Origin of the sequence: Olsenella absiana (assembly GCF_036408855.1) — a bacterium.
Classification (GTDB): Bacteria; Actinomycetota; Coriobacteriia; order Coriobacteriales; family Atopobiaceae; genus Olsenella_K; species Olsenella_K absiana.
The window spans coordinates 115,344-171,463 of the sequence record NZ_JAZGJQ010000001.1 but is presented as its reverse complement, the minus strand read 5'-3'; the positions used below and the strand labels follow the sequence as shown (position 1 = coordinate 171,463).

Here is a 56,120-nt window from a genome sequence, read left to right as displayed (position 1 = left end):
AGCTCGAGCCCGTGTACACCTGGGTGCCGTAGCCGCCCACCGAGCCGACGCCCACGAACCACGCGTCCAGCTCGCGCGCGTCCGCCACGTAGCGCCCCTCGGTGAGGTCGGCGGCGAGCACGGAGGAGGCGTCATCGAGCGCGTAGCCAAAGCCGGCGAAGTAGACGACGGCGTCGACCTCAGGCCGCTCGTCCAGGAGGTCGTCGAGGTCATCGTAGGTGAAGGCCACGGCGAGCTCGACGCCGCCGACCTCGAGGGTGAGGGGGCCGTCGTCGGACTCGTCGTCCTCCCGCGCACCCATCCCGGCGAGGCCTGCGAGGTAGGAGGACATCCTGAGCGGCACGACGTCGCCGTCCCGGAGCAGCATGGCCTCGGGAAGCGGGTCGCCGTCCAGGTCGCACACGATCGGGGCAAGGCAGGGGCAGGCGAGGCGGGCGGAGAGGTCCGAGAGGGCCTCGGAGAGGTCGACGAGGTAGCCCTCCCTGTCGCCGTACTGGACCGGAAGCGGGCCGGTGAGCGCTGCGAGCGGGAGCAGGAGGAGGTCCGCCCCCTGGGCCGCCGCGGCCTCCGAGATGGAGACGACGCGCTCCGCGGTGCGGGCGAAGTCGCCCGCGCGCGTGTCTATCTGTGCGATCGAGAGCTTCATGGAGACCTCCAGACGCCGCTGTCCCGAAAACCCATGGTAGAAAAAGCTGCCAGCCGCGAGGCTCACGGCTGGCAGCTTCTCACGAACTTTTGACCTCGGACCTACAGGTCGGCCTTCCAGAGGCCGTGGAGGTTGCAGTACTCGTAGACCGTGACGTCGTTCGCGCCGTTGATGCAGAACTTCGCCGTGGGCTTGTCACCCGGCTTGAGGTAGCGGATGTAGAGACGGTCGTCCGCCGCGAGGGCGATCCACTGGATGTAGTGCTCCTCGAGCATCGGGTGCTCGACGGAGCCGACCGTGACGGTCAGCTTGTGGCCGTCGGTCTCAAGGACGGGCACGTGCTTCTCAGTGGCGGCGTCGGTGGAGCCGGCCTTGAGCTCCTCCATCGGCTCGCCGCAGCAGGTGGGCGTGCAGCCACCCTTGTTGACGACGGCCACAAGGTTGCCGCACTTGTTGCAACGGTAGAACGTAACCTCAGCCATGCTCTTCCTCTCTCTCCTCGTCGCGCACATGCACGACGTTAGGTATGTTCCCCCCAACGGGACCTAGTATACGCGCGTCGAAGCATCTGTTACCTGTTAGGTAGCGTTTATTCCGCGAAAGGGCGGACGTCGCGCCGCGTGCGGCAGCCGGCGCCTCCCGGGGCGACGCGGCCCGGGAGGCGCCGGGTCGGGGGCGGGCACCGCGCGGGCCGAGGGGCCGAGGCGCGGAGGCCAGCTAGGTGCCAGCCCCTTACGCCAGCACGACGGACCCCTCCTTGCCGAGAAGGTCGCACACCTCCGCGCGCAGGACCATGTTGTGCGCGTCAACGCGCGTGGGCAGGGCCATCCGCAGGGTCTCGCCGGAGGCGCCCTCCACGAGGATCTCGACCCGGTCCAGGCCGACGTAGCGCGAGAAGATGGACCCGAGCTGCTCCATGCGGCCGCGGCTCAGCATCCTGCTCGGCATCATGACCTCGAAGACCTTCGGCCGGTTGGTGCGGTCGTTGAGCTCGAGCGGCTCCACCGTCGAGCAGATAATCTGGTCGCCCCGGTCGCTGCGCTCGAGCTTGCCCGACACCTTCACGAAGACGTCGCCCTGGGTCTCGCCCGTCTCCTCGTCCACCTCGCCTGCGAGCGTGGCGGCGCACTCCTTGTAGAGCTTGGGGAAGACGACCAGGGTGATCTCGCCCTCCATGTCCTCCAGGGTGACGATGGCCATCGAGTCGCCGTTCTTGGTGGTCTTCTTCTGCACGGACGAGACCATGCCCGCGAGGCGGATGCTCTCCCCCTCCGGGACCTTATAGCGCGTCTGCGTGGCGCCCGTCACCGGATTGGTGTACTCCTCCGAGGCGGTGAGCTCGGAGATCTGGTAGTCGCGCGCCTTCGTCAGGGCGTACTCGTAGGGGCGCAGCGGGTGGTCGGAGACGTAGAGGCCAAGGACCTCGTGCTCCTGGGAGAGCTTGACGCTGCGGTCCCACTCGACGCCGTCGGGCTCGGGGGCCTCGTCCTCGAAGCCCGAGCCCTCGACGCCGCCGAACAGGTCGAACAGCGAGCTCTGGCCCGCAGCGCGGTCGCGCTGCCGCTTGGCGGCGGCGTCGATGATGTTGGAAGGGTTGGCCTTGTCGACGAAGTGCATGCACTGACGGCGCGTGTAGCCCGTCGAGTCGAAGGCGCCGCTCTTGATCAGCGCCTCGACCACGCGGCGGTTGGCGTCCTTGGAGTCCATCCGCTCGACGAAGTCGTGGATGTTCTTGAAGGGGCCGCCCTCCTCGCGCTCGGCCATGATCGCCTCGCCGACCGCCTCGCCCACGCCGCGGATGCCGGCGAAGCCGAAGCGGACGCCCTCGGAGGTCGCCGTGAAGTCGCGGCCGGACTCGTTGATGTCGGGCGGGAGGATCTTGATGTCCTCGTGGTGGCAGGCCGTGACGTAGTGGACGATCTTGTCCGTCTTGCCCATGTAGGAGGTCAGGACCGAGGCCATGTACTCCTTGGGGAAGTAGGCCTTGAGCCAGGCGGTCTGCATGACCAGGATGGCGTAGCCCGCGGAGTGGGACTTGTTGAAGGCATAGGAGGCGAACTCCAGGACGTCGTCCCAGATGCGCTGGGCGACCTCGCGCTTGTAGCCGTTGGCGACGGCGCCGTTCATCCAGTGGTCGTAGGTGGTCTCGTCCTTGCCGTCGTCCCAATGGAAGACGGTCGAGGTCAGGAGCTTGATCTTCTTCTTGGCCACGGGCTTCCTGATGCGCGAGTCCGACTCGCCGGCAGAGAAGCCACTCATCTTGACCGAGATCTGCATGACCTGCTCCTGGTACACGATCGTACCGTAGGTCTCGTCCAGGATGTCCGACAGGCGGTCGTCGTAGAAGACGACGGGCTCGCGGCCGTTCATGCGGTTGATGTAGCTCGTCACCATGCCGGCACCGAGGGGGCCCGGGCGGTACAGGGCGATGAGGGCCACGATCTGCTTGTACTCCTTGGGCTGCATCGCCTTGATCGTGGCGGTCATGCCGCCGGACTCCACCTGGAACACGCCCGCGGTCCTGCCGGAGCCCAGAAGCTCGTATATCTTGGGGTCGGAGAAGTCGATCTTGTCGACGTCGATGTCCACGCAGGTGGCGCCAGGCTTGACGCAGGCGCGCACCGCCTCGGGCATACGGTCGACGTCCGTGGCGTCCGGGTAGGAGGCGCGGATGTTGGCGAGCGCCTTGTTGATGACCGTGAGGGTGCGCAGGCCCAGGAAGTCCATCTTGAGCAGGCCCATGTCCGCGACCGAGTGGCCCTCGTACTGCGTGATCGTGACGTTGCCCTTGGTGTCGAGCTTGGTCGGCACGTGGTCCGTGACGGGCGTGGGCGCGATGAGCGTGGCGCAGGCGTGCACGCCCTCGCCGCGGGTCAGCCCCTCGATCGCGAGGGCCGCGTCGATGATGCGGTGGCAGTCCGCGTCCTTCTCGTAGGCCTCCTCGAAGTCCGGGGAGTACTGGTCGGGGTGCTTCTCGCCCTTGTGCAGGGCGCAGGGCAGCGAGAGCTTGGGGTCGTTGGAGAGCATCTTGGAGAGGCGCTGGCCCATGTAGACGGGGAAGCCCAGCACGCGCGCCGCGTCGTTGATGGCCTGCTTGGCCTTGATCGTGGAGTAGGTGATGACCTTGCAGACGTGGTCCTCGCCGTAGACGTCGCGCACGTGCGCGAGGACGTCCTGGAGGTGCTCGTCGTCGAAGTCCATGTCGATATCGGGCATCTCGGAGCGCTGCGGCGAGAGGAACCTCTCGAACATCAGACCGTTCTCGAGCGGGTCGAAGTTGGTGATGTTCATCGCGTAGGCGACGATGGCGCCCGCGGCCGACCCGCGGCCCGGCCCGACGCCGATGCCGTTGTCCTTGGCCCACTGGACGTAGTCCTGGACGATGAGGAAGTAGTTGGCGAAGCCCTTGTCGCAGATGATCTTGTACTCGTACTCGAAGCGGTCCTGGACGTTGATGCCGTTGATGACGACGTTGCGCCAGTCCTCTCCGTAGCGGCGGGCCAGGCCGCGCTCGCACTCGTCGTGGAAGCGCGCCTCCGCCGTCTCCCCCGGCTTGAGCCCCGGGTACTGAGGCAGGTACATGTGCGTCCAGTCGAGCTCGTAGTCGCACTTGGCGGCGACCTCGAGGGTGTTGTCGCACGCCTCCGGGAGCCAGGAGAAGAGCTCGCGCATCTCCTCCTCGCTCTTCATGTAGAACTCGGTGCCCTCCATCCGCATGCGGGTCGTGTCGTCGAGGGTGGTCGCCTTGCCGATGCAGGAGAGGATGTCCTGCGTGGGCGCGTCCTCGCGGGTGAGGTAGTGGAAGTCGTTGGTCGCGACGAGCTTGACGTCCAGCTCGCGCGCGATCTTCACGAGGTACTCGTCGAGCTTGCGGTCGTCCCAGCCGTTGCGGAAGGTCAGGCCATGGTCCTGGACCTCCATGTAGAAGTCGTCCCCGAAGAGGCGCTTGAAGGTGCGCGCCCACGAGCGGGCCTCGTCGAAGTTGCCGTCCAGGACGTTCTGCTGGATGATCCCCTGCACGCAGGCGCTCTGGCAGATGAGCCCCTCGTGGTACTCCTCCAGCATGGCGAGGGTGGTGCGCGGCTTGTAGTACATCATCTCGTGGCCGGCCGCCACCGACATGCACTTGACGAGGTTGTGGTAGCCGACCTCGTTCTTGGCGAGGAGGATCAGGTGGTAGCGGCGCTGCTTGGTGCCGCGCTCGATGCAGTCGTCCGTGATGAAGTAGGCCTCGCACCCGAAGATCGGCTTGATCTTGAGGTGCGGCCGGGAGGCGCGGACCGCCTCGAGGTCGTGGCCCGACCCCTCCCAGGCGCTGACGTCGCGCTCCCACTGGGCGTGCACGCAGTCGAAGTAGTCCGCCCCCTCCGCGTCCGGCTCGGGCTCCTCCAGCTCCCAACCCTTCTGGAAGCACTCTACGTCGTGGCGCCACTGCTTCATGTTGGCGGCGTCGTCGTTGTACTTGCGGCACTCCAGGTCGAGGTTAGGGATGCCGAACATGTACCCGTGGTCCGTCAGGGCGACGGCGGGCATCTTGAGGTCGACCGCGCGCTTCACCATGTCCGGTATGCGCGTGGCGCCATCGAGGATGGAGAAGTCCGAGTGGTTGTGAAGATGAACGAATGCCATGTGGCCTGCCTCCCGGACGCCCCGTCGGGCACCCCTCCCTAGACCGTCGGCCCCTAGGGGCCGGGGTCCCTAGGATAGCCGAGCGGACGCGCCCTTACAAGAACACCTGTACTACATCACGCCCCCTGCACAAGCGGTCGACGCGGCCCCGGACGCCTGGGGGCGTAGCGGCACACGAGCGGCCCGCCGTCCGCGCACTCCCGCTCCACGCACACGAAGGCGCAGGTCACGTCCTCGAAGCCGAGCTCGGCGAGGACGCCTGCGTAGAGGCTCGCCTGCATCTCGTGGCGCTCCCACGCCTCCTGGTCCGTGAGGTCGGCGTCGCCGGTCTTGTAGTCGACGACGAGCGCCCTGCGCCCCGCGCCGTCCGAGCACAGGAGGTCGATGGCCCCCTCGACGAACTCGCCCTGCTCGGCGCCGGGCACCCGCACGAAGAAGGGGACCTCGGCGCGCACGACGTCCCACGAGAGCGCCTCGGCGCGGACGTCGGAGCCCGCCCAGCGCGCGAGCGCCGCCTCGAGCCGAGCACACTGCGCGCGCGTGAGCCCCTGGAGGCGCTCCTGGGCGCGGACGCGCTCTGGGCCGACCTCGCCTGCGCACTCGACCATGGCCTGGGCGAGCGCGTGGAAGGCCGTGCCCAGGCTGGTCGCGCGGTCGGCGTCGAGGGTCTCGGGCCTCCCGGTCGCGTCGTCTGCGCCCTCGGGCGCGAGCCCGTCGCGCACCTGCGCGCGGTCCGCGGCCGGCCGGCGGCACCGCTCGGCGGCGGGCTCCCCCGCGACCGCCTGCGGCCGTGCGCCCGCGCCGGGGTCCACCAGCTCGACCGCAAGCACCGGGGGCACGGGGGCGCCGAGGGCCCTGAGCGACGAGTAGCTGAAGGTGCCCCTGCGCGCGCCGAGGCGCCGCGCCCGCCTGCGCGCGAGGGCGAGGCCGTCTCCGGTCGCCTCGTCGATGAGGTCAAACTCCGCGCCCTTCTCGCCCTCCTCCACGTAGCGGTCGGGGTCCCAGGCGCCCGCGCAGTCGACCTCGAGGCCGCCCGCGCCCTCCGGCGCGCTCAGCGCCACGTGGCGCACGCGCGCCGGCTCGGAGCCACCGTAGTCGCAGCGGCTGAGTCCCGAGGGGGGCAGCGCCCCGTCGAAGAGGGCGTCCACGACGCCGGCCGCGAGCCTGGTCTTGAGCTGGCCCTTCGACCCCACCCTGACCGGCAGGCCCAGGACGCAGGCCTCGCGCGCCCGGGTGATGGCCACGTAGAGGAGGCGGGCGAGCTCGTCCTGGTCGCCCTCGCGCGACTCGAAGCAGATGAGCCTCGCCCAGTCCGAGACGCTGGCGCACTCGGAGGCGTCCGCGGGGACGACGGCGAGATCGGAGGCGGTGACGCCGGGCGGCACCATCGTCGCCAGCACCCGCCCAGCACGGTTCTCGCAGGTGACGCCCGCCACGCCCGACGAGCCCTCCGAGCCCCAGCACTCGGCGACGGCCACGAGGGGGAACTCCAGGCCCTTGGAGGCGTGCACGGTCATGACCCTCACCGCGCCCGCGCCTCCGCCCACCAGCGACGCCGGCCCCACCTTCGCGCTCTCGAGCCACAGGTCGAACTCGCGCGACGCCCTGGCCACGCCGACCCCGCGCGCGGAGGCCAGCTCGTCGGCGTAGCGGATGGCCGCCAGCACGTTCGCCGCCTTGGCGACGCCGTCGGCGCCGGCCGCCTCCAGCCGCGCGATCCAGCCGGACTCGCGCACGCAGGCGAGAAGGACCTCCCCTACACCCCAGCTCCCGAGGCGCGAGACCGCCCGCAGGAGCACCTCGCGCGCCCTCAGGAGCCGCTGGCTCGGGCGGACGCCCGGCAGGAGCTCGAGCGTCGCGAGCCCCTCGTCGAGCGGGCGCTTGTCGAGCCCACCCGCCCCCTCGCGCGAGGTCGTGGTAAGGGCGCACAGGTCGTCTGCGTCGAGGCGGAACATGTCGCCCGTGAGCACCGGGAAGAGCCCCGAGGCCGTGTCGCGCGGGCAGGCGAGCAGGTGGAGCAGGGCGGCGACGCAGGCCACCTCCTCGGTGTCGGAGAAGGTCGAGCCGCCCGTCACGACGCAGTCGAGCCCGCGCTCGCGGAGCGCGTCGAGGTAGAGGCCGACGCGCGCCATGCGGCCGAGCAGGAGCACGCAGTCGTCCGGCGAGACGCCGGCCTCCACGTAGGAGCGGATGCGGTCGGCGACGGCCTTCGCCATGACCGCGGAGCGCGCCTGCGCGTCGACGCCCTTGCCGGAGGCGCTGACCAGCTCCACGTCGATACGCGGCTCGCCCTGGGCCGCGTAGCCGTCCGGGCGCGCTTCGCAGGGCTCGAGGCTCATGAAGCCCGGGATGAGGCCGCCTCCGAGGACGCGGTCCACGAAGGAGAGCACGTCGGCGTGGCTGCGGAAGTTCTTGCTGAGGCGCACGGTCGAGCCCTCCCCGAGCGCGGCGCCCCTCTCGCGGAAGACGCTCACGTCGGCCGCGCGGAAGCGGTAGATGGACTGCTGGGCGTCGCCCACGGTCACGAGGTGGCAGGCGTCGCGGCCGCTCATGAGCTCGATCATGCGCACCTGCTGGGCGTTGGTGTCCTGGAACTCGTCGACCATCACGAGGCGGAAGCGCCTCCCCATCTCGCGCGCGACGTCGGGGTGGTCGTGGAAGGCCCGCAGCGTGAGGGCGAGAAGGTCGTCGTTGTCCAGGCCGCCCACCGCGCGCTTCGCGCGCGCGTAGCGCTCGTCCACGGCGCGGGCGATCTCGACCACGTCGCGGGCGAGGGGACCTGCGGTGGCGAAGGCGCAGGCGAGGCTCGCGTCCTCCCAGGCCGCCCTGAGCTCCGCGCCCACCTCGCGCATGTCCGCCTTGCGGTAGGCGTTGCCGTTGGGCCGGGCGACCCCGGACAGCGTCTCGCGGGCGAGGCGGGCGTCCCGCGCGCCGGGCGGCGCGGCGAGAAAGCCCTCGAGGGCGGCCTCGGAGGCGACCAGGGCGGCCTCCTCCTTGGCGCCCGTCTTGCTGCCGAAGGCCTTGCAGGCCCTGCCCAGCACGAGCGCCCGCCCGACCTGCTCCGAGAGCGCGCGCAGCTCGCCCGTGAGGTCGGGGGCCTCGCCCGGGAACTCGATCGAGTCGAAGCCCTCCAGGGCCGAGGCGGCCGCGTCGCGCAGGCGCGCGACCATTCCGAAGACGGTCGAGGGGCCGTCTTCACCCGCCCTGCCCCTGAGGTCGAACTCCGCCCTCAGCTCGGGGTAGGAGCCCTCCTCGCGGATCTCGGCGAGCACCCCCTCCGTGGCCCCCTCGAGCAGCTCGCCCGCGACCGACTCGTCGAGAACCACGAAGGCGGGGTCGAGCCCCAGCTCGAAGGCGTGGGCGCGCAGGATGCGCGAGCACATCCCGTGGATCGTGCTGATCCAGGCCGAGTCGACGGCGAGCGCCTGCTCCTCGAGCCCGGCCTCGCGCAGGCGCGCGCGGATCTTCTCCTTTATCTCCTCCGCCGCCGCGTGGGTGAAGGTGATGACGAGGACCTCGTCGAGGCCCGACAGGTAGGGCCTGCCCCCCTCGCCGGAGCCGGGCGAGAGCGCGAAGGCCACCCGTTCCGCGAGCGTGGAGGACTTTCCCGAGCCCGCGCCCGCCGCCACGAAGAGCGGCCGGTCGAGGGTGCGGACGATGCGGGCCTGGTCTGGGGTGAGCTTTCTCGGCATCAGCGGATCCTCCTCGGGCAGTCCGTGACGGGGCACCACGAGCACGCCGCCTTGTCGCGCGGCTCGGCCGGGATCTCGCCGGCGAGCATGCGCCCGACCGCGTCGGCGACGCGGTCCTCGCACGCGTCGAGGAGCTCCTCGAAGCCGATGGTGCCGGGGGCGCCGCACACGAGGTGCTGGGCGCGGCGCTCGGAGGGGGCGGCGCCCATGACCTGCTCGACGGCGTTGGCGTCGAGGGCGCCGGCGATCTCGTGGTCGGCCGCCCCCGCCCCGGAGGTCGAGAGGTAGACGGCGCCCACCACCTTGAGCTCCGGCATGAGGCGGCGCACCACCTGCGCGTATATGAGCGACTGCACGCGGCGGGGCAGCGCGAGGGCGGCGGCCTCGGCGGGCGCCCCCTCCGGGAAGGCGTCGTACTCGCGCGAGAAGCCGGGGGCGCGCTTGTGCTTGTAGTCGATGACCACCGCCCGGCCGTGCGCGTCCACGTCCACGCGGTCGACGCTCCCCACGAAGTCGATGCCCGCGTAGGTGACGTGGGCCGACCGCGCGCTCCTGCCTCCGAAGCGCAGCTCGAAGTGGCGGGGCGAGAAGCCCTCGAGCCTCGTGGCCTCGAAGTCCATGACGGACTCGAGCTCGCCGCGGAGCCGGTCGAGCCTCAGGCCCTCGGTGGCGGTGTGCGGCACGAGGGACTGCGAGCGCAGGGTCGTCGCGCGCATGCGCTGGTGGCACAGGTGGCGGTCGAACTCCTCGTCGACCAGACGGTGCGCGAGGTCGAGCCGCTCCGGCGCCACGCGCGCCGAGGCGACGAAGCCCACGTCCGCGAGCGCGCCCTCGAGGCCGTCCTCCTCGATTGCCGCCTCGTCCGCGAGCCCCTCCGCGACTGCGGCGCGCGCGAGCAGCTCGCGGTGGCTCACCTCGAGGACGCGGTGGGCGAAGGTGCCCGCCTGCACGTTGGAGAAGGTCGCGTCGTTGTCGCCCAGCCCGAGCCGGCGCAGGGCGAACCACTTGTACGGGCACTCGAGGTAGGACTCGATCTGCGAGGCGGAGAGCGCCGCGAGGCCGGTCTCCGCGTTCCTGGGCACGAGGATCATGTCGCGCGAGGCCTCCCCGATGGTCCCGGGCTCGCCGGGCAGCTCGCTGCCCTCGACCCCGGGGGCGCGGCCCGAGGCCGCGAGCAGCGCGCCCGGGCGCCCCTCGCCCAGCCTCCGCGCGCGGAGGGGCGAACCCTCCGCCGGCTCGTCCTCGGGGCCGAGCCCGTAGCAGGCAAGGCACTCCGTCAGCACGACCGCCGGGTAGGTGGGGTGCGACGCGGCGTCGTTGGCCGCGCGCTCGAGCACCAGCGCACGCGAGGGCGCGGCGACGAGGGCCGCGAAGTCGCGGCGGGCGACCCTCAGCGGGTCGGTCTCCGCGTCCAGGCCGAGCTTTGAGGCGAGCGCGACGATGGCGTCGTCGGCCGGGGCGAGGGGCCAGGCGGCCGAGGTGAGGCCGGAGACGACGAGGGCGTCCACGGAGCGGGGCGCGAGGGCCGCCGCCTCCCTCACGGAGCAGACCCGCACGCGGGGGAGCCCCGGAGCCGCGGGGCCGGCGGCCCCGCCCCCGAGCTTGAGCCGCGAGGGGGCCGCCTCGTCGGAGAGGAGCTCGCCGACGAGGCCGACCAGGGTCGCGAGGGTCGTGCGGCGGGCGCCGGAGCCCGCCTTGGGCGAGCAGGTGAGGCCGGCCGAGGCGAGCTCGCCGGCCGCCTCGCGCACGCGCGCGAGGCAGTCCGCCGCCGAGAGGAGGCCCTCCTCGCACCCCTCGCCGGCCTCCCGCGAGGGGGCGGCGCCGGCGCGGGCGACCTCGTCGGGGTCGAGCGCGCGCCTGGCCTCGAGCCGCGCGCGGACGCCGCGCTCGAGCTCGAGGGCGGCGGTCGACAGGCGGCCCCTGAGCAGGGCCGCCGTGGCGCGGGCGACCTCGTCGGAGGTGGAGGCGCGCCTCTGGAGCTGGGCGAGGACCTGCGCGGGCGAGAGCATGCGGTTGCCGCGCCACTTCAGGTCGAGCGCGTAGGCGCGCTCCCTGGCGACCCCGGACGCGTCGGAGAGAAGGAAGTCGGTGAGCGCCCGGGGCGGCCACCACGACATGTCGCCGAGGGCGGGCACCGGGCCCTCCTCGCCCTGCTCGTCCTCCGGCCAGGAGCAGGCGAGCTCCTGGAGCTGGGCCACCTGCGCGGCGAAGCCGAGGAAGGCCCTCGTCGCGGGGAGGTCTCCCACCCGCCTTTGGACGGAGCCCTCGGCGAGAAGGCCGCGGGCGGCGAGCTTGGGCGCGAGGGCGTCCCACGTCCTCGCGGGGTCGGGGCAGGCGACGACGACGTCCGCGCAGCCCTCGGCGACGAGCCCCGTGACCTCCTGGCAGACGAGCTCCGCCTCGGCGAGCGGGCCCAGCGCGAGCGCGCACCTCACCTGCCCCTGCGGCTCCACGGGAGCGACGTCGGCGCGGAACAGGGACGCGCGCAGGCGCGAGAGCTCGTCTCCGCTGGCGGGCGCGCCCGTCCCGCCGAGGGGTTCCTCGCACGCCACCTCGACTCCCGCGGCGCCGGCCTCGGAGCGAAGCGTGGCGACGAGGTCGCGCGAGACGTCAGACGCCGGGCCGGCGTCGACCGGCACGACCCAGCACACGGGGGCGGCGGCCGCCAGGCCCACCGCCAGGGCGCGCTCCGCCGCGGAGGCGGGGGCGACCCCGTTGAGGACGACGGGGACGGCCGCGGCGCCGGCCTCCTCGAGCGCCTCCGGGAGGCGCACCATCGCCTCGCTGGCCTCGACGCGGCCGCGCTCGCGCAGGGCGCCGCGGTAGGCGCCGAGCAGCGAGAGCACGGCCCTCTCGCCCCGTCCGAGCCCGGCGGCGCGCGGGTCGGCGTCGTCGACGCGGCCGTCTTTGGCGAGCGGGAGCCACGGCAGCGAGGAGGCGGCGAGGCGCGCGAGCGTCTTGACGAGGCCGGGGGTGGCGGGGAGCCCGGCGAGGTCCCCCTCGGAGGCGTCGGCCACCACGAGGCGCAGAAGGACGTAGCGCTCCTGCGCGGAGACGATCGCGGAGCCGTCGCCCCAGACGCCCCAGCGCTCCTTGGCCCACAGGCCCGGCGTGGTGCACGTGACGCCGAGCGCGAGGCCCTCCTCGTCCGCGAGCGCGCGCTGCATGTCGAGCGCCTGGCCGAGCGAGGGCGCAAGGAGCGCCGCGGCCCCCGTCGAGGCGACGGCCTCCCGGAGGACCCGCGCGCAGGGCGCGGGCACGATGCCGTAGTCGCTGGTCTGGATGATGTGGAGTGTCATGCTTCCCCTCTCCTCGTGGGGGACATGCTACCCCACCGCCGGGACAAGAATGGGCGCAGCCGCGCCCCGCTGGCGACGGTGCCACCCGCGTCACGGCCGACCGCGGCGACCGCCGCCCACCGGACCCGGCCCCCTCACTCGCCCTGCGACGCCGGCGGCGCGGCCTCGCCTGCCGCAGGTCCTTCTCCCCCCGTGGCGCCGTGCTCGCCCGCGAGGCGCGCGAGGACGAGGCGGTAGCCCCCGGCGCCGTTGTTCAGGCACTTGGACACGCGGCTCACCGTGGTCGAGCTCGCGCCGGTGCGCCTCGAGACGCTGAGGTAGGAGGCGCCCTCGCTGAGCAGGCGCGCCATCTCGAGGCGCTGCGCCAGGTCGGCGATCTCGCGCGTGGTGCAGAGGTCCAGCAGGAGCGCGCGGGCCTCGTCCGCAGACTCGAGCAGGCAGAGCGCGTCGAGGAGCCTGCTCACCTCGGCGCCTTGGGGCATGTCATCCTTGGGCATCGCGTGCACCTCCGTTCGGGACCCTGATACTTTAGCGCATTAAAGTGCCGCGTGGCGGAGAAGGACGTCTGGGGGCAGCCCGACGAGTTGCAGTTCTTTTGTGGACGCCGACGGGGCGCCCCTCCGGGGGGTAGGATACGGAACACCTGATCGTCCTTGGATGGGAGGCTCGCATGAGAGCAGTGGGGCTCTGGCTCGCGACGGCCGTCGCGGTCGCCGTCGCCGTGGCCATCGTGCCGGGGGTCGCCGTCGTCGGTGGCTCGGGGGGCCTGCTCGTGCTCGCGGCCGTGCTCGCCTTCGTGAACTCCTTCGTGCGGCCGGTCATGAGGCTCTTCGCCCTGCCTCTGACGGTGCTCACGCTTGGCCTGTTCCACTTCGTGGTCAACGCCCTCGCTCTCGAGCTCGCGAGCTATCTCGCGCTCGGCCTCTTCGGGTCCGGGGTGGTGCTGGCCTCGTTCGGCTCCGCGCTCGTGGCCTCGCTCGTGATCTCGCTCGTATCGTCGGTCTCGGAAGCGGTCCTCGGCCTGAGGTAGGACCCCAGCGTGCTGCGCGCCACCTTCACGATGGCCGCGGCGGCCTGCGTCGCGTTCTCCCTGCGCGCCGCCATGGTGCTGGCGAGCATGCCGTTCACGAGCTCGCGCATGACCTCCTTGGTCTCCTCGTCCATGGAACCCATGGAGACGAGCACCCTCTGGATGCCCTGCGGCGAGGAGGCGATCTCGTCGAGCTCCTGGGCGCCTCCCGCGCCGAGGACGTCGAAGAGCTCCTTGGTCACGCTCCTGCGCGTCGGGAGGTCGCGCGCCTGGATCCAACGGTTCAGCGTCTCGTCGGAGGCCGCCGCCTCTACGTCGAGGCCGTCGGCGCGCACGAAGCCGTCCCCCATCACCTCCCAGGTCGTGGGGTCGTGCTGGAGCACGCCGAAGGCGGTGCTCCTGACGTAGGTGCGCGGCTCCCCCACGCGGTCGAAGATCTGGCCGACCACGCTGTAGGCGGGCTGGATCCTGACGAAGCGCTCGCCGAGGACCTCGCGGGGGCCTGCCGGCACGACCTCGCGGGGCAGGCCCGGCCCGTCGTTGCTGAAGGCGCGCTCAATCCTTCCGAGAAGCCCCACCGGGCAGGCGGCGACGGCATAGGCGGCGAGGTTGCCGCCCTTGGAGTGGCCGCCCACGAAGAGCCGCCGGCCGGCGGCGCCCGGGGCCGCGAGGGCGTCCTCGAGGTAGGAGGCCGCCATCCTCTGCGCCTCCGTCACCTCGTAGGAGATCATGAAGTTCTCGCGCCAGCCGTCGAGCGAGCCGTCGGTGCCGCGGTACGCGACGTAGGTCTCGTCGCGCCCGACGTCCACCTGCAGGGCGGCGAACTGCAGGGAGCTCGCGTCGTCGGAGCGCGCCACGTAGTCGTGGGCGGAGAGGTGCGAAAACCGCCGCGACCTCGCGATCCGCTCGACCGTGGGGGGCTCGATGCGCGCGATCGAGCGCACGTAGGGCGAGAGGTCGCCGCCGGCGCGCCTGAGGAGCTCGCCCAAGGCCGCCCCGAGCGCCACGGAGCCCCCGCCGGGGCCCGGCACGATCCCGCCGAGGTCGAGGTAGGCGATGGTCGAGAGGATGAGGTTGTCGACCTCGTTCAGCGGGCGCTCGTCGAAGGAGAGGTCGCCGCGCCAGTCGAGGTAGTCGTCCATCGTGGGCATCGTGTGCCGCCTTCCGCTGGGGCCGTCTGCTACCAAAAGGCCGCCCCGAGGGGCGGCCTGGGTGTCTCGTGTGGTGTTGCGGGCCGATCGCCCGCACCGACGGGGCCTCGCTAGACCAGGGGGCCGATGCAGGTGTACGGGCTCCACTGCCTGAGGCTGTTGACCGCGACCAGGCGCCCGTTGGCGTGCAGGATCTGGCCATTGCCGATGTAGAGGGCCACGTGGCGCTCGAAGTTGCCGCCGGGGACGTTGCCCCACCAGCAGACGACGTCGCCCGGCTGGGGGTTGGACGTCGCGTTCGCCTTGGCGAGCCCGATCTGGGTCACGCTGTAGTACTGCTCCCAGCCGCCGCCACCGATCGTGATGCCGGCCTGCGCGTAGGCGTAGCCCACGAGGCCGGAGCAGTCCCAGCCCACGCCGGGGGTGTTGCTGTGGCTGTACGGGAGGCCGAGCTGCGAGGAAGCGGCAGCCACGATGGTCGCCCTCTGGGAGGCGGTCAGCCTGCCGGTGGTGGCGCTGCTCGACCCGGAGTTGGAGCCGGAGTTGCTGCCGGAGTTGGAGCTGGAACCGGAGTTGCTGCCGGAGTTCGAGCCCGAGCCGGAGTTCGAGCTGGAGCTGGAGTTAGAACCGGAGTTGGAACCGGAGCCGGAGTTCGTGCCCGAGCCGGAGTTGGAGCTGGAGCTGGAACCGCTACCGGAGCTGGAGTTGCTGCCAGAGCCCGAGTCGTCGCTGGCGCCCGAGTTGTCGCTGGCGCCGGAGCCGTTGTTAGCGCCCGAGGTCCCGGAGTCGGTGGCGGCTCCCTGCTGGCCTGCGGACTCGCCCGACGTGCCGTCCTGGAGGGAGTCCTGCGCCGCCTGGGCGGCGGCCTGGCCCTGGGCCACGGCGGCCTCGTCGGCCGCCTGGATCTGGGCCCTGAGCTCCTCGCTCAGGCCGTTCACGTAGGACTGTTGCTCGGCCTGCCTGGACGCGAGGTCGGCGGCCTCCTGCTCCTGCTGGCTCGCGAGCTGCTCCTGCTCGGCCTTCAGGGTCTCGAGCGCCGCGAGCTCGTCGTCGTACTGGCTCCTCAGGTCCTTCACGGTGTTGATGGCCGCGACGCGCTTGTCGGAGACCTGCTGCGCGTAGACCACGTTGCCGACGAAGCTCTCGAAGTCCGAGGAACCGAGCACGAGCGAGAGGAGCGTGTCGCCGCCGCCGGACTTGTAGGTGGCCGCAACGCTCTTGGCGAGCGCGTCCTGCGCCTGCTCGAGCTGCTGCTTGGTCTGCTCGGACTCCGCCTGCTTGGAGGCGTACTCCTGGTTGGTCTGGTCGAGCTGGTAGTAGGTGTCCTGGAGCTTCTCGTCCACGTCGGCGTACTTCATGGAGAGGAAGTCGAGCTGCTGGCGGGCGGCGTCCACGTCCGCCTGGGAGACTTCCGCGAGCGCGATCACCGGACTGCCCGAAGCGACGAGCGTAGCGGCGATGGCGCAGGCCGCGATTCTGGTACGGAGGGATCTCTTCATACGGTGCTTCTTCCTATGGTCAGGCACTGCCTCATGGGGCACACGCACGGATACAATCTCATAGGCGAGATGGTACCATCGTTTGCCGACAAACGCCGCATCTCCACGTCTCTGAACGGCGCGTCCGCTCGGCGCAGCCCTCGTCGAGGCCACTCGAAGGCCATTCGACACAAGAAGGCGGGGCCACCGCCCCGCAGGCGACGGCCCCGCGCGAAAGGGCCTCCGATGACGAGCGAGGACACCCGCCGGACCTCTCGTGGCGGCCCGACGGGCGCCCGTCCTTCTCCCCTACTCCATGATTTGGCGGAACATGTCCTTGACCTGCTCCGGCGTGGCCTCGCGGGGGTTCCCGGGGTAGCAGGCGTCGGCGAGGGCGTCCGCGGCGAGCTGGTCGAGGTCGGCCTCGACGAGGCCCTTGCACGTCCTGGGGATGCCCACGTCCTCTCCGAGCTTGCGCACGGCTGCGATCGCGGCGTCCGCGGCCTGCTCGTCCGTCATGCCGGAGGTGTCGATGCCCATGGCGCGGGCGATGCCGGCCTGCTTGTGGGCGGCGACGGGCTTGTTGAACTCCATCGAGATCGGCAACAGCATGGCGCAAGCGACGCCGTGGGGCGTGTCGTAGTGCGCGGAGAGCGTGTGCGCCATGGAGTGGTCGATGCCCAGGCCGACGTTGGAGAAGCCCATGCCCGCGACGTACTGCCCGAGCGCCATCTCCTCGCGGCCGTGGCCCGGCTTGCCTTCCTTGGCCTCCTTGACGGCGTCGCGCAGGTTGTGGGAGATGATCTCGATGGCCTTGTAGTGGAACATGTCGGAGAGCTCCCACGCGCCCTTGGTGGTGTAGCCCTCGATGGCGTGGGTGAGAGCGTCCATGCCGGTGGAGGCGGTGAGGCCCGCGGGCATGGAGGCCATCATGTCGGGGTCGACGACGGCGACCTCGGGGATGTCGTTGGTGTCGACGCAGACGAACTTGCGCTCGCGCTCCGGGTCGGTGATCACGTAGTTGATCGTGACCTCGGCCGCGGTGCCCGCCGTCGTCGGGACGGCGATGGTGAAGACGGCGTGCTTCTTCGTGTCCGCGACGCCCTCGAGGCTCTTGACGTCGGCGAACTCGGGGTTGTTGGCGATGGTGCCGATGGCCTTGGCGGTGTCCATGGCCGACCCGCCGCCGATCGCGACGATCGCGGAGGCGCCGGAGCGCTTGAACGCCTCGACGCCGTCCTGCACGTTCTTGATGGTGGGGTTGGGCTTGACCTCGTCGTAGAGGTCCCACTTGACGCCGGCCGCGTCCAGGAGGTCGGTGACCTTCTTGGTCACGCCGAACTTGACGAGGTCGGGGTCCGAGCTGACGAAGACGTGGTCGTAGCCGCGCCGCGAGAGCTCACCCGGGATCTCCTTGATCGCGCCTGAGCCATGATACGAGATGCCGTTGAGAACGAAACGCTGAGCCATGCTGCCTCCAAGGTATGCTTCGCCTACAGTCGAACTTTTATATGTATGCCCAAACCATACGGGCGTTATGCCCGTGAAATCGCCTATCTCAGGCATGAAAAAACGGGCCGTGGAGGCACCGCGACCCGTCACATCCGTCGTTATCGGCATGCCGCCGGAGCCCGCCCGGGACCCCGTGCGGCCGCGCGGCCCTAGCGCCGTGCGCGCACCTGCCTGCCCGCCTCCGCCTCGCGGACCGCCCGCGGCGAGGAGCGGCGCGGACCCTGGCGGCCCTGGGGCTCGTCGCCCTCCCACTCGAGGTCGAAGAAGGTGGCCCAGGGGTCCCCGCGACGCACCTCGACGCCGTAGCGCGCGTCCGAGCGCGCCTGCTCGGCGCGCATGACGTGCATGCCGAGCACGAAAAACAAGCCGGAGAAGAGCGCCGGAGCCAGCCAGAGGAGCAGGTAGAGCACGTCCGCCGCGGACGCGAGGAAGTCGATGACGCCGAGGAGGAAGATCGCGTAGACCACGAGCGTGTGCATGAGCCCGAGCCGCCACGCCGCCCTCGAGACGCTGCGCGTGCGGCGCTGCACGACCTCGCCCATGATGAAGCCGTACGGGGTCGCGCCGATGGCGAAGGGCAGCAGGAAGAGGAAGGCCCAGTGGCCGCGCACGAGCCCGCCGGCCCCCTGGAGGAGCGGCCCGGCCGCCGATAGCGCCGCGAGGACCAGATACGAGACCCACAGCGGCATGAGCTTTCTGAACGTCTTGCCCATCTCCACCTCGCTTTGCACGTGAACACCAAGAGCATATGACAAAAGCCGGAGGCAGCCACCCGACTTTCGTCGTACGCCAAAACTATCCCGCATTTTCCCGCGGACGCACCGGACCCGGTGCGCCGGCCCCAGGCGCGCCCGTGCTGCCCGAAGCCCGGCGCCCCGCCCGGCGACGCGCCCGGCGCGGTATCCTACCCAGCGTCACAGGGGCCGGACGGGCCCGGGGCCGCGGAGACGGCGGCGGACCAGAGCGGGAGGGCGCACATGAAGCGGATTCTCATCGTCGCGACGGGCGGCACCATCGCCTCCACGCAGGACGGCCACGGGCTGGCACCCTCGGTCACGGGTCGCGAGCTGGCCGAGCAGGTGCCCCTGATCGCGGAGCTCTGCGAGCTGGACTTCGTGCAGCCGATGAACATCGACAGCACCAACATGCGCCCCCGGGACTGGCTGCGCCTCGCCGCCCTCGTCGACGAGGCCTGGGACGACTACGACGGCTTCGTCGTCCTCCACGGCACGGACACGATGGCCTACACGGCCGCGGCCCTCTCCTACCTCGTCCAGGGGAGCGAGAAGCCCATCGTGCTGACCGGCTCCCAGCAGCCGATGGCGAGCCCCTTCACGGACGCCAAGCTAAACCTCTACCAGTCGGTCCTCTACGCCTGCGACGACGGGAGCCGCGACGTCTCCGTGGTCTTCGGCGGCAAGGCGATCGCGGGCACCCGCGCCCACAAGCAGCGCACGATGAGCTTCAACGCCTTCACGAGCACCAACTACCCCTCGCTCGCCTACATCAGGAACGACCGCATCGTCCGCGCCGCGGGCCTCGGACGCCTCGCGCCCGAGGCGCCGCGGGAGCGCCCGAAGTTCTTCGGCAGGCTGGACGGCCGGGTCATCGTGCTCAAGCTTACGCCGGGCCTCGCGCCGGGCGTCCTCGAGCTGCTCAAGCGCGACTACGACGCCCTCGTGGTCGAGACCTTCGGCATCGGCGGCATCCCCGCCTACGGCGGGGTCTGGGAGCGGGCCATCTTCGACTGGGTCGGGGGCGGGCGGACGCTCGTCGTCACGACGCAGGTGCCCGAGGAGGGCCTCGACCTCGGCGTCTACGAGGTGGGCCGGCCCTACGCCAACCACCCGGGCATCCTCAGGGGCGGCGACATGACCACCGAGGCCCTCGTCGCCAAGACGATGTGGGTCCTCGGGCAGACGCGCGACCCCGACGAGGTCGCGCGCCTCTTCTACCGGCCCGTCAACTTCGACCGCAGCGAGGGCTAGCGAGCGTCCCTACAGCGTGCGCAGGGCGTCGACGAGCGCGGTCTTGTCCGAGGTCCTCTCGTCCTTCTGCTTGATGACGCGCGCCGGGCAGCCGGCGACGACGGCGTTGGGGGGCACGTCGGAGATCACAACGGCGCCGGCCGCGACCACGGCGCCCGCGCCCACGCGGCAGCCCTCGATCACGACGGCGTTCGCCCCGATGAGCACCCCGTCCTCGATGACGACGGGGGTGGCGCTGGCGGGCTCCACCACGCCCGCGAGCACGGTGCCGGCGCCGATGTGGCACCTCTTGCCCACGATGGCGCGACCGCCCAGGACGGCACCCATGTCGATCATGGTGCCCTCCCCCACGACGGCGCCGACGTTGATCACGGCGCCCATCATGATCACGGCGTTGTCGCCTATCTCGACCCGGTCGCGGATGATGGCGCCCGGCTCGATGCGCGCGTTCACGCCCTTCACGTCGAGCAGCGGCACGCCGGAGTTCCTCCTGTCGGCCTCCACCACGAGGTCCTCGACCTTGTCCGCCGCCTCCTCGAGCACGGGCGCGAGCTCCGTCCAGTCGCAGAAGACGACCTTGCTCGCACCGTCGCCGAAGACGTGGGCCGAGGCGGGGTAGGCGACCGAGCCCGCCTCGCGCTCCCTGACGTAGGCCTTCACGGGCGTCTTCTTGGGCGCCGTGGCGATGTAGTCGATGATTTCCTGTGCGTCCATATGTCTCCCCCAGGTCCTGCTCGTCCGCCTACTCGGCGAACATCAGCTCGTCGAAGGTGTAGAAGCCCGGCTCGCGCGCCACCAGCCGCTTCGCCGCGGCGATGGCGCCGGTGACGAAGATCTGGCGCGAGCTCGCGCGGTGTGTGAGGCAGAGCTCCTCGTCCGTGCCGAAGAGGTGCACCTCGTGGGTCCCGGCAACGGTGCCGCCGCGCAGGCTGTGCATGCCGACCTCGCCCTTCGGACGGGCGCCGACCATGCCCTGCCGCCCGTAGGCGACCGTGCGCTCGCCCGCGGGGTCGACCTCGCGCAGCAGCATCTCCGCCGTGCCGGACGGGGCGTCGGCCTTCTGGGCGTGGTGGGTCTCGACGATCTCCACGTCCCAGCCGGGCAGCGCCTCCGCCGCGAGCCTGGTCGCGTGGCGCAGCACGGCGACGCCGAGGGAGTAGTTGCCGGACCAGATCACCTGGGTGGCCTCTCCCAGGGCGCGCACCTCGGCGAGCTCCCCCTCGGAGAAGCCCGTCGTGCCCAGGAGGAGCGCCGCGCGAGAGCGACGGACGTAGGCCAGGGTATGCGGGAGGGCGTCCCTGTTGGAGAAGTCGATGACGAGGTCGGCCGCAGGGGCCTCGTCGTCGAGCTCGGAGACGTTGGTGACGTCGTAGGTCCCCGCGAGCTCGAGGTCCTTGTCGGCCTCTATCGCCTGGGAGAGCAGCGTGCCCATGCGACCGCTGCCGACGAGGATGACCCTAGTCAACGAGACCAGCCCCCCTCATGGCCGCGACGAGCCGCTCGCGGCCCGCGTCCGAGATGGTGGTGAGCGGCAGGCGGAGCCCGGCGGGGATGAGCCCCATCAGGTTGAGGGCGGCCTTCACCGGGATGGGGTTGACCTCGCAGAAGAGGGCGTGGACGAGGTCGAGGCCGTCGAGCTGGTAGCGCAGGGCGCGCCCGGTGTCGCCCGCGAGGTAGCTCTCCACCATGTCGTGGACGACGGTGGGCTGCACGTTGGCCCACACGGAGATGACGCCCGAGCCGCCGAGCGACATGATCGGGACCACCATGTCATCGTTGCCGCTGAAGAGCCTGAAGGTCGGCGAGACGTACTTGGCGACGCTCGTCGCGTAGGAGATGGAGCCGGAGGCCTCCTTGATGCCCATGGCCCTGGGGTGCTCGCACAGGCGCGCGACGTTGCGCTCGCTGATGGAGCAGCCCGTGCGGCTGGGGACGTTGTAGAGGATGCACGGCACGTCCACCTGGTCGAGGACGGTGGTGAAGTGGCGGTAGATGCCCTCCTCGTTGGACTTGTTGTAGTAGGGCGTGATCAGCAGCAGGCCGTCCACGCCGATCATCTGGAGGCTCCTGGCCTTGTTGAGCGACTCCTTGGTGGAGTTGGAGCCCGCGCCGCCGATGACGGGGACGCGCCCGTTCACGCGGTTGACGACGTGCTGGGCCACGGCGACGTCCTCGGCGTCGGTCATGGTCGCGGACTCCCCCGTCGTGCCCAGCACGAGGATGCCGTCGGTCTTGTTCTCGAGGTGGAAGTCGACCAGGCGGTCGAGCGCGCCGAAGTCGATCTCGCCGTCCTCGGTGAACGGCGTGACCAGGGCCACGATCGAGCCCGTGAGGTCGTTGATGTCTGCCATTGTCTCCCCTTTCCCTGGCGCCACGGCCAGCCGTGGCGCGCTTCCTGCCAGTCGTGCCCGCGCCGTTGGCGCTAGAGGCGCGCCAGGATGGCGCGGCCCTCGGGCGTGACGTCGAGCGTGGCGAAGTAGTCGGCCGGCGTCTCCGCGCGGCGGATGAGGCTCACCGCGCCGTCCTCGCCGAGGAGCAGCTCGGCGGAGCGGAGCCTGCCGTTGTAGTTGAACCCCATGGAGTGGCCGTGGGCCCCCGCGTCGTGGACGAAGAGCAGGTCGCCCACACCGCACTCGGGCAGCGCCCGATCCCAGGCGAACTGGTCGCCGTTCTCGCACAGGCCGCCCGTCACGTTGTAGGTGCGAGCCGCCGGCTCGTCCTCCCTGCCCATCACGGTGACGTGGTGGTAGGCGCCGTACATCATGGGGCGCAGCAGGTTGGCCGCGCACGCGTCCACTCCCAGGTAGTCCTTGTAGGTGCGCTTCTCGTGGATGACGCGCGTCACGAGCGCGCCCGCCGGGGCCAGGAGCCAGCGGCCGAGCTCGCTCATGACCCTGAGGTCGCCCATGCCCGCGGGCACGAGGATGCGCTCGAAGGCCTCGCGCACCCCCTCGCCGATGGCGGAGATGTCGCAGGGCCGCTGGTCGGGCTCGTAGGCGACACCCACGCCGCCCGAGAGGTCGCAGAACGCCACGTGCACGCCGAGCCTCCCCGAGAGCTCGGCCGCGAGCGAGAAGAGCTGCTCGGCCAGGCGCGGGTAGTAGTCGTCGCCGAGGGTGTTGGAGGCGAGGAAGGCGTGGAGCCCGAAGTGCCGCACGCCCTGGGCGGCGAGCTCCTCGAAGGCGCGCTCGACCTGCTCCCTCGTCATCCCGAACTTGGAGTCCTTGGGGCTGCCGATGATGCCGTTGGCGCTCTCGAACTCGCCGCCCGGGTTGAAGCGGCAGCACACGGTCTCGGGGAAGGGGCCGACGTTGTCGCGCCAGAAGGCGAGCATGTCAAAGGAGTCGAAGTTGACGAGGGCGCCCATGTCGCGCGCGAGGCGATAGTCCTCGGCGGGGGTGTCGTTGGAGGAGAGCATGACGTCGTGGCCGGAGACGCCGCAGGCGTCCGCGAGCAGGAGCTCCGTGCCCGTCGCGCAGTCGCAGCCGCAGCCCTCCTCCGCCAGGATGGAGACGATCCTGGGGTTGGGCGTCGCCTTGACGGCGAAGTACTCCTTGAAGCCCTCGTTCCACGAGAAGGCGTCGTAGAGGGCGCGCGCCCTCTCGCGGATGAGCCTCTCGCTGTAGAGGTAGAAGGGGGTGGGGTAGCTCCGGGCGATGTCCTCGAGCTGCTCCTTCGTGACGAACGGGCGCTTTGTCCCCACGCCTCCGGCCGCGGCGGCGCGCTCCGGCGCCCCTGCCTCGCCTCGTGCCATGACGCTCTCCCTCCGATCCGGCAAGCAGGCGGCTGGCTTACCTGCGAGGCTCCGGAGGGGAGTGTGGCTCGCCGTAAGATAGCGCACCTGCAGCATCCTGCAGACAGTCATGGGGGTCTTTCCCACATGCCCACCCGCACGCCGCGCCCGGCGCGCAGATTCGGCGAACCTCGCCTCCCACGGGGTCCCGGCCTGCCGGCTCGCCCGCGCTCTTCGTGCTCGCTCCTCTATCGTGCGCATCACACTACCACGCGCCGGGACAAGGCGCCAGGCGCGCCATCCGTTGGAAACACGGGCGCCACGAAGCCCACACCGGGCGGCGCCTGTCCCGGGGCCGGGCGCCGCCGGCAGGCGCGGGAACGTGACCGCCGCACCGGCCCGCGCCTACGCGATCCGGACGAGCCGCTCGTAGACCTCGAGACCGCGCATGAGGACGGCCTCGTCGAAGTCGAAGGCGTCCGAGTGCAGGGGCGTGCCCGTGCCGGTCCCGAGCAGGAGGAAGACGCCCGGCAGGTAGCGCTGGTACCACGCGAAGTCCTCGGCGATGAGCAGGGGCTCTGCGAGCCCGACGAGGCCGGGCACGGCCGAGGCCACCAGCCCGAAGAGCGCCTCGTCGTTCGTGACCGGCGGGTAGCCCTCCGAGAAGCGGACCTCGGCCGCGCAGCCGAGGCGCGCCGCGGCCGCGGCCGCCACCTCGGGCAGCTCGCGGCGGCAGCGCTCGCCCATCGCCACGGAGAAGGTCCTCAGGCTCCCCTCCAGGCGCGTGAGGTCGCTCACCTGGTTGCGCACAGTCCCGGAGGTGGCGTGCCCGAAGCGCAGCAGGCAGGGCTCCTCCGTCCGTCGCTCGTCCATGTACGCGTAGCAGTCGAGCAGGACGTGCGCGGCCGCCTCGAGTGCGTCCCTGCCCTGCTCGGCCTTCGCGATGTGGCTCGAGACGCCGCGCACGGCGACGTCGACCTCGTTGCTGGCGGCGAGCAGCGCGCCCGGCCTGCTCGCCACCTGTCCGGCAGGGAGGTCGGGCCAGAGGTGGAAGCCGAAGATCCTGTCCACGCCGAGGCGCTCGAAGACGCCGGACTCGCAGACGACCTTGGCGCCGCCCGTGGTCTCCTCGGCCGGCTGGAAGACCACGAGCACGCTCCTGGGCAGCTCGTCCAGGTGGAGCGCCAGGTGGCGGGCCAGCCCGAGCGCCATGGCCATGTGGCCGTCGTGACCGCAGGCGTGCATCCTGCCAGCGTGCTCGCTCTGGAAGGCGACCCCGGTCCTCTCCGTGACGGGCAGGGCGTCCATGTCGGTTCGCACGGCGCAGGCCCGCTCGGTGCCGCGGTCGAAGAGGCAGCACAGGGTGGAGCGGCAGGGCGAGAAGACCCTCACGCGCGGATCGGCCTCGAGCGGCCGGAGCTGATCCAGGACGTAGGCGAGCGTCTCGTCGAGGTCGAAGTCCAGCTCGGGGATGCGGTGCAGGTCGCGGCGGTAGCGGGTGAGCAGCTCGAGATCGGGCTCCCTGATCTCCTCGCTCATCGGCGCTCGCCCCCCTCCGCGCGCAGCGCCCCCACGAAGCCCGCCAGGCGAGCGAGCCCCTCCTCGAGGGTCTCGCGGTCGCACGCGAAGCTCAGGCGCACGTAGCCCTCCACGCCGAAGAACACGCCGGGGACGAGGGCGACGCCCGCCTCCAGGATCGCGCGCTCGCAGAACTCCTCGGACCCGAGGCCGAGGGCGGAGACGGACGGGAAGGCGTAGAAGGCGCCCTCGGGCTCGACGAGGGGCAGGCCCATGCGCTCGAGGGCCGCGACCGTGAGGTCGCGCCTCTCCCGGTAGGAGTCTCGCATCGGACGCACGTCCCACTCGAGCGCGCGGAGCGCAGCGTGCTGGACGAAGGCGGGCACCGAGCTCACGAGGTACTGGTGGACCTTGCTCGCCTGCGCCGCCAGCTCCGGCCGGGCCAGGAGCCACCCCAGCCGCCAGCCGGTCATGGCCCAGGGCTTGGAGAAGCTGCCCGCCACGAGCACGCGGTCGGAAAGCTCCGGGTGACGTGCGGAGAAGCGCTGGTAGGAGCTGGCATAGACGAGGCTCTCGTAGACGTCGTCGCAGATCACGAAAAGGTCGTGCTCGGCCGCGGCACAGGCCACCGCGTCGAGGCTCGCGGCGTCGAGAACGCAGCCCGTGGGGTTGTTGGGCGAGCAGAGCACGATGGCCTTGGTCCTCCCCGTGACCTTGGCCTCGAGGGCCTCGCGGCTCACCTGGAAACCGGCGGGCGCGGTGTCGAGCGCGACGGGCACGCCACGCACGAGGGTGGTCAGGGACTCGTAGAGCGAGAAGGCCGGCGTGGGGATCACGACCTCGTCCCCCGGCTCGAGGACGACCGTGAGGGCCACTGCCAGCGCCTCGGTCGCCCCGCAAGTCACGATCACTCCCTCGGAGTCGGCGACGTCGGCGGGCACGCCGCGGGCGCGCTCGCGGCGCGCGATCGCCTCCCTGAGCCAGGGGTAGCCGTTGTTGGGCGGGTAATGCGTGAGCCCGCGGTCGAGGTCGCGGGCGACCTCCACCCTCACGGGCGCCGGCGTGTCCTCCCCCGGCTCGCCGAGCGTGAGCGACACGCAACCCGGCGTGCGCGCGGCGAGCGCCGAGAAGCGGCGGATGCCCGAGAGGCGGAGCTTCTCGAGCTGAGAGTTGGTCTTCAAGGCCACATTTACCTCCCTGTTGAGACTCTGTGACGTCCCCGGTTCATCAAACGTGATAGATTATTGATGAATAGAATCAACAAGTCATCGATTGTCGGGAGGCGCCTCCCAGGAGGGCCTCCTACGTTACTCCATACACCACGCGGTGCCATGGGGTGACGCCGACGATGGTGGTTTCATCAGCTGTCAACGAAAGGGGTCTCCATGAGCGTCACGGGCTTCGCACTCGCATACCCCCCGCAGGCACAGGAGGCACGGAGACCCACCCATCGCGCGCGACCGCTGTCGACTCCCGAAGGACGCGATAATGAGTAAGAAGATTGTTGCCTTGTACTCGCCTGGGGACGACAGGCTCGTCGTGTGGTTCGAGCCCGGAGAGATCAGGGAGCTCCACATCGCCCGGCTCCTCGAGCAGGAGGGGTGGGAGGCCGCCCGCGAGAACCCGGAGTCCCTGCCCGACGTCTCCATCATGGCGGGCGGGGTCGGGCTCGAGGCCGGCGAGGGCCTCAGGATCTACGCCGACGAGGTCTACGGGCTCAGCTCGGAGGTGGACCTCATCGAGTGCGAGAAGCAGCGCCTCATCAGCGACCTCACGGCGGCCCGCCGGGCAGCCGGCTTCTCGCAGACGCGCCTCGGCGCGGCGGCCGGCATCCACCAGCCCGTCATCTCGCGCATCGAGAGCGGCGACATCGCCCCGCAGGTGAACACCCTCTTCAAGCTCCTCGCCCCCATGGGCAAGACGCTCGCGATCGTGGACCTCGAGTAGGAGCCCGCCCGTAAGGAAGGGCGTGCGACCGCCATGGGTCGGCGGCCGCACGCCCTTCTCGCCCAGCGCCTCCTGGCGCCGGACACCTACTGTTCGAGCCTCGCGGCGAGGAGCTGGTTGAAGAGCTTGGGGTTGCCCTTGACGCCCGCGCCCTTGGAGGCCTTCATGCACTGGCCGACGAGGAAGCCCAGGACCTTCCTGTTGCCCTCGCGGTACTGCCGCACCTGGTCCGTGCAGCGCGCGAGCACCTCGTCCACGACCGGCTCGAGGGCGCCGGCGTCCGTGCTCTGGCGCATCCCGCGCTCGTCGACGACCTTCGCCGGGTCCTCGCCGGTGCCGTCGACGGCCTCGAGCACCTCGCGCGCCTGGGCGAACGTGATCGCGTCCGCCGCGAGCAGCCCGGAGACGGAGGCGACCTGCGCGGCCGTGAGCCCCTTGAAGGCGGGCAGCAGATTCACGACGACGTTCGCCACCGTCGGGCGCACCTTGTCCTCGACGGCGGAGCAGGCCTCCTCGAAGAGCGCTGCCGTCGCGGGGTCTCCGGCGATCTGCGCCGCGTCGACGCGCTTGAGGCCCATCTCGGACACGTAGCGGTCCCTCTTGGCGTCCGGCAGCTCCGGGATGCGCGCGCGGCACCCCTCGATGAAGTCGTCCGTGAGGTCGAAGGGGGCGAGGTCCGGGTCGGGCATCATCCGGTAGTCGTCGGCCGTCTCCTTGACGCGCATCACGATGGTGCGCTTGCGGTTGGGCTCCCAGTGGCGCGTCTCCTGGTAGATGACGCCGCCCTCCTCCAGCACCTCCGCCTGGCGGCGGATCTCGTACTCGAGGCCGTCGTGGAGGCTCTTGAAGGAGTTGATGTTCTTGAGCTCCGTCTTGGTGCCCAGCCCGCGCGTGCCGCGCCGCCTGAGGCTCACGTTGCCGTCGCAGCGCATCGAGCCGCTCTCGAGCGAGCAGTCCGAGATGCCGAGGGTGCGGAACGTCTGCTGGAGCTTCTCCATGAACAGGCGGGCCTCCTCGGGCGTTCGTAGGTCGGGCTCGGTGACGAGCTCGATCAGGGGCGTGCCGCAGCGGTTGTAGTCGACGAGGGACTCGGTCGCGCTGGCGATCCTGCCCTCCTCGCCGCCCACGTGCACCATCTTGGCGGCGTCCTCCTCCATGTGGATGCGAAGGATCCTGATGGGCACGGTGTAGGAGCCGTCGTCCGCCTTGTGGACCACGACGGGGTTCGCCTCGTCGTGCGCGCTCACCGTGTCGGTCCCCGTCTCCACGCCGTCCGGGCGCTCCTTGGCGCCCTCGCCGGAGACCTCCAGGTCGAGGTGGCCGTACATGCAGAACGCGACCGGGCCCTGGGTGGTCTGGAAGTTCTTCGACATGTCAGGGTAGAAGTAGTGCTTGCGGTAGAACATCGAGTGCTTCTGGATCTGGCAGTTGGTCGCCAGGCCCGCCATCACGATGCTCTGGATGGCCTTCCGGTTGGGGACCGGGAGGGCGCCCGGCATGCCGAGGCAGACGGGGCACACGTTGGTGTTGGGCGCGTCGTCGTGGCTGAGCCTGCAGTTGCAGAACATCTTCGTCTCGAGCGTGGTCAGCTCGGTGTGGACCTCCAGGCCGATGACGGCCTCCCAGTCCTCGAGCACCTCCGTAAGGCTCCTCACTAGAGCTCGCCCCCCTTCCCGGCGAAGGCGGGGGCGACCTTGCCCCTCGCGTCGAACGCGCGCTCGATGGCGCGCGCGAACCTCAGCAGCCTGCGGTCCGAGAAGGCAGGCCCCTGCAGCTGGGCGGACACGGGAAGCCCCGAGTCCTCCCCGAGGCCGAGCGGGACGGAGACGCCGCCGTTGCCGGCGATGTTGTTGGAGATCGTGTACATGTCCGAGAGGTACATCTGCGTCGGGTCGGAGATCTCGCCGAAGCGGAAGGCCGTCCTCGGGGACGCCGGCATGAGGATCACGTCGCAGGCCTCGTAGGCGCGCGCGTAGTCCTGGGTAATCAGGGTCCTGACCTGCTGCGCCGGGTAGTAGTACTGGTCGTAGACGCCCGAGGCGAGCAGGTAGGCACCGAGCATCTGGCGCCGCTTGGCCTCCTCGCCGAAGCCGTGGGCCCGCGAGAGCGCCGTCTGCTCGGCGAGCGTGGCGCAGCCCGGCTCCTGGTAGCCGTAGCGGACGCCGTCGAAGCGTGCGAGGTTCGAGAAGGCCTCGCAGGGCGCGATCACGTAGTAGGCCGAGATGGAGCTCGCCATGTTGGGGAGCTCGACCTCCACGATCCTCGCGCCCTGGTCCTCGAGGGCGCGCTCGGCGGCCTCGATCGCGTGCCTGACCTCGTCGGTCAGGCCCTCCGCCTCCATGAGAGAGGGGATCACGCCGACGGTCGCGCCCTCGATCGGGTCCTCGAGGTGCTCGAGGAAGTCGACCGAGCAGTCCTGGCTCGTGGAGTCGTACGGGTCGCGGCCGCCCGCCGTCAGGGCGCACATCGCGAGCGCGACGTCCTCGACGCTGCGGCCGAAGGGGCCGACCTGGTCGAGCGAGGAGCCGAAGGCCACGACCCCGTAGCGCGAGACCGCCCCGTAGGTGGGCTTGAGCCCCACGACGCCGCAGAAGCTCGCGGGCTGGCGGATGGAGCCGCCGGTGTCCGAGCCCAGGGCGAGGGTGACCTCGCCGGACGCGACCGAGGCGGCCGACCCGCCGGAGGAGCCGCCTGGGACGCGGGTGGTGTCCCAGGGGTTGTAGGTGCAGTGGAAGGCGGAGGACTCGGTGGAGGACCCGAACGCGAACTCGTCCATGTTCGTCTTGCCCACGGGCGTCGCGCCCGCGTCGAGCATGCGCTGTACACAGGTAGCCGTGAACTTGGAGTCGTAGTTCTCGAGCATCCTCGAGGCGCAGGTGGTCCTCGTTCCCACGAGGTGCATGTTGTCCTTGAAGGCGACGGGGACGCCCGCAAGCGGCCCCAGGGGCTCGCCCGCCGCGCGCCTGCGGTCGGTCTCGGCCGCGGCAGCCAGCGCCAGGTCGCGCGAGACCTCGAGGAAGGCCTGGACCTCGCCCTCGCGCGCGTCGATGGCGTCGAGGGAGGCCCGCGCCACCTCGGTGGCGGAGAAGCTCCCGTCCGCGACGCCGCGCGCGATCTGCGCGCTGCTCAGCTCGTCGAGGCTCGCCATCAGCGGTCACCCCCGTCGTTGCCAAGGATCGAGGGCACGCGGAAGTAGCGGTCGCGCTTGGCACCGGCGTTCGCGAGGGCCGTGTCGATGTCGAGCGCGCGCACGGAGTCGTCCACGACGTCCTCCCCCATCACGTTGGAGAGGTCCCCGATGGGATGGAAGGTGGGCTCGACGCCCTCGAGGTCGTACTCGCGTATCGGCTGGAGAATCTGCACGGTCTCGTTCATGTACCGGCACATCTCCTCGAGCTCCTCGTCGTCGAGGGCGATGCGGGCGTAGTCCGCTATGCCCGCGACGTCCTGCTTGCTGAGAGCCATGGACTCTCCTCTCAGTCTTAGTCCGTAAGGTGGTTTGCAAGGGCCATTCTAGCGAATGGGCGCGCCGCGGCCGCGGCGCGCACGGAGGCGTAACGCCGACGTGACGCGCCCTGGGGCCGGGGGTGCGGGCAGGCAGGTGGGTGCAGACGGATGCAGGCGGGCGCCGCACGAGGGGCCCGCGCACGACGAAGGGGCCCCAGACGTGCGTCCGGGGCCCCCTAAGTCTCTTGCCGCTCTGCGCTCGTGGCCCTAGCGGCCACCGGCCTTGCGCCTCTTGTGCGTCCGGCCCTCCGAGCGCCTGTTGGCGGCATCAATCGCCCTCTCGATCGCTCGGGGCGTCTCGCCCATGATCTGGGAGTCGATCTCCTCGCGGGTCGAGGGCCTTCCTGCGTGCTGGACCTCGTAGTCGAAGAGCATGTTCTCGACGTTCTGCTTCCCGTGCTTGATGCCCACGTAGAGCACCGCGCTCGAGGGGACGCCGATCGCGACGAGCACGACGCCGGCGACGCCGGCCGCCCTGCTCGAACCGCCCACGAGGCCCCACCAGACGAGGATGACGCCGATGGCCACGAGCGAGTACGCGAGGCGCTTGTAGGCCTGGAGCCTCATGAGGGCGCGGGTCTGGTCCTGCGCCTCCTTGAGCAGTGGGTCCGACGTCTCATGCGAGGCGCCGGGACGCCTGCCTCCCTCTCGTGCCATCGACGTCCCTTCTCGCTAGTAGGACAGGCCCGGGTCGAAGAAGGACGTGTTGATGCCCGGGATGGTGATGCAGCCGACGAGGGCGATGACCACGAGGATCAGCATGACGATGGTCGGGCTGATCTTCTTCTTGGTCATGAGCCACCAGCACAGGTACACGAACAGGAGGTTCAGCGCCTTGGGCATGATGCCGTCGAGGGTCTTCTGCAGGACGAACGCGCTGTCCGCGGAGAACTGGACGGCGAAGGAGGTGGAGATGGACACCCAGGTGCCGGCGACGGCGCCGATGACCATGGTGCCGACCGTGCCGATCGCGGAGCGAAGGGCCGCCGACTGCGGGCCGACGAGCGCCTCGACCGCGGCGCCGCCCATGGAGTAGCCCTGGTCGAAGGCGTACTTCATGCCGAAGTACATGAGGGCGTTCCAGGCGACGATGTAGAAGATCGGGCCGAGGACGGAACCGCCCTGGGAGAGGCCCATGGCGATGCCGAGCAGGATGGGGATGAAGGTGCCGACGATGATGGAGTCGCCGAGGCCCGCGAGCGGGCCCATGAGGCCGGCGCGGATTCCGTTGATGGTCTCGGAGTCCATCGGCTCGCCGTTGGCGCGGGCCTCCTCGAGGCCGACCGTCAGGCCGACGACGATCGATCCGATCTGCGGCTCGGTGTTGAAGAACGCGCTGTAGGTCTTCAGCGCCTCGACCTTGTCCTCGTCCTTGTCGTACAGCTCGTCGATGGCGGGCAGCATGGCGGCAAGGTAGCCGAAGGTCTGCATGTGCTCTTGCGTGAAGCAGGTGAGGTTGCCGTACGCCCAGCGCAGGAACACGCTCTTGCGGGTCGCATCCGAAGTCTTCTTGAGCTCAGCCATGATTAGATGTCCTCCTCGTCATCATCGTCGAGCGCAGGACCGGCCGCGACGGCGGGACGAGCTGCGATGGTCTTGATCTCGAAGTTAATAAGGGCGACAAAGACTGCGACGATCGCGGAGGCGATCAGGTTCATGCCGAGCACGGCGGCCAGCATGAAGCCGACGATGAAGGTGACCCAGTCCTGCCATCCGTCGATGACCTGGCGGCAGAGGATCGCGATACCGACGGTGGGAAGCAGCGAGCCGACGGTGAAGAGCGTCTTCATGAAGAGACCGTCCATGGGGAGGTACTCCTTCATGAGGTCGACCATGGTGGGGCCGGCCATGCAGATCACGACGGTCGGGAGGAAGGAGAACAGGATGTGGGAGATCCAGGGGAAGACGTAGTCGACGAGGGGCAGCGTCTTCTTGATGTTGCCCCAGTTACCGGCGTCCATGGCCTTCCAGCCGATGCCCTGCCAGACGAGGTTCATGGTCTGGGTGCCGTAGAACAGGACGGTGCCGAGCGTGCCGACGGCCGAGCCGATGGAGGCGGCGTAGCCTGCGGCGGCGGCGCTGTTGGGGTCGAGGCCCTGTGCGGTGATGCCCATCATCGCGAGGGGGATGCCGATGTAGGTGACGGCGCGCACGTCCGCGGAGACCGTGCCGCCAGGGGTGACGAGGGCGATGTAGACGACCTGGATGGCCGCACCAACGATGATGCCGAGGCCGACGTTGCCCATGATGATGCCGACGATGAGACCGCCGACGAGGGGCCGGCCGAGCGTGTAGTTACCGATGGTGGTGCCACCCATGCCCGGGAGCGATGCGAGGCACGCGAAGAGCCCAAGGAATATCGCTTGGACGATGTTGATCGTCATGACAGGAATCCACCTTCCTTGTTGTCAGACCTACCTGGACTACTTGAGGTCGAACTTGCCGCGGAAGTCCGGCCAGTGCCCGATGGCCGCCTCCTTGATCAGCGCGAACCAGACGTCGTAGCCCTTGTTCTCGATGTCCTCGAACGCCTGGGCCTCCTCCTGCGTGATCGACTGGTTGTTTCCCAGCTTCACGGTGCCGGGGCGGTCGTTGCAGGGACCGACGACGACGGTCTTGACGTCGGAGGGCTTGAAGTCGAGGTCCACGAGGATGTGCTTCATGTCCAGCGGGTTCTTGGTGATCAGGAAGTAGTTGGACTTCGAGCTCAGGACCGAATCCTTCTTCTCGTTGAAGTGGTCCATCGTCCAGACGAAGATCTTCTTGTCCGGCGCGGCGCCCTTGTAGGCGGCCTTGAGCACGGGGTTGCTGGCGGCGACGTCGTTGACGGCGACGATGCCGTCGCAGGGGTACTCGCGGCTCCAGCGCGTGACGGTCTGGCCGTGGATCATGCGGTCATCGATGCGAACGAAGCTAATCATGTCTTGCGCTCCTTCCTTTCCTGCGGTTCCTTTCTTGCCTTACAGGTCTTCCTCGTCCTCGTCAGCGATCGCGAGCTCGACCTCCTTGATGGCCGCCGCGGACTCGCCGAGGACCTGTGCCCTGAGGGCGTCGTCGTCAAGACCGTCCTCGATAGCCATGAGTGCGCTGATCGCCATCGGCAGGTTGACGCCGCCGAAGGCGATGGTGTGGGGAAGGAGGCCCTTCTCCGTCAGGGTGTTAAGGGTGTTGGTGAGGGGCGAGCCGCCGATGATGTCGCCGAGGACGACCACCTCGTCGTCCGGCGTGACCGGCTCGATGACCTTCTTGAGGTTGGCGACGAAGTCGTCCGCGGAGACGCCGTCCTCCATGCTGTAGGCGAGCACGTTGTCGCGCTTGCCGAGAAGCATCTCGAGGACGCTCTTGACCCCCGGCGCCATGGTCCCGTGGCTTACGATGAGCAGGTACTTCATTCGTTCTCCCTTCGCGCAGCCCTACACACATGGCGGGGAGAAGGACGTGGACGACGCGCGGGTGTGAGAAGCTTCCCACCTGCCCGGCACCGGGCCTCGGCCCAGGCGCTGGCTCGCCACGCGCGCACCTCCCTACACCCCACCACGAGATACCAGAAGAGGCCAAATCGCACTCGAGCGCCCGCGAGGTTGCCACGGGCGAGGCGATTGGGACTAGCCGAAACCAGCATCACCTGTTCAACACAGACTATCCACACAAAATACAACCAAGAACTATACTAGCCCGACTTCCAGACGTACAGCCCGTTCGCCGAATTGGAGCGGATAAGTTCTCGAACAGATTGCACAACAAAAGTAACCAATGACAGCCACGCTTCATCATCCTGAAACAACCTGGGAACAATCCCATACAGCGTCCCTCGTGGCGCCGGGCGCAGGCGCCGCGAGGGTATAATTCAAAATCTACTAAATAGTAGGGATCCGTCGAGACGGACGCCCCGCGCCGTCCCTCGGACCGCGCGTCGGGGTGCCAGCAGGAGGGGGACGCGCATGGCACGAGGCAAGCGGAGGGGCGGCTCCGGGCTCGAGGGGACACGTCCCCTCTCGACGCCGACGGCCGTCTCCGTCGCCGAGGTGAGGCGCCTCCCCACCAACGTCCTTCGCAAGGTGGAGCCTCAGGACAAGCCCAGCCCCCTGCCGCTGGTCCGGCTCGCGATGTCTCTCCTCTTCCTCTTCCTCGTCGCCTTCGCGGCTTGGGTGATCGGCTGGTGGCCCGTCACCTGCCTCTTCTGCGTCCTGCCCTTCGCGGGCCTCGTCGGCGCGCGCTCGGTGGCGCGCCGCTTCGCCCGGGCGACCCTCGGGCGCTCTGACGCCGTCCCGTCCCCCGGTACCCCCGCCTCCCCCGACGCCGTCCCCTCCCCCGACGGGATGGCAGGCACAGAGCTGGGCGGCTTCCTCGCAGACCCCGCCGACCCCCGTCGCACCATGCTCACGGCCCCACTCAAGGCGCACCTTCGCGAGCGGATCGAGCGCAATCGCGCGGCCGAGGCCCGCGCCACAGCCGCCTGGCTCGCCAGGCATGGCGGCCCCGAGGAGGCGGACGTCACGTCGAGCGACGGCTGCGCGCTGCACGCCCGGGTCTTCCGCGCCGAGCCGACGGGCGCCGACGGCCGCGGCAGCCAGCGCTGGGTCATCCTCCTCCACGACTACCGCGGTAGCTGGGAGGAGGTCATGCCCCTCGTCAGGCGCTACGTCGAGGCGGGCTTCTCGGCCGTGGTGTGCGACCTGCGCGCATCCGGGCAAAGCGCTGGCGAGTGGGTCGGCCTCGGCTACCTCGACAGCCTCGACGTCGTCGCCTGGGCCAGCTGGGCCGTGGACGAGGGCGCGCGCAGCGTCGTCCTGCACGGCAGCGGCATGGGGGCCGCTGCGGCGCTCATGGCCGCCGGCGAGCAGTCCCTGCCCGAGGAGGTGACGGCCGTCGTGGCGGAGAACTGCTACACGGACGCCTGGATGGCCGCCTGCTGCCTCTACCACGCCCTCGGCCTCGACGTGCACCCCGCCATGGACCTCGTCCGCTCCTACCTGCGCCACCAGAGGGGCGGCTACGACATCGCCGCCGCGAGCCCGCAGGAGTACCTCGGCGACCTGCGCGTGGGCGTGCTGTTCCTCCAGGGAGCGCGCGACACCCTCGTGCCCCCCTACATGTCAACGCTCCTGTGGCGCAGGGCGCGCGAGCTCAACCCCACGCTCGACCACAGGATCGAGTCCTTCGACAAGGCGGGCCACCTCACGCTCGAGCTGGCCGAGCCCGAGCGCTACTGGCACGCCGTCTTCGACTTCCTCTCGCGCCGCGTCTAGGCGTGGCCTCGCCCCGATTCCGGCTCCCTCCGCGACCTCCCCACTTTTCCCTTGAGTTTTAATTCCTACTAATTAGTATGAATTGCGTGAAACAAAAGGGCCCGCGGCTATAAATGCACTCAGGGGGGTAGCATTAGCCGTGTCAGCCCAGGCCAGCCCGGCCCCGCACCGGACGTGGGCCACACGCGTTCTGCCATCAGACGGACATAGGAGAGAAGCACATGTCAGAGCAGCTACTTCGAGTATCAGGCCTCTCGGCTGGGACCGAGGACAACCCCATCCTGCACGACATCGACATCTCGGTCGCGGCCGGCGAGACCCACGTCCTCATGGGGCCCAACGGCGCGGGCAAGTCAACGCTCGGCCACGTGATCATGGGCGACCCCGTCTACAAGGTCAGCTCCGGCCGGATCGAGTTCGCGGGGCAGGACCTCACGGACGAGGGCGCCGACAAGCGCTCCCTGGCCGGCATCTTCCTCTCCTACCAGGCACCCGTCGAGGTCCCCGGCGTGCCCCTCTACAGCTTCCTGCGCACCATCACCCAGAAGCGTCCCGAGCTCAAGATGACCGCCAAGGAGTTCCGCAAGCGCGTGGGCGACATCGCCGACGAGCTCGACCTCAACCAGAGCTTCCTCACCCGCGAGCTCAACGTGGGCTTCTCGGGCGGCGAGAAGAAGAAGATCGAGATGCTCCAGCTCCTGCTGCTCAAGCCCAAGCTGGCCATCCTCGACGAGACCGACTCCGGCCTCGACGTCGACGCCCTCTCCGTCGTCTCGCGCGGCATCGAGGCCTACCGCAGGACCTGCGACGGCGCGCTGCTCATGATCACGCACAACACCCGCATCCTCGAGAAGCTCACCGTCGACCGCACGCACGTGATGGTGAAGGGCCGCCTCGTTGCGGAGGGCCCCGCCTCGCTGATCGACGACATCGACGCCCACGGCTTCGAGCGCTTCGAGCGCGAGGCTGAGGCGAGGGGTGATGCCGAGTGAGCGACACCCGAGACGTCAAGAGGACGCAGGTCGCCGACGTCGACCGCTCCATCTACGACTTCGTGAAGAGCGAGGAGGGATACGAGCGCTACGCCGACGGCCTCACGCCCGAGATCGTGCGCTCCATCTCCGAGAAGAAGAGCGAGCCCCAGTGGATGCTCGACCTGCGCCTCGAGGCGCTCGAGGTCTTCCACGAGCGGCAGATGGCGCCCAACTGGGGCCCCTCCATCGCCGGGCTCGACATGGACCACATCTCCACGTACGTCTCGCCCAAGACCAAGCAGGCGAGGGACTGGGACGACGTGCCGAAGGACATCAAGGACACCTTCGAGCGCCTCGGCATCCCGCAGGCGGAGCGCGACTCGCTGGCCGGCGTCGGTGCCCAGTACGACTCGGAGATCGTCTACCACAACATGCGCGAGGAGGTCGCCAAGTACGGCGTGGTCTACACCACGATCGAGGACGCGCTGCAGGACCCCAAGTGGGAGCCCGTCGTCCACGAGTACTTCGGCAAGCTCATCCCCATGCGCGACCACAAGTTCGCGGCGCTGCACTACGCCGTGTGGTCGGGCGGCTCGTTCGTCTACGTGCCCGCAGGAGTGACCGTGGAGTACCCGCTCCAGAGCTACTTCCGCCTGAACGCCCAGGGCGCGGGCCAGTTCGAGCACACGCTGATCATCGTGGAGCCCGGCGCGGACCTGCACTTCATCGAGGGCTGCTCGGCGCCCAAGTACTACGAGGCCAACCTGCACGCCGGCGCGGTCGAGCTCTACGTGAAGGACCACGCGCGCCTGCGCTACTCGACCATCGAGAACTGGTCCAAGAACATGTATAACCTCAACACCAAGCGCGCCAAGGTGGGGGCGGACTCCAAGATGGAGTGGGTCTCCGGCAGCTTCGGCAGCCACGTCTCCTACCTCTACCCCACCACGATCCTGCAGGGGGACCGCTCGAGCTGCGAGTTCACCGGCATCACCTTCGCCGGCGCCACCCAGGACCTCGACACCGGCTGCAAGGTCGTCCTCAACGGCCGCGACACGACCGGCTCGGTGGAGACCAAGTCCATCTCCAAGGACGGCGGCGTCAACACCTTCAGGAGCTCCATCGTCGTGGGCAAGCACGCCGACAACGCGCGCGCCACGGTGAGCTGCCAGTCCCTCATGCTCGACAACATCAGCCGCTCCGACACCATCCCGGCCATGGACGTGCGCAACCCCACCGCGAGCGTCGGCCACGAGGCCACGATCGGCCGCATCTCCGACGACACGATCCTCTACCTCATGAGCCGCGGCTGCTCGGAGGCCGAGGCCCGCACCATGGTCGTCAACGGCTTTGCCAACCCCGTGTCCAAGGAGCTCCCGCTGGAGTACGCGGTCGAGATGAACAACCTGATCAAGCTCGAGATGGAAGGAGCGATCGGCTAATGGCGGACGATAACGCAACGCTCGGGGCCGCCGTAGCGAACGAGCCCCGCAAGGTCACCCTCTCCCACGTCAACACGCCCCCCGCCGAGACCTGGAACTACCTCAGGGCCAACGACATAACCCTCACGGTGCCCGCGCTCTCGCGCAAGGGAGACGTCTACTTCGCCCTCCCCCAGCTCTTCGGTAGGATCGAGTGCGGCATGGGCGACAAGGTGACCGAGTGGGTCACGAGCCAGGCGGCAGACGCCACCTACGTCGAGGTCCCCCGGAACACGGTGCGCACGGAGCCCGTCGTCGTCGACGTAGACGCCGACGCCGGCCAGGTCGCAGACACAGGGGTCATGATCCGCGAGGGCGCCGAGGCGACGGTCGTCGTGGTCGCCCACGGCAGCGGCAGCGAGGCCGCGACCTCCGCCGCGCTCACCCGCATCGTGTGCGAGAAACGCGCGAAGCTCCACCTCTTCGAGGTCCTCGCCCTCCCGGACGCCGAGACCCACCTCGAGAGCGTCGGCATCGTGGCCGACGACGACGCTACCATCGAGGTGCGCCAGTACCTCCTCGGCGGCGCTACCCAGGCCGTGGGCCTCACGGCGGACCTCGCGGGCGACCGCGCCAGGATCAGGCTCCAGACGCGCTACCTCGGCAGGGGCACCGGCGTCCTAGACATCAACCACGTCGTGCGCCAGCGCGGAGAGAACAGCCGCGCCCACGTGGACGAGAGCGGCGTGCTCGCGGACGCGGCACACAAGAGCCTGCGTGCCACCATCGACCTCGTCCACGGCGCCAAGGGCGCCAAGGGCGACGAGGCGGAGACGGTCCTTGTTACCGGCGACGACGTAGTCAACAAGACCATGCCGGTCATCCTGTGCGACGAGGACGACGTCCAGGGCAACCACGGCGCCACGATCGGCTCGATCGGCGGCGAGCAGCTGCAGTACCTGCGCGACCGCGGCCTCAGCGAGGAGGAGGCGAACGACCTCTTCGTGAGGGCGCTCTTCGACGACGCCGTTATCTCCTCCCCGACCGCGTCCGCCCGCAGGGCGGTCCTCGACCGCGCTGCGGCGGTCCTCGGCCAGGAGGTCGCACTCGACCTCGCCGAGGGCCTCGAGCTCGAGTGCTCCGACACGCGAGAGGAGGCCTAGCCATGACGGCAAGCACGACCCTCACCGCAGACGAGCTCGCCCTCATCGCCCAGAGCCCGTACAAGGCGGACTTCCCGCTGCTCGCGGACAACCCCGACCTCGCATTCCTGGACAGCGCCGCCACGTCGCAGCGTCCCAGGCAGGTGCTCGACGCCCAGCGTCGCTTCTACGAGACGATGAACGCCAACCCCCTGCGCGGCCTCTACCGCCTCTCCGTCGAGGCCACCCAGGCCATCGCCGACGCCCGCGCCCACATTGCGCGCACCATCGGAGCCGTCGGCGAGGACGGCGAGCCCGCCGCAGACGACGTCGTCTTCACGCGCAACGCGAGCGAGTCGCTGAACCTCCTCGCCCACACGCTTCCCGACGTCGTCGGGCTCGGTCCCGGTGACGAGGTCTGCGTCTCCATCATGGAGCACCACTCCAACATCATCCCCTGGCAGCAGGTCTGCCGCCGGACCGGCGCCAAGCTCGTCTACCTCAGGCTGGACGACTACCGCATCACGCCCGAGGAGGTCGCGCGCAAGATCGGGCCCAGGACCAAGATCGTCTCGGTGACCCACGTCTCCAACGTCCTCGGCGTGGAGAACGACATCCGCCCGATCGCCGCCGCGGCCCACGCGGTCGGCGCCCTGTGCGTGGTCGACGGTGCCCAGAGCGTCCCGCACCTCAAGGTCGACGTCCGCGAGCTCGGTTGCGACTTCCTGGCCTTCAGCGCGCACAAGATGGGCGGCCCGATGGGGATCGGCGTCCTGTGGGGCAAGCACGACCTCCTCGAGCGGATGCCGCCCTTCCTGACCGGCGGCGAGATGATCGACTCGGTGACCGAGGAGGACGCCGTCTGGGCGCCCGTGCCGCAGAAGTTCGAGGCGGGCACGCAGGACGCCGCCGGCGCCTACGCCTTCGACGCCGACCTCACCTACCTCGAGTCCGTCGGCATGGAGGAGGTCGAGGGGCGCGAGCGCCTCCTCGCCCGCTACCTGACCGACTCCCTCGCCGGACTCGACTTCGTGACCGTCGTGGGCCCCGCCGACGGCGCGCGCCACGTGGGCGCCGTGAGCTTCGACGTCCGCGGCGTGCACCCGCATGATGTCGCGTCGATCCTCGACATGAGCGGCGTCTGCATCCGCGCAGGCCACCACTGCGCGCAGCCCCTCCTCACCTACCTCGGCTACAACAGCACCTGCCGCGCGAGCGTGGCGTTCTACAACGACAAGGCGGACATCGACCGGCTCGTCGAGGGCCTCGAGCAAGTCTGGAGCATCTTCAATGGACGTAACTAGCCTGTACAACGCTCAGTTCATGGACCACGTCGCGCACCCCGACTACAAGTACGACATGGGAGCCTGCACCTGCGAGCACGACGGCGTCAACCCGAGCTGCGGCGACGAGCTGCACCTCAAGGTGAGGCTCGGCGACGACGGCAGGATCGAGGAGGCGGCCTACACCGGACACGGCTGCGCCGTCTCCATGGCGTCGGCCGACATGATGAGCGACCTCATGGTCGGCAAGACCCCCGAGGAGGCCGTCGCCCTCTGCGAGCTCTTCAAGGACATGGTCACCGGCAAGGAGACCGACGCGGAGAAGCTCGACGAGGACCTCGACGAGGCCGCCATGCTCAAGGACGTGAGCCACATGCCCGCGCGCGTCAAGTGCGCGGAGCTCGCCTGGCGCACCCTCTCCGAGATGCTCAAGGGCGCGTCCTCGGAGGCGAGCACGACCGAGGGCGCTTAGCGCCCGGGAGCGCCGCAGCCTCCGGGCCGCGCCGAGCGCCCCGCACCATTCGGCCCGGACCTGCCCACCATGTGGTCGGCAGGTCCGGGCCGCACCCGACCAGACCACGATGCGAAGGGAGCGCGAGATGTCTGGCATGTTCTCCACCAAGGGCAAGTACGCCCTACGCGCCATGGCCGACCTGGCCACGCACGACGGATGGATCTCACTCGGCGATGTCTCGAGGAGGCAGAACATCTCGCGCAAGTACCTCGAGCAGGTGATCTCGCTCATGCACAAGGCCGGCTACGTGGAGAGCCAGCGCGGCAAGGGCGGCGGCTACCGGCTCACGCGCAGGCCCGAGGACTACACCCTCGGCCAGATCCTCCGGGCGGCCGAGGGCTCCCTCGCCCCCGTGGCCTGCCTCGACTGCACCAACGACGAGATCTGCCCCATCATCAACACCTGCCCCACCGTCACGGTCTGGCGCGACCTCGGCAAGGTCATGGCGGAGTACCTCGACAGCAAGACCCTCGCGGACATCATCAACCGCCGCAACGACCAGAACGAGATCGAGGGCCTCACGGACTGGCACCCCAAGGGCAGCCGCTCCGGCAGGGCGCGCACCCGCGCCGGACGAGGCGAGTGCTGAGACGCGGGGGGCGCGGCTGACGTCGCGGCTCCCGCCTTACCCCGTCGCCTTGATGTCCCAGTCCACGCCGCCGAGGTAGTCGTTCGTGGCGGAGCTCACGGACGCGTCCCGGTCGCCCAGGCCCATCGCCTCTATGTAAGTGAGCGCCCCGCCGCTCGACAAGTCCACGAACTCGCTCAGCTGCCCGCGTCCCTTGGGCCCCTTGACACCGCCGCTGCCGCTCGTGATGATCCAGGGCCAGTTGGTAGTCCACACCTCGACGTGGCTGTCACCGAGCGTCTGACTGTACACCAGAGAGTTGCCGATGTCGCCGGCGTTCTCCGCCACCTTACCGTCCTCGAACTCGAGCCTCGCGAGGGGCGTCACGTCGTCTTGGCCGCCGAGCGGGGAGCAGCACTTGGGGTAGATCCTGGCCTCGTCGCCGTCCACCATCACGTCCACCTTGCCGCGCCAGTATTCGGGCAGGGAGAACTGGAAGCTCCTCGCGCGGACCACGTAGGACTCGTCGTCCGAGTCCGTGTCCGCCTCGGGGTCGCCGCCCTCGTCAGCCATCCCGCCTGCGACCGAGCCGCCACCATCGTCCGCGTCCCTCGTGGCCGACCCCTGCTCGTCGATCGGCCTCGCCGTCGACTGGCGCACGATGCCCACCGCCCGGTCCGCGCACCCCGACAGCAGGCATGTCCCCAGGACCACGTTGGGCAGGACCAGGGCCGCCACGAGCGCGACGGCCCATCTCGGCGCCCTCCTCCTCGCGGTCCCCGGTGCGGACGGCCCAGAGGCGGGCACGGTCCCGAACGGGCACGCCTCTGCGCCGAGGCCAGCGGGGTCCCCGTCGCATCCTTGGTGGGACCTCGCCCCGTCGTGGGCTTCCCTCCCGCGATCGGAGAAGCGCATCTCGTCCTCCTCTTCCTCGGCTCTGAATCGGATCCGGATGTGCGCGCCTGGCAAGCGGCCAGGGCAGCCGGTAGGACGTCATCTTCAGCATGTCTTCAGTATTGGGAGCAGAGGGGGGCGTGTCACGGTCTGATTCGGCCTGCGGCGCCCGACGGGCACGGCGAGGCTTGTCCGGCGGCGCGGCTGGGCTGAGGCGCAGCCCCTCGGGGCATGCGAGGGCCCGGCACGACAAAGGGGCCGGCCCGAAGGCCGACCCCTCATGAATCAACGTAGGTTCCCTCGAAGGGCGCGGACACACGCGAGGGTCCCGGCGCCCTCCACTGGCGTCGATCTATGCCGCCTCAACAGCAGGGACTAGAAGTTCCAGCCCTTGCCGTCAGAGCCGAAATCGCGGATGAGGCCCTCGGCGGTCTCGGTGATGGCGTCGAAGCCCGGCTTCAGGAACTTGCGCGGGTCGTAGTTCTTGCCCTCGAGGTCCTTGCCGCTCTCCACGTAGGCGCGCATGGCGGAGTGGAAGGAGAGCTGGAGCTCGGTGTTGATGTTGATCTTGGCCACGCCCAGGGAGACGGCCTTCAGGACCTGCTCCTTGGGGATGCCGGAGCCACCGTGCAGGACGAGCGGCAGGTCGCCGGTCCTCTCCTGGATGGCGGCGAGCTGGTCGAAGTTCAGGCCCTTCCAGTCCGCGGGGTACGGGCCGTGGATGTTGCCGATGCCGCAGGCCAGGAAGTCGACGCCCAGGTTGGCGATGGCCTCGCACTGCGCGGGGTCGGCCAGCTCGCCCTCGGCCGTCACGCCGTCCTCGGTACCGCCGATGCCGCCGACCTCAGCCTCGATGGAGAGGCCCTTCCGGTGGGCGAGCTTCACGAGCTCCTTGGTATGGTCGATGTTGGTCTGGAACTCGGCCTCGTGCGAGCCGTCGTACATGATTGAGGTGAAGCCGGCGTCGATGCACTTGAAGCAGTCCTCGTAGGAGCCGTGGTCGAGGTGAAGGGCGACCGGGACGGTGATGTCCATGGAGTCGAGCATGTCGCGCACGACGTCGGCGACGACCTTGAAGCCCTTCTGCCACTTGGCAGCGCCGGAGGTGCACTGGATGATGACCGGGGACTGGGTCTCCTCGGCGGCGGTCAGGATAGAGCGAGTCCATTCGAGGTCGTTCGTGTTGAAGGCGGCGATCCCATAGTGGCCCGCCTTGGCTGCCTTGAGCATGCCTGCTGCGTTAACGAGCATGATACCTCCTGACATAGGGACTACGGCAGTGCTGCCGCACTTCCCCTAATCATAGCCGCCACGAGGGCCGCATCATAGCGTTTTCACCCACAATCCAGGCCGCGCGAGCCACCCACGGACCAGGCGCCCGCGCCCCCCGCCTCCCTGCGCACCTTCGCCAGGGACGTGCCCGGACGCGCGGTAGCTGGGCACATGTAGGAGCTATGGCAGCTTTCTGTGCTTCGTGGGGCGCGTCGCCGCGCCCTCTAGACTGGGTAGCTAATTCACGGGTGGCTCATTCGACCTAAGGAAGGCACATGTCCTTGAACACTGATGACCAGTCGAGAAGCGACGCTCAGACCACGATGGCCTGGGGCGCCCCCGCACAGGCCGGCCGCGCCGCCGGGGCCTCCGGCAGCGCGGCCGCGAGGGCGCGCTCCGAGCGGCCCCGCAGGGTCCGCCTGCGCCAGGACGGCGCGCAGGGGCCCCGCGCCAAGGGGGCGGCGGACGCGACGCGCACCTCCGTCCCCATGACCCAGCGGGCCGCCTTCGGCCAGGCAGCGCCCTACGGCCAGCCCTCCGCCCTCGGTCAGCAGGCGCCCGCCGGCGCGCCCGGTGCCTCCCAGCCGGACTCCGGCGAGGACGCCCATCCCGTCTCCATCTCGCTCGTCGTGGGCTCGGTCCTCTCGGCGGTGACCTCGCTCCTGCTCTCCTCGAGCATCGGCATCGGCGGCTCGCTCATCGGCATCGCCGTCGGCGCCGGCATCTCCTCAATCGCGACCCAGCTCTACACCCGTCTCGCCTCCAAGGCGGGCGAGAAGCTCAAGGACGTCGCGAGCGGCTCGGGCATCGGCTCCCAGCAGATCGCAGGGGTGATGGACTCCAGCCAGCTCGACGCCGCAGATGCGACGCGCGGCTCGTTCGCCCAGGGCTACGGCGAGGTCGCCGACTCCGGCACGCCCTACGTCACCCCCGAGATGCACGAGGCGGTCGCGGCACGCGAGGCCTCGCGCGCCGCCGTGGTGCGCAGGCGCGGCATCCTGGTCGCCGTCGTGGCGTCGGTCGCCGTGGTCCTCGCGACCGCGGCCGTCGTGAGCTTCGCGACCGGGGGCTCGGGCATCGGCCCCAAGACCCAGTCGATCGTATCCGCCCCCGTGGTCGAGGACACGACGGACGCAGGCAAGGGCTCCTCGTCGGCCACGTCGACCAGCGGCGAGGCGAGCTCGTCCGAGAAGGGCGGCTCCTCGAAGGCCGCCACGGGAGACGCCTCCACCTCCCAGGGCACCGCGGCCGACTCGGCGTCTGCGAGCACCGGCGGCTCCAGCGGCACGGGCTCGGGCTCGACCGGTACCTCTACCGGCTCGACCGCCTCGAGTTCCTCGTCCTCGGGCTCCTCTTCCTCGGGCTCCTCCTCCACGGGCTCGACCAGCACCGGCTCCACCGCGGCCGGAGGCGGCGCCAACGTCGGCACCTCGGGCTCCGGCAACACCTCGTCGGACGGCTCCGGAAGCTCCTCCGGCACCGGTACGTCGAACGGCGGCTCCGGCTCGGGCTCTAAGTCGGACTCGAGCGCCAATTCCTCCTCCACGGGCAGCACCTCCGGAAGCACTTCCTCGCAGGCGGCGAGCTAGGCTAGCAACCCGCCGCGCACCGCACTCCCCTACGGGTCCGCCGCCCCCCTCGTGACGCCCTCACGAGGGGGGCGTCTCATGGACATCCGAGGCGGCCGGTTGCGACCCGCCCGGGCGAGGTGTATCCCTAGTACTGCCCGGGCGGGCCGCCTCCGTCCGGCGTGCTCGTACGACAGGCGGAGGGACGGCGACGGGAGAGGCACTCCATGAGCGACACCGAGAGGCGAGGGTCCGAGGCGAGGACGGCAGGGCGCGCCAGCGCCGGGACGCGGGCCCCAGGTGACGCGGCCGGCTCGCGTCCCGGCGCCTGCTACCCCTGCCACGACGCGAGCGTCAGCCACCGCATGGCCCCGGAATGGCACGGCGGCGGGGAGTCGGCGGTGCTCGTCACGGAGGCCACCTTCGACGACCAGGCGCGCCTCGTCGGCCGGGTCGGCATCTCGATGCTCTCGGTGGGGACGGGCGCCTGGAGGGTCATCGAGTCGATGAACGCGGTCGCGCGCAAGCTCTCCCTCTCCTGTACGGTCGACGCCGGCCTGACGTCGATCAGCTACACCTGCTCCCGCGGCGCCGAGCGCACGAGCGCCTCCTACTCCCTGCCCACGACGGGCGTGAACACCGACCGGCTCGACCGCCTGAGCAGGTTCGTGCGCGAGTTCTGCGAGCGCGACGACCTGACCCTCGCGGAGGCCCACGCCACCCTCGACGAGATCTGCTCCATGAGGGGCAACTACACCCCCCTCCAGGCAGGGCTCTCCTCCGGAGCCGCCTGCGCCGCCTTCACCTTCCTGCTCGGGGGCGGGCCGATCGAGATGCTCGTCTCGCTCGTCGGCGCCTTCGTGGGCAACTGGTTCAGGCGCCACCTGATCGACCGGCGCGTCTCGCTCGTCCCCAACGTGATGGCGTCGGTGGCGCTCGCCTGCCTCGCCGCCGTCTGCGGCTACCTGCTGCTCGAGCGGCTCTTCGGGCTGAGCCCGCTGCACGAGTCCGCCTACGCCTGCGCGATGCTCTTCATCATCCCCGGCTTCCCGCTGATCACGGGCGGCATCGACCTCGCCAAGTCCGACATGCGCTCCGGCATCGAGCGCATCTCCTACGCCCTCGTCATCATCACGACCGCGACCTTCACGGGCTGGGTCGTGGCGACCCTCGCGGGCTTTGCCCCGGGCGACCTGCAGGGGGTGGCGCTCGACCCGCTGGCGCGGGCGCTGCTCCGGGTCGCCATGAGCTTCGTGGGCGTCTTCGGCTTCTCGCAGATGTTCAACAGCACGCCCCGGATGGCGGCGACCGCCGCCTCGATCGGCGCCGTCTCCAACACGCTGAGGCTCGAGCTCGTGGACCTCGCCGGCTGCGCGCCCTCGCTCGCGAGCTTCCTGGGCGCGCTCGTGGCGGGGCTTCTCGCCTCGGCCGTTCAGCGACGCGTCGGCTACCCCAGGATCTCGCTCACGGTGCCGTCCATCGTGATCATGGTGCCCGGCCTCTACATGTACCGTGCCGTCTACAACCTCGCCCTCGGCAACAGCGCCGACGGGGCGTCGTGGCTGTTCAACGCGGCGTTCATGGTGCTGGCGCTCCCCCTCGGGCTCATCGTCGCCCGCGCGCTCACCGACCGCCGCTTCAGGACGACGGTCTAGGCGACCCGCTGGCGACGCTACCTGCCGAGCAGCGAGAGGACCTGGCGCTTGCAGGCGAGGAACTCCTCGGTGAGGGCGAACTCCGCCGAGCTCAGGTCCTTCTCGCCCCGGGGCACGCGGAGCTCGGCGCGGATGCGGCTGGGGTCTCCCGCCGAGGGCGTCCCCTCCAGCACGTAGATCCTGTTCGCCATGCTCACGGCCTCGTCCACGTCGTGGGTGATCGCCAGCGTGGCGATCCTCAGCTCCTTCGCCATCCGGCAGTACCAGTCGCGCATATCCACCCTGGTCAGGGCGTCGAGGGCCGAGAAGGGCTCGTCGAGGAGCATCACGTCGTTGCCCATGAGGTAGGTCCTCAGGAAGGCGGCGCGCTGCCGCATGCCGCCGGAGAGCTGCGAGGGCCATAGCCGCTCGCAACCGGCCAGGCCGAAGCGCTCGAAGAGGGGCGCGGCCTTCTCGCGCGCCTCGGCCTTGGGCATCCCGCGCACCACCAGGGGCAGCGAGACGTTGTCCACGATCGTCTTGGAGGGCAGGAGCAGGTCCTTCTGGAGCATGTAGCTCACGCGCCCCGGCCTGCCGGTCACGTCCTCGCCGTGCAGGAGCACCCTGCCCTCCCGGGGCATCGTCAGGCCGGAGAGCGCGTGGAGGATGGTCGTCTTACCGCAGCCGGACTTGCCGACCATGCAGACGACCTCGCCGGGGTCGAGCCTCAGGCTCGCGTCGCTCACCACCACGTGCTCGCCGTCCCACGAGAGCGTGAGGTGGCGCGCCTCGAGCGCCGCGACGCCGCTCTCAGGCATATCCCTCTCCTCCATGGCGCTCCCTCCGGTCTCGCTAGGCCAGGTACTCGGTCGTGAAGCCGGCGTTCACGTCGAGCTTGTTCTTCACGAGGCCGTTGTCGTTCAGCCACTGGTAGAAGCGGCTCCAGCGCGCCGGGTCGATGACGCCCCAGCCGGAGGCGTCGGCCACGTACTGGTCGGCGAGGTAGGCCTGGGACTGCTTGACCAGCGCCGCGTCGAGCTCCGGAACCTCCTGGCAGAGGATGTCGGCGGCCTCGTCGGGGTTCTCCACGCAGAACTCGTAGCCCTTCTTGCAGGCGGCGACGAACGCCTTGGTGAGGTCGGGGTTGGCCGCGACGAAGTCGTTGTTGCCGGCGATGACCGGGGTGTAGTAGTCGAAGGTCTCGTCGGTGTCGACGAAGGAGAAGTAGTTGACGTCGACGCCCTCGAGCTGCGCCTTCTGGACCGCCCAGGCCATGTAGACCCAGACCGCGTCGTACATGTTCGCCTGCAGGCCCGCCACGTCGTCGTCCGTCTCGTAGGGAACGAGCGTGACCTTGTCCCAGTCGCCGCCGTCGCGCTCGACGCACTGCCTCATGATGGCCTGCTCCACCGGCATCTCCCAGGTGGTGTAGGTGTGGTCCTCGAGGGCGGCGAAGCGGGTGATGCCGTCGGCCTTGCGGCTCATGATCGCGGAGGTGTTGTGCTGGATGACGGCGGCGAGCGCCTCGATGGGCATGGGGCTATCGGAGGCGAGACTGTTGGCGATGTAGTCCTGGTAGGAAATGCCGAACTGCGCCTGCCCCGAGCCGATGACCTGCTCGGCCGAGCCGTCTGCGGGCTGGATCACGGTCACGTCGAGGCCGGCGTCCTTGAAGTAGCCCTTGTTGAGCGCCACGTAGATGCCCGTGTGGTTGGTGTTGGGCGTGTAGTCGAGGCAGAAGCTGACCTTCGTCAGGCCGGAGTCCCCCGCGGCGGCGGAGCCGGAGGCCGACCCCTTCGCGGCGTCGGCGGCGCCGGAGTTGTCGTAGGAGCCGCAGGCGGCGAGCGCCAAGGACGCCCCCGCGAGGCCCGCCCCCTCCACGAACGCGCGGCGGGAGAGGCCCGAGGGGCCGGTGTGCCTGGAGTCTTCGAAACGCGTCATCTTTCGTTCCTTTCCGCCCTCGTCCAGGGCATCGCGAGGCGCTGGAGCAACTCGACGAGCTTCATCAGCGCCAGGGAGAGGGCCGAGATCAGGATGATCACGGCGAACATCTTGTCGTACGAGAAGGACTTGCGCACGCGGGTCATGTAGACGCCGAGGCCCGAGAAGCCCCCGAGCCACTCGGCGATGACGGCGCCGACGATGGCGTAGGTCGCCGAGATCTTGAGACCGCTGAAGAACTCGCCCATCGCCGCCGGGAGCTTCACGTTCCAGAAGACCTGCAGGCGGCTGGCGTTCATCGTGCGCATGAGGTCGAGCATGTCGGGGTCGACCGACCTGAAGCCGGAGACGAGCGACACCGTCACCGGGAAGAAGGTGGAGATCACGACGAGGACGACCTTCGGCGCGAGCCCGTAGCCCATCCACAGGACCAGGAGGGGCGCGATGGCCACGGTCGGGATGGTCTGCGAGATGGTGACCAGGGGGTCGAGCGCGAGGCTGACCGTCTCGAAGGCGTCCATCAGGACCGCGACGACGAACCCGACCGCCACGCCGATCGCGAGGCCGAGCGCGGCCTCGACGAGCGTCGTCGCGGAGTGCTGCAGGAGCAGGCCGACGTCTCCCACGAGGGCAGCCACGACTTGCGTGGGGCTCGGCAGCATGAAGTTGGGCACGACGCCGAGTACGACCACCAGCTGCCAGACAACGAGCAGGACCGCGATGGTCGCGAGCGGGACCCAGATCCTGCGTGCCCGCCTGGGGCGCGGTCGGCGCGTGGCGGGCCTCCTAGGCGACATCGGCGGCCTTCGCGGAGAACTCCGGGTCGCCCTGGTGGTACTTGGCGACCTTGTGCTCCGTGCTCATCACGTCGCCCTCGCTCTTGTAGTCGATCTTCACGTAGGTCGCCACGTGGCCACAACCCGCCTTGGCGCCCACGAGCTGGCAGTTCTTCACGATCTCCATGCACTGGTCGTAGTCGCCCTCGATCGCGGTCTCGAAGGGCCCGACGAAGTAGTCGACCCCCGTGGAGTCGATGTAGGCGATCACCGCGTCCACGATGCGGCAGACCTCGTCCTCGTCGGTGGCGTCCATGGGCAGGTACTGGATGGCGACGCTGCAGTTCATCTCTCGAATCTCCTCCCGGCGGGCGCCTTGGCCCCCTGCGCGTGCGCGGGAGAGGAGACGAGGCCCCGCCTGCTCTCGGGACCTCGCTACAAGGTGTGATGGTCCCTTCGCCGGCATTGTCCGGACAGGTTCTATGGGTCGGGGCCGCCGTGGGCCCCCTCTCAGCCGGCGTGCGCCAGCTCCCCTTCTGGGAGAGTATAGTCCTTTGCGAGACAGGCGGACCCGGGAGGTGCACGGATGTGCCATAGGATGTCGCCCCTGCAGGCGGCCGAGATGCGCGAGGCCCTGCGCGCCCTCAGGGAGTCGGGGCGCGCCCGCGTCCCCGCGGCGGGCGCGCCGGCGGCGAGCGACGCCTACCCCGGAAGCCAGGTCCCCCTGTTCGTGCCCGACGCCGCAGGCGCCCTCGAGGTCGCGACGCTCTCCTGGGGCTTCGACTCCCCCGCGAGCCGCGGCCTCGTGTTCAACACCCGGATCGAGACGGCCCTCGCGCAGGCGCGCGCCGGGCGCGGCCTCTGGGCGCGTGCCGCCTCCGAGGGCCGCTGCCTCGTGCCCGTCCGCTGCTTCTACGAGAGCGCGGACGCGGGAGCGGCGGCGCAGGGCGAGAAGGACCCGCGCTCGGAGTGGGCAGCCGGCGCGCCGGCGCGCGCCAGAAGGCCCCAGTGGCGCTTCCGGCTCGCGGGGCACGCCGTCTTCCTCCTCGCCTGCGTCGCCGACGGCGGGCGCTTCTCGGTCGTGACCTGCCCTCCCAACGGGGACGTCGCGCCCGTGCACCGCCGCATGCCGCTCGTGCTCGCCCCGGGCGAGTCCGCCGTCTGGCTCGGGCCCGACTACGCGAGCCTCGCCGACCGCTCCCGCGTCCGGCTCGACGCCGAGCCCGCGGAGGACGCGCGGGCGTGAGCGGCCGGCCGGCGCACGGGCGGAGGGCCCGCGTCCCCTCTCCCACGCGGGCGCGGCCGGGCGGGCGCCCCTCCGTCGCTAGAGGAACCTGCCCAGCCAGGGGACGCGCTCGACGAGCCAGGTCGCGGCGAGACCGAGGGCGAGCGAGGACAGGAAGCAGCCGAGCACGTAGAGCCAGAGGGGCGCGAACGTCGTGGGCACGAGCGCGACGAAGGCGTGCACGAAGACCGGGTGGATCACGTAGAGGCCGAAGCCCAGGTGGTCGAGGCCGCGCACGACGGGGTGCTCGGAGACGGGCGCGTCGCCCAGGAGGCGCTTGAAGGCGAGGAAAACCGCCAGGGCGAAGGGGGCGACGAGGGCGCCCTGGGGGAAGAACGCGTAGTCCGCGCTCGTCTCGGCCAGCTCCGCCCACGCCCCGATGGCGGTCGCGGCGGCGCAGCACGCGGTGCCGGAAAGGCCGATGCGCCAGTCGAGCCTGAGGTGGCGGTGGGCGAAGTAGCCGAGCAGCACGTAGCCGACGGGGTAGGCGCCCTCGGGCACGTGCAGGGTCGCGAGGTCGAGCCCGAGCAGCGCGTTGAGCGTCGGCACGACGAAGCAGAGCACGTAGATCGCCCCGAGGGTGAGGAGGTAGGTCTCGCGCGAGGCCGCGCGGACGAAGGCCCTGAGCGCCGGGACGAACAGGTAGACGCCGATGAGGGCGTAGACGTACCACATGTGGTCCCACGAGCTGCCGAACAGGAGGCTCCGGAGCCCCTCTCCGAGGGCCTCCGGAAGGCCGGCGCCGTCTTGCAGCATGAGCCCTGAGACGTTGAAGGCCAGGCCGAAGGTGAGAAGGACCACGACCATGCGCCATACGTAGCGACGGATGCGGTCGAGCCCCACGTCCTTCTCGGGGTCCAGGAGCAGGGCGCCCGTGATCATGAAGAAGACCGGCACCGCCCAGCGCGTGAGCGGGATCATGAAGGCCTGGCCCACCGCGCGGGCGACGAGGTCGTCGACGGCGGGCGCGGCGTCCTTGAGCGTGGAGACGACCGCGTGCATGAAGACGATGGCCACGGCCGCGACCGCGCGGAGCCACGCGAAGTAGTCGACCCAGGGACGGCCGCCCCGTCCGGACGCGGCGGAGGTGCGCCCCCGGGACCCGTCGCGCGACCTGGCGCCGCGCGACCCCCCGGAGCGCTTCGCCCGCCCCGCCTGCACCGCATCCTCGCCCAAGCCGGCCCGCCTCTCGCCTAGGCCCGCACGCGCTCGCGACGGGAGCGGAGGAACTCCTCCACCTCGTCGAGCGTCGGCATGGCGCGCTGGGCGCCGGGCTTGCCGACCGCGAGGGCGCTCGCGGCCGTGGCCACCTCCATCGCGGAGGTCAGGCCCTCCCCGCGCACGAGCTCGGCGGCGAGCATGCCGAGGTAGGCGTCGCCCGCGCCGGTCGTGTCGACCGCGTCGACCCTGAAGGCCTCGACCAGGTGGGGGGCGTCCTCGCCCTCCCCCATGGTCACCGAGCCGCGCCTGCCGAGCGTGATGATCGTGTCCGCGACGCCGCAGCGCTCGAAGAACCCGAGCGCGTCGCGCTGGCGCCAGCGGTCTGCGGGGTAGACGCCGGAGAGGCGCTCGCACTCCGTCTCGTTGACGCACAGGATGTCGAGGTCGCGGTAGAGCACCTCGGGCAGCTCGAAGGCGGGGGCCGCGTTGAGCACGGTCCTGACGCCGCGCGCGTGCGCGTGCGCGAGGAGGGCCCCGGTGGTCTCCAGGCTGCACTCCAGCTGGGTGAGCAGGATGTCGCCCTCCTCCGCGATGGCGTCGAAGTCTGCGATGGCCTCGTCGGGGCCGAGCGCCAGGTTGGCGCCGGGGTCGACGATGATGCGGTTCTCGCCCTCGCAGCGGATGATGACCGCCGTGCCGGTGGGGTAGCCCTCCGCGCGGCAGACGGCGTCGCAGCGGACGCCGTACCACTCGAGGCCGTCCGTGAGCCTCCTGCCGAACTCGTCGGCACCGACGCGGGCGATCATGTGCGTCTCGACGCCGGCGCGCACGGCGGCGACGGCCTGGTTGCCGCCCTTGCCGCCCGCGTTGGTGAAGAACCCCGAGCCCATGACCGTCTCGCCCTCGCGCGGCATGCGGCCGCAGACGACCGAGAGGTCCATGTTGAGACTTCCGAATACGATGACCTTAGCCATGGGGCGGCTCCTCTCGCCTTCTGGTCCGACGGGCGCGGGCGGTCGGCTACAGCTCCTCGACCTCGCCCGCCATCAGTCGATGGTACATAACCTCGTTGGCGGCGAGCTCCTCCCTATCGTCCAACGGCTCCAGGTCGGCACTGCCGTAGCGCCGCTCGAGGGCACGCGCGATGAGCCAGTCCGCGACGCCGGGGTTCTTGGGTAGCAGGGGCCCGTGGACGTAGGTCCCGAGCACGTTCTTGTAGAGGCAGCCCTCGAAGCCCGACGCGCCGTCGTTGCCGCGCCCGAAGAGCACCCTGCCGAGCGGCTCGACGCCCTCCCCGAGGTGCGTGCGGCCCGCATGGTTCTCGTAGCCCACGATCGGCTGGGGCGAGACGCGCGACTCGACGGCGATGTTGCCGATGATGCGCGGCTCCCCGTGGTCCGTGAAGAGGTCGACGAGCCCCAGGCCCTCCACGACCTGGTCGCCCATCGCGTAGGAGTGGCCGAGGAGCTGGTAGCCCCCGCATACCGCCGCGAGGACGCCGCCGTCCTCCACGAAGGCGGCGAGCTCGTCTTTCTCCTCGAGGAGGTAGTCGCAGACGATCCTCTGCTCCCGGTCGGAGCCGCCGCCGATGAAGGCGATGTCCACGCCCGAGAAGCTCGGGCGGTCGCCCACGTGCACCTCGCGGACGTCCGGCTCGATGCCGCGCCACTCCATCCGCTTGCGCAGGCACAGGATGTTGCCGGAGTCCCCGTAGAGGTTGAGGAGCTCCGGGTAGAGGTGTGCGACCCTGAGGGTCCTCGAGGCGCTCTCACTCATGGCGCTCCCCCATCCGCTCGAGCTCCGCCTTCGCAGGCCACAGCGCGCTGTAGTTCGTGAGCACGTAGAGCGGGCGCTCCCGCGGCAGGTCGGAGATCGCCTCGAGCGCCTCCGCCACGCTGCCCGCGATCGGCGCCTCGATGCCCGCGTACTTGAGGCGCACCTGGACGTCGTTCGCGCGGTGGCCGCCCGCGACGACCCTCAGGGCCTCGGGGGAGCCGGCGAGCCGCTCGAAGTCCACGTCCCAGATCCAGGAGATGTCCTTACCGTCGTTGAAGTCGTCGTTGATAACGAGGAACGCGGCCTTCTCGCGCTCGTCCGCGAGCAGCAGCGAGATGTTCTGGTTGAAGCCGGTCGGGTTCTTCGCGAGGTTGAGGACGACCTCGCGGCCGTCGACGACGAAGTGCTGCAGGCGGCCGTTCTCGGGGTGGTAGCCGTCGAGCGCCCGCTGGAAGGTCTGGCCGTCCACGCCCGCGAGCGAGGCGGCGACGAAGGCCGCGAGCAGGTTGTAGACCATGTAGACCCCGCCGAACGAGGCGCAGACGCGCACCTTGCCGGGAAGCGTGCGGCCCGAGGCGTCGAACGAGACGCCCTCGCGTCCCACGCGCACCCCCGTGGCCCAGAAGTCGAGCTCCGGGCGGGCGAAGTCGCCCCTGGGGCAGCGGAAGGCGCCGAGCTGCGCGTAGGTGCGGTAGTCGTAGTCGAGCTGCGCGCCGCACGCCTGGCAGAAGGCCCCCTCCGGGACGCGATCGGCGCCGAGGCGGAGGCCCTCGGCGATGCCGAAGGCGAGCACGCGGGTGCCCGCCTCGCGCGCCCTCAAGGCCACGCCCATGGAGATGGGGTCGTCGCCGCAGACCACGAGCACCGTCTCGGGCGAGGCGGCGAGGGCGGAGGCGATCGTGTCCTGGACGTGGTCGATCTCGCCCGCGCGGTCGAGCTGGTCGCGGAAGAGGTTCAGCAGCACGAGGTAGCGCGGCCTCAGCGCCGGCACGATGTTGACCGTCGAGAGCTCGTCGGCCTCCATCACCGCCCAGTCGGCGGAGCGGCCGGGCAGGAGCGCCGCCGCCACGCCGGCGGCCATGTTGGCGCCCTCGCGGTTGCAGAGCACGCGGTAGCCCGCCGCCTCCATCGCGCAGGCGAGGACGTTGTTGGTCGTCGTCTTGCCGTTGGTGCCGCAGACCACGATCGAGCCCTGCGAGAGCTTGGGCGCGAGCCCCGCTATCGCGTGGGGGTCGACGGCCAGCGCCACGCGGCCCGGCAGCTGCGAGGCGGACCTGTGCAGGACGTCGTGCAGGCCCCAGTGGGCGAGCCTGCCCAGGCCCGTCGCGAGCGCGGTGCGCGCCCCCATGCGCTAGGCTTCCTCTTCGGCCGGATCGCCGGCGGACGCCTGCGTCCCCTCGGCGGGCGCGGGCGCAGGGGTCGTCCCCGCGCCCTCGGGCTCCGGCTGGGCCGCGTCGCCCTGCGCGGGCAGGACGGCGGCCTCGGCCTCCGCCTTGCCCTCGTTGCGGCGGGCGCGAACCTCCTCGGGGGTGAGCACGTCCTCGATCCTCAGGTTGACGCCGGCGATCTCGAGGCCGGTCATGCCGGTGACCTGCTTGACCACCGTCTTCTTGACGTCCTCGAAGACCTGCGGTGCGTAGGCGCCGTACTCCATCAGCACGGAGATGTTCACGCGCACGGAGCTGTCCGGCGTCACCTCGACGCTGACGCCCTTGCGCGGGTCGGCGGCGCCCAGCGCGTCCTGGACGCGGTTGATCCAGCCGCCCTTCATGCCCACGACGCCGGGGACGTCGCGCATCGCGATGGCGACGATCTTCTCGATGACGCCGTTGGAGAAGGTCAGGGAGTCCTCGGACTCCAGGTCCTCGTCCTCGACGGGGATGTCGCTGCCCTCGGGCTCCGTCTCGACGTCCGCGACGGCAGGCTCCTCGGCCGCCTCGTCGCGCGCGACTTCCTTCTTGGCCATGCAAAGCTCCCTTCCAGCAGCGGTGCCCGCGCCGCCCCTCGCAGGCGGGCTCGGCGCCTCTCTAGTCCCTGCCGTCGCCGAGCGCCCGCTTCAGCGCCCGGAGAATCTTGGGGTCCCCGTCCAGGCACTGGCCGACGGCCACGAACGCGACCACCACGAGCGCGATGAACAGCGTGCGCCAGAACCCGATGATAAAGATAAGGACGGCGACGAGGAACCCGACGAAGCCGAACAACACGGCGTTCTCATGCCCGGGGAAGGTGCGAGTGAGCCACGCCCCCACCGCCCTCGTCGCCCCGGCGACGGAGCGGGCGCCCTCGGGCGACGCGTCGCCTCCGGCGCGGGGGCCGTCCCCGGGCGCGCCCGCGGGGGCGCCGCCGGCACCCTGCCCCTCGCGCCCGCTCGAGCCGCCCGCCTCGCGGGCGCCGTCCTGCGCCGAGAAGGACGTCGGCTCGTCGCCCTCCTCGACCTTGAGCCTGGGCTTCCTGTCAGCCATGCCTATGCCCCCTGCCCCTCGAGGTCGCCGCCCGCGGGCGCCCCGTCCTTCTCCGCCACGTCATCTGCGG

49 protein-coding genes, 1 pseudogene and 1 riboswitch (2 of these 51 cut by a window edge) are annotated in these 56,120 nt (G+C 70.3%); of the genes and pseudogenes, 13 read left to right on the top strand and 37 right to left on the bottom strand.

From position 1 onward, the window contains the following. From VXJ25_RS00695 to VXJ25_RS00670, 6 genes are all read right to left on the bottom strand, one after another. On the bottom strand, positions 1-646 hold the 5' end (the start) of the coding sequence (locus VXJ25_RS00695; RefSeq protein ID WP_330957285.1) for a nitrilase-related carbon-nitrogen hydrolase. Its footprint begins 1,289 nt before the window's first position; only the first 646 of its 1,935 coding nucleotides appear in the window; its start codon is at positions 644-646; the stop codon falls past the left edge of the window. Positions 647-747: 101 nt separating this feature from the next. Continuing rightward, positions 748-1,128, bottom strand: a complete 381-nt coding sequence (locus VXJ25_RS00690; RefSeq protein ID WP_330957284.1) for a desulfoferrodoxin — start codon at positions 1,126-1,128, stop codon at positions 748-750. Between the two features lie 250 nt (positions 1,129-1,378). Further along, on the bottom strand, positions 1,379-5,275 hold the full coding sequence (gene dnaE, locus VXJ25_RS00685) for a DNA polymerase III subunit alpha (protein ID WP_330957283.1): 3,897 nt from the start codon (positions 5,273-5,275) through the stop codon (positions 1,379-1,381). A gap of 116 nt (positions 5,276-5,391) precedes the next feature. Beyond that, positions 5,392-8,967, bottom strand: coding sequence for a UvrD-helicase domain-containing protein (locus tag VXJ25_RS00680; protein WP_330957282.1), 3,576 nt, complete (start codon positions 8,965-8,967; stop codon positions 5,392-5,394). After that, the gene (locus VXJ25_RS00675) at positions 8,967-12,266 is read right to left on the bottom strand and encodes a PD-(D/E)XK nuclease family protein (protein WP_330957281.1); all 3,300 of its coding nucleotides are present in this window, start codon (positions 12,264-12,266) and stop codon (positions 8,967-8,969) included. The genes VXJ25_RS00680 and VXJ25_RS00675 overlap by 1 nt, the downstream gene beginning before the upstream one ends. 134 nt (positions 12,267-12,400) lie before the next feature. Then, entirely contained in the window at positions 12,401-12,763 is a 363-nt protein-coding gene (locus VXJ25_RS00670) for a YerC/YecD family TrpR-related protein (RefSeq protein WP_330957280.1), read from the bottom strand. Positions 12,764-12,936: 173 nt separating this feature from the next. Between VXJ25_RS00670 and VXJ25_RS00665 the strand changes: the two genes are divergently transcribed. Further along, entirely contained in the window at positions 12,937-13,296 is a 360-nt protein-coding gene (locus tag VXJ25_RS00665) for a phage holin family protein (protein ID WP_330957279.1), read from the top strand. Between the two features lie 233 nt (positions 13,297-13,529). On the opposite strand, the pseudogene VXJ25_RS00660 reads toward VXJ25_RS00665, so the two are convergent. The 4 genes and pseudogenes from VXJ25_RS00660 to VXJ25_RS00645 form a co-directional block, all read right to left on the bottom strand. Further along, a pseudogene (locus VXJ25_RS00660) lies at positions 13,530-14,438 on the bottom strand (Mbeg1-like protein); the annotation flags it as partial. Positions 14,439-14,557: 119 nt separating this feature from the next. Then, positions 14,558-15,946: a C40 family peptidase gene (locus tag VXJ25_RS00655; protein ID WP_330957278.1), complete on the bottom strand. Its 1,389-nt coding sequence runs from the start codon at positions 15,944-15,946 to the stop codon at positions 14,558-14,560. A gap of 288 nt (positions 15,947-16,234) precedes the next feature. Beyond that, the gene (gene fucO, locus VXJ25_RS00650; RefSeq protein ID WP_330957277.1) at positions 16,235-17,395 is read right to left on the bottom strand and encodes a lactaldehyde reductase; all 1,161 of its coding nucleotides are present in this window, start codon (positions 17,393-17,395) and stop codon (positions 16,235-16,237) included. A 191-nt stretch (positions 17,396-17,586) separates the two neighbouring features. Further along, a complete protein-coding gene (locus VXJ25_RS00645; RefSeq protein ID WP_330957276.1) occupies positions 17,587-18,150 on the bottom strand; it encodes a hypothetical protein in 564 nt (187 codons plus the stop codon). Between the two features lie 264 nt (positions 18,151-18,414). Here VXJ25_RS00645 and VXJ25_RS00640 point away from each other — a divergent pair, with 264 nt between their 5' ends. Then, positions 18,415-19,425: an asparaginase gene (locus VXJ25_RS00640; protein WP_330957275.1), complete on the top strand. Its 1,011-nt coding sequence runs from the start codon at positions 18,415-18,417 to the stop codon at positions 19,423-19,425. A gap of 9 nt (positions 19,426-19,434) precedes the next feature. On the opposite strand, the gene dapD is transcribed toward VXJ25_RS00640, so the two are convergent. From dapD to VXJ25_RS00610, 6 genes are all read right to left on the bottom strand, one after another. Then, positions 19,435-20,139, bottom strand: coding sequence for a 2,3,4,5-tetrahydropyridine-2,6-dicarboxylate N-acetyltransferase (gene dapD, locus VXJ25_RS00635; RefSeq protein WP_330957274.1), 705 nt, complete (start codon positions 20,137-20,139; stop codon positions 19,435-19,437). A 28-nt stretch (positions 20,140-20,167) separates the two neighbouring features. After that, positions 20,168-20,890 carry a 4-hydroxy-tetrahydrodipicolinate reductase gene (gene dapB, locus VXJ25_RS00630; protein WP_330957273.1) on the bottom strand — a complete coding sequence of 241 codons (723 nt, stop codon included), beginning with the start codon at positions 20,888-20,890 and terminating at the stop codon, positions 20,168-20,170. Further along, a complete protein-coding gene (dapA, locus tag VXJ25_RS00625) occupies positions 20,883-21,776 on the bottom strand; it encodes a 4-hydroxy-tetrahydrodipicolinate synthase (RefSeq protein WP_330957272.1) in 894 nt (297 codons plus the stop codon). The genes dapB and dapA overlap by 8 nt, the downstream gene beginning before the upstream one ends. 71 nt (positions 21,777-21,847) lie before the next feature. Beyond that, positions 21,848-23,179 carry a diaminopimelate decarboxylase family protein gene (locus VXJ25_RS00620; RefSeq protein WP_330957271.1) on the bottom strand — a complete coding sequence of 444 codons (1,332 nt, stop codon included), beginning with the start codon at positions 23,177-23,179 and terminating at the stop codon, positions 21,848-21,850. 71 nt (positions 23,180-23,250) lie between these two features. Next, positions 23,251-23,417: riboswitch (Lysine riboswitch) on the bottom strand. 146 nt (positions 23,418-23,563) lie between these two features. Continuing rightward, positions 23,564-24,697 carry an amidohydrolase gene (locus VXJ25_RS00615; protein ID WP_330957270.1) on the bottom strand — a complete coding sequence of 378 codons (1,134 nt, stop codon included), beginning with the start codon at positions 24,695-24,697 and terminating at the stop codon, positions 23,564-23,566. Further along, on the bottom strand, positions 24,694-25,863 hold the full coding sequence (locus tag VXJ25_RS00610) for a pyridoxal phosphate-dependent aminotransferase (RefSeq protein ID WP_330957269.1): 1,170 nt from the start codon (positions 25,861-25,863) through the stop codon (positions 24,694-24,696). Before VXJ25_RS00610 ends, VXJ25_RS00615 begins: the two co-directional genes overlap by 4 nt. 301 nt (positions 25,864-26,164) lie before the next feature. Between VXJ25_RS00610 and VXJ25_RS00605 the strand changes: the two genes are divergently transcribed. Beyond that, a complete protein-coding gene (locus VXJ25_RS00605; RefSeq protein WP_330957268.1) occupies positions 26,165-26,623 on the top strand; it encodes a helix-turn-helix domain-containing protein in 459 nt (152 codons plus the stop codon). 86 nt (positions 26,624-26,709) lie between these two features. Here the strand turns inward: VXJ25_RS00605 and gatB are convergent, their stop codons facing one another. The 8 genes from gatB to VXJ25_RS00565 form a co-directional block, all read right to left on the bottom strand. After that, positions 26,710-28,278 (bottom strand): Asp-tRNA(Asn)/Glu-tRNA(Gln) amidotransferase subunit GatB, encoded by a 1,569-nt coding sequence (gene gatB / locus VXJ25_RS00600; protein ID WP_330957267.1) that lies wholly within the window; start codon positions 28,276-28,278, stop codon positions 26,710-26,712. After that, on the bottom strand, positions 28,278-29,771 hold the full coding sequence (gene gatA / locus VXJ25_RS00595; protein ID WP_330957266.1) for an Asp-tRNA(Asn)/Glu-tRNA(Gln) amidotransferase subunit GatA: 1,494 nt from the start codon (positions 29,769-29,771) through the stop codon (positions 28,278-28,280). Before gatA ends, gatB begins: the two co-directional genes overlap by 1 nt. Beyond that, the gene (gene gatC / locus VXJ25_RS00590) at positions 29,771-30,088 is read right to left on the bottom strand and encodes an Asp-tRNA(Asn)/Glu-tRNA(Gln) amidotransferase subunit GatC (protein ID WP_330957265.1); all 318 of its coding nucleotides are present in this window, start codon (positions 30,086-30,088) and stop codon (positions 29,771-29,773) included. The genes gatA and gatC overlap by 1 nt, the downstream gene beginning before the upstream one ends. A gap of 249 nt (positions 30,089-30,337) precedes the next feature. Next, positions 30,338-30,787 (bottom strand): hypothetical protein, encoded by a 450-nt coding sequence (locus tag VXJ25_RS00585; protein WP_330957264.1) that lies wholly within the window; start codon positions 30,785-30,787, stop codon positions 30,338-30,340. Positions 30,788-30,802: 15 nt separating this feature from the next. Then, complete coding sequence (locus VXJ25_RS00580) at positions 30,803-31,654, bottom strand: PTS system mannose/fructose/sorbose family transporter subunit IID (RefSeq protein WP_330957263.1); 852 nt, start codon at positions 31,652-31,654, stop codon at positions 30,803-30,805. A gap of 2 nt (positions 31,655-31,656) precedes the next feature. Then, a complete protein-coding gene (locus VXJ25_RS00575; RefSeq protein WP_330957262.1) occupies positions 31,657-32,514 on the bottom strand; it encodes a PTS mannose/fructose/sorbose/N-acetylgalactosamine transporter subunit IIC in 858 nt (285 codons plus the stop codon). A 39-nt stretch (positions 32,515-32,553) separates the two neighbouring features. After that, positions 32,554-33,051: a PTS system mannose/fructose/N-acetylgalactosamine-transporter subunit IIB gene (locus VXJ25_RS00570; RefSeq protein WP_330957261.1), complete on the bottom strand. Its 498-nt coding sequence runs from the start codon at positions 33,049-33,051 to the stop codon at positions 32,554-32,556. Between the two features lie 39 nt (positions 33,052-33,090). Next, positions 33,091-33,522: a PTS sugar transporter subunit IIA gene (locus tag VXJ25_RS00565; RefSeq protein WP_330957260.1), complete on the bottom strand. Its 432-nt coding sequence runs from the start codon at positions 33,520-33,522 to the stop codon at positions 33,091-33,093. Positions 33,523-34,071: 549 nt separating this feature from the next. Here VXJ25_RS00565 and VXJ25_RS00560 point away from each other — a divergent pair. The 7 genes from VXJ25_RS00560 (at position 34,072) to VXJ25_RS00530 (ending at position 41,302) form a co-directional block, all read left to right on the top strand. Continuing rightward, the gene (locus VXJ25_RS00560) at positions 34,072-35,379 is read left to right on the top strand and encodes an alpha/beta hydrolase (protein ID WP_330957259.1); all 1,308 of its coding nucleotides are present in this window, start codon (positions 34,072-34,074) and stop codon (positions 35,377-35,379) included. 221 nt (positions 35,380-35,600) lie between these two features. Next, positions 35,601-36,371: a Fe-S cluster assembly ATPase SufC gene (gene sufC / locus VXJ25_RS00555; protein WP_330957258.1), complete on the top strand. Its 771-nt coding sequence runs from the start codon at positions 35,601-35,603 to the stop codon at positions 36,369-36,371. Further along, on the top strand, positions 36,368-37,795 hold the full coding sequence (sufB, locus tag VXJ25_RS00550) for a Fe-S cluster assembly protein SufB (protein WP_330957257.1): 1,428 nt from the start codon (positions 36,368-36,370) through the stop codon (positions 37,793-37,795). Before sufC ends, sufB begins: the two co-directional genes overlap by 4 nt. Beyond that, a complete protein-coding gene (locus VXJ25_RS00545) occupies positions 37,795-38,937 on the top strand; it encodes a SufB/SufD family protein (RefSeq protein ID WP_330957256.1) in 1,143 nt (380 codons plus the stop codon). Before sufB ends, VXJ25_RS00545 begins: the two co-directional genes overlap by 1 nt. Before the next feature lie 2 nt (positions 38,938-38,939). Beyond that, the gene (locus VXJ25_RS00540) at positions 38,940-40,220 is read left to right on the top strand and encodes an aminotransferase class V-fold PLP-dependent enzyme (RefSeq protein WP_330957255.1); all 1,281 of its coding nucleotides are present in this window, start codon (positions 38,940-38,942) and stop codon (positions 40,218-40,220) included. Beyond that, complete coding sequence (gene sufU, locus VXJ25_RS00535) at positions 40,207-40,671, top strand: Fe-S cluster assembly sulfur transfer protein SufU (protein WP_330957254.1); 465 nt, start codon at positions 40,207-40,209, stop codon at positions 40,669-40,671. Before VXJ25_RS00540 ends, sufU begins: the two co-directional genes overlap by 14 nt. Before the next feature lie 127 nt (positions 40,672-40,798). Further along, positions 40,799-41,302 carry an RrF2 family transcriptional regulator gene (locus VXJ25_RS00530; protein ID WP_330957253.1) on the top strand — a complete coding sequence of 168 codons (504 nt, stop codon included), beginning with the start codon at positions 40,799-40,801 and terminating at the stop codon, positions 41,300-41,302. Between the two features lie 36 nt (positions 41,303-41,338). On the opposite strand, the gene VXJ25_RS00525 is transcribed toward VXJ25_RS00530, so the two are convergent. Together VXJ25_RS00525 and fba are read right to left on the bottom strand one after the other, a co-directional pair. Continuing rightward, positions 41,339-42,019: a hypothetical protein gene (locus tag VXJ25_RS00525; RefSeq protein WP_330957252.1), complete on the bottom strand. Its 681-nt coding sequence runs from the start codon at positions 42,017-42,019 to the stop codon at positions 41,339-41,341. Positions 42,020-42,550: 531 nt separating this feature from the next. Then, complete coding sequence (fba, locus tag VXJ25_RS00520; RefSeq protein WP_330957251.1) at positions 42,551-43,426, bottom strand: class II fructose-1,6-bisphosphate aldolase; 876 nt, start codon at positions 43,424-43,426, stop codon at positions 42,551-42,553. Between the two features lie 296 nt (positions 43,427-43,722). On the opposite strand from fba, the gene VXJ25_RS00515 reads away from it, so the two are divergent. Continuing rightward, complete coding sequence (locus tag VXJ25_RS00515) at positions 43,723-45,036, top strand: hypothetical protein (RefSeq protein WP_330957250.1); 1,314 nt, start codon at positions 43,723-43,725, stop codon at positions 45,034-45,036. Between the two features lie 206 nt (positions 45,037-45,242). Then, on the top strand, positions 45,243-46,670 hold the full coding sequence (locus tag VXJ25_RS00510; protein ID WP_330957249.1) for a threonine/serine exporter family protein: 1,428 nt from the start codon (positions 45,243-45,245) through the stop codon (positions 46,668-46,670). A 17-nt stretch (positions 46,671-46,687) separates the two neighbouring features. On the opposite strand, the gene VXJ25_RS00505 is transcribed toward VXJ25_RS00510, so the two are convergent. Genes VXJ25_RS00505 through VXJ25_RS00490 form a run of 4 tightly spaced genes read right to left on the bottom strand, consistent with a single transcriptional unit; the run spans position 46,688 to position 49,715 of the window. Continuing rightward, positions 46,688-47,467 (bottom strand): ABC transporter ATP-binding protein, encoded by a 780-nt coding sequence (locus VXJ25_RS00505; RefSeq protein WP_330957248.1) that lies wholly within the window; start codon positions 47,465-47,467, stop codon positions 46,688-46,690. A gap of 34 nt (positions 47,468-47,501) precedes the next feature. Continuing rightward, positions 47,502-48,590 carry an ABC transporter substrate-binding protein gene (locus VXJ25_RS00500; RefSeq protein WP_330957247.1) on the bottom strand — a complete coding sequence of 363 codons (1,089 nt, stop codon included), beginning with the start codon at positions 48,588-48,590 and terminating at the stop codon, positions 47,502-47,504. Then, a complete protein-coding gene (locus tag VXJ25_RS00495; protein WP_330957246.1) occupies positions 48,587-49,387 on the bottom strand; it encodes an ABC transporter permease in 801 nt (266 codons plus the stop codon). Before VXJ25_RS00495 ends, VXJ25_RS00500 begins: the two co-directional genes overlap by 4 nt. Then, complete coding sequence (locus VXJ25_RS00490; protein ID WP_330957245.1) at positions 49,377-49,715, bottom strand: thiamine-binding protein; 339 nt, start codon at positions 49,713-49,715, stop codon at positions 49,377-49,379. The genes VXJ25_RS00495 and VXJ25_RS00490 overlap by 11 nt, the downstream gene beginning before the upstream one ends. 237 nt (positions 49,716-49,952) lie before the next feature. Between VXJ25_RS00490 and VXJ25_RS00485 the strand changes: the two genes are divergently transcribed. Further along, positions 49,953-50,612, top strand: coding sequence for an SOS response-associated peptidase family protein (locus VXJ25_RS00485; RefSeq protein WP_330957244.1), 660 nt, complete (start codon positions 49,953-49,955; stop codon positions 50,610-50,612). Between the two features lie 78 nt (positions 50,613-50,690). On the opposite strand, the gene VXJ25_RS00480 is transcribed toward VXJ25_RS00485, so the two are convergent. The 7 genes from VXJ25_RS00480 to amaP all read right to left on the bottom strand — a co-directional run. After that, positions 50,691-51,827, bottom strand: coding sequence for an acyltransferase (locus tag VXJ25_RS00480; RefSeq protein WP_330957243.1), 1,137 nt, complete (start codon positions 51,825-51,827; stop codon positions 50,691-50,693). 17 nt (positions 51,828-51,844) lie between these two features. Beyond that, positions 51,845-52,786 (bottom strand): ribokinase, encoded by a 942-nt coding sequence (locus VXJ25_RS00475; RefSeq protein WP_330957242.1) that lies wholly within the window; start codon positions 52,784-52,786, stop codon positions 51,845-51,847. A gap of 46 nt (positions 52,787-52,832) precedes the next feature. After that, positions 52,833-53,588 carry a type 1 glutamine amidotransferase gene (locus VXJ25_RS00470; RefSeq protein WP_330957241.1) on the bottom strand — a complete coding sequence of 252 codons (756 nt, stop codon included), beginning with the start codon at positions 53,586-53,588 and terminating at the stop codon, positions 52,833-52,835. Next, positions 53,581-54,936, bottom strand: a complete 1,356-nt coding sequence (locus tag VXJ25_RS00465) for a MurT ligase domain-containing protein (RefSeq protein ID WP_330957240.1) — start codon at positions 54,934-54,936, stop codon at positions 53,581-53,583. The genes VXJ25_RS00470 and VXJ25_RS00465 overlap by 8 nt, the downstream gene beginning before the upstream one ends. A 3-nt stretch (positions 54,937-54,939) precedes the next feature. Next, a complete protein-coding gene (locus VXJ25_RS00460) occupies positions 54,940-55,554 on the bottom strand; it encodes an Asp23/Gls24 family envelope stress response protein (RefSeq protein WP_330957239.1) in 615 nt (204 codons plus the stop codon). A gap of 61 nt (positions 55,555-55,615) precedes the next feature. Next, entirely contained in the window at positions 55,616-56,050 is a 435-nt protein-coding gene (locus VXJ25_RS00455; protein ID WP_330957238.1) for a DUF2273 domain-containing protein, read from the bottom strand. Positions 56,051-56,052: 2 nt separating this feature from the next. After that, positions 56,053-56,120, bottom strand: partial view of an alkaline shock response membrane anchor protein AmaP gene (amaP, locus tag VXJ25_RS00450; RefSeq protein WP_330957237.1) — the final stretch only. Its footprint extends 823 nt past the window's final position; 68 of the gene's 891 nt are visible here — the last part of the coding sequence; its start codon lies beyond the right edge, outside the window; it ends in the stop codon at positions 56,053-56,055.

Excerpts from the sequence above, each read along its gene's own strand:
- VXJ25_RS00690 (WP_330957284.1), bottom strand. The coding sequence starts at position 1,128 with ATGGCTGAGGTTACGTTCTACCGTTGCAACAAGTGCGGCAACCTTGTG.
- dnaE (WP_330957283.1), bottom strand. The coding sequence starts at position 5,275 with ATGGCATTCGTTCATCTTCACAACCACTCGGACTTCTCCATCCTCGAT.
- VXJ25_RS00680 (WP_330957282.1), bottom strand. The coding sequence starts at position 8,967 with ATGCCGAGAAAGCTCACCCCAGACCAGGCCCGCATCGTCCGCACCCTC.
- VXJ25_RS00675 (WP_330957281.1), bottom strand. The coding sequence starts at position 12,266 with ATGACACTCCACATCATCCAGACCAGCGACTACGGCATCGTGCCCGCG.
- VXJ25_RS00670 (WP_330957280.1), bottom strand. The coding sequence starts at position 12,763 with ATGCCCAAGGATGACATGCCCCAAGGCGCCGAGGTGAGCAGGCTCCTC.
- VXJ25_RS00665 (WP_330957279.1), top strand. The coding sequence starts at position 12,937 with ATGAGAGCAGTGGGGCTCTGGCTCGCGACGGCCGTCGCGGTCGCCGTC.
- VXJ25_RS00655 (WP_330957278.1), bottom strand. The coding sequence starts at position 15,946 with ATGAAGAGATCCCTCCGTACCAGAATCGCGGCCTGCGCCATCGCCGCT.
- fucO (WP_330957277.1), bottom strand. The coding sequence starts at position 17,395 with ATGGCTCAGCGTTTCGTTCTCAACGGCATCTCGTATCATGGCTCAGGC.
- VXJ25_RS00645 (WP_330957276.1), bottom strand. The coding sequence starts at position 18,150 with ATGGGCAAGACGTTCAGAAAGCTCATGCCGCTGTGGGTCTCGTATCTG.
- VXJ25_RS00640 (WP_330957275.1), top strand. The coding sequence starts at position 18,415 with ATGAAGCGGATTCTCATCGTCGCGACGGGCGGCACCATCGCCTCCACG.
- dapD (WP_330957274.1), bottom strand. The coding sequence starts at position 20,139 with ATGGACGCACAGGAAATCATCGACTACATCGCCACGGCGCCCAAGAAG.
- dapA (WP_330957272.1), bottom strand. The coding sequence starts at position 21,776 with ATGGCAGACATCAACGACCTCACGGGCTCGATCGTGGCCCTGGTCACG.
- VXJ25_RS00620 (WP_330957271.1), bottom strand. The coding sequence starts at position 23,179 with ATGGCACGAGGCGAGGCAGGGGCGCCGGAGCGCGCCGCCGCGGCCGGA.
- VXJ25_RS00615 (WP_330957270.1), bottom strand. The coding sequence starts at position 24,697 with ATGAGCGAGGAGATCAGGGAGCCCGATCTCGAGCTGCTCACCCGCTAC.
- VXJ25_RS00605 (WP_330957268.1), top strand. The coding sequence starts at position 26,165 with ATGAGTAAGAAGATTGTTGCCTTGTACTCGCCTGGGGACGACAGGCTC.
- gatA (WP_330957266.1), bottom strand. The coding sequence starts at position 29,771 with ATGGCGAGCCTCGACGAGCTGAGCAGCGCGCAGATCGCGCGCGGCGTC.
- gatC (WP_330957265.1), bottom strand. The coding sequence starts at position 30,088 with ATGGCTCTCAGCAAGCAGGACGTCGCGGGCATAGCGGACTACGCCCGC.
- VXJ25_RS00585 (WP_330957264.1), bottom strand. The coding sequence starts at position 30,787 with ATGGCACGAGAGGGAGGCAGGCGTCCCGGCGCCTCGCATGAGACGTCG.
- VXJ25_RS00580 (WP_330957263.1), bottom strand. The coding sequence starts at position 31,654 with ATGGCTGAGCTCAAGAAGACTTCGGATGCGACCCGCAAGAGCGTGTTC.
- VXJ25_RS00575 (WP_330957262.1), bottom strand. The coding sequence starts at position 32,514 with ATGACGATCAACATCGTCCAAGCGATATTCCTTGGGCTCTTCGCGTGC.
- VXJ25_RS00570 (WP_330957261.1), bottom strand. The coding sequence starts at position 33,051 with ATGATTAGCTTCGTTCGCATCGATGACCGCATGATCCACGGCCAGACC.
- VXJ25_RS00565 (WP_330957260.1), bottom strand. The coding sequence starts at position 33,522 with ATGAAGTACCTGCTCATCGTAAGCCACGGGACCATGGCGCCGGGGGTC.
- VXJ25_RS00560 (WP_330957259.1), top strand. The coding sequence starts at position 34,072 with ATGGCACGAGGCAAGCGGAGGGGCGGCTCCGGGCTCGAGGGGACACGT.
- sufC (WP_330957258.1), top strand. The coding sequence starts at position 35,601 with ATGTCAGAGCAGCTACTTCGAGTATCAGGCCTCTCGGCTGGGACCGAG.
- VXJ25_RS00545 (WP_330957256.1), top strand. The coding sequence starts at position 37,795 with ATGGCGGACGATAACGCAACGCTCGGGGCCGCCGTAGCGAACGAGCCC.
- VXJ25_RS00540 (WP_330957255.1), top strand. The coding sequence starts at position 38,940 with ATGACGGCAAGCACGACCCTCACCGCAGACGAGCTCGCCCTCATCGCC.
- sufU (WP_330957254.1), top strand. The coding sequence starts at position 40,207 with ATGGACGTAACTAGCCTGTACAACGCTCAGTTCATGGACCACGTCGCG.
- VXJ25_RS00530 (WP_330957253.1), top strand. The coding sequence starts at position 40,799 with ATGTCTGGCATGTTCTCCACCAAGGGCAAGTACGCCCTACGCGCCATG.
- fba (WP_330957251.1), bottom strand. The coding sequence starts at position 43,426 with ATGCTCGTTAACGCAGCAGGCATGCTCAAGGCAGCCAAGGCGGGCCAC.
- VXJ25_RS00515 (WP_330957250.1), top strand. The coding sequence starts at position 43,723 with ATGTCCTTGAACACTGATGACCAGTCGAGAAGCGACGCTCAGACCACG.
- VXJ25_RS00510 (WP_330957249.1), top strand. The coding sequence starts at position 45,243 with ATGAGCGACACCGAGAGGCGAGGGTCCGAGGCGAGGACGGCAGGGCGC.
- VXJ25_RS00505 (WP_330957248.1), bottom strand. The coding sequence starts at position 47,467 with ATGCCTGAGAGCGGCGTCGCGGCGCTCGAGGCGCGCCACCTCACGCTC.
- VXJ25_RS00500 (WP_330957247.1), bottom strand. The coding sequence starts at position 48,590 with ATGACGCGTTTCGAAGACTCCAGGCACACCGGCCCCTCGGGCCTCTCC.
- VXJ25_RS00495 (WP_330957246.1), bottom strand. The coding sequence starts at position 49,387 with ATGTCGCCTAGGAGGCCCGCCACGCGCCGACCGCGCCCCAGGCGGGCA.
- VXJ25_RS00490 (WP_330957245.1), bottom strand. The coding sequence starts at position 49,715 with ATGAACTGCAGCGTCGCCATCCAGTACCTGCCCATGGACGCCACCGAC.
- VXJ25_RS00485 (WP_330957244.1), top strand. The coding sequence starts at position 49,953 with ATGTGCCATAGGATGTCGCCCCTGCAGGCGGCCGAGATGCGCGAGGCC.
- VXJ25_RS00475 (WP_330957242.1), bottom strand. The coding sequence starts at position 52,786 with ATGGCTAAGGTCATCGTATTCGGAAGTCTCAACATGGACCTCTCGGTC.
- VXJ25_RS00470 (WP_330957241.1), bottom strand. The coding sequence starts at position 53,588 with ATGAGTGAGAGCGCCTCGAGGACCCTCAGGGTCGCACACCTCTACCCG.
- VXJ25_RS00465 (WP_330957240.1), bottom strand. The coding sequence starts at position 54,936 with ATGGGGGCGCGCACCGCGCTCGCGACGGGCCTGGGCAGGCTCGCCCAC.
- VXJ25_RS00460 (WP_330957239.1), bottom strand. The coding sequence starts at position 55,554 with ATGGCCAAGAAGGAAGTCGCGCGCGACGAGGCGGCCGAGGAGCCTGCC.
- VXJ25_RS00455 (WP_330957238.1), bottom strand. The coding sequence starts at position 56,050 with ATGGCTGACAGGAAGCCCAGGCTCAAGGTCGAGGAGGGCGACGAGCCG.